Raw genomic sequence first — 55,166 nt, forward strand, 5'->3', positions numbered from 1 at the left:
TTAAGCTCTATAGCGCCGAAAGTAGTTGGAGGATCGCTTCCTGCGAGGATAGGACGATGCGGTGCCGTACATAGAAAAGAAGTAGAGAGCAGTAGGAAGATAATCGGAGAGGTGTCCGAGTCTGGCCGAAGGAGCACGGTTGGAAACCGTGTAAGCAGAGGAACTTGCTTCGAGGGTTCGAATCCCTTCCTCTCCATCATGGACGCTTAGCTCAGCTGGGAGAGCACCTGCCTTACAAGCAGGGGGTCACAGGTTCGATCCCTGTAGCGTCCATTGACATTCATGTCAAACTTGCCACGTCGGGATAAGCGATGCCGACTTAGCTCAGTTGGTAGAGCACCGCTCTTGTAAAGCGGGGGTCGAAGGTTCGAGTCCTTTAGTCGGCATAATTTATGCGGAAGTAGTTCAGTGGTAGAACATCACCTTGCCATGGTGGGGGTCGCGGGTTCGAATCCCGTCTTCCGCTTCTATGCCGGCGTGGCGGAATAGGCAGACGCACAGGACTTAAAATCCTGCGATAGAAATATCGTACCGGTTCGATCCCGGTCGCCGGCATATATGCACCTATAGCGCAATTGGATAGAGCGTCTGACTACGAATCAGGAGGTTGCAGGTTCGACTCCTGCTAGGTGCATAGAGGTTGAAGGAATTCAAACTCTTTTTTTAAGTTTAGTGGGGCGATAAGCTCTCGATAGACTAATTCGGGATGTAGCTCAGCTTGGTAGAGCACCTGGTTTGGGACCAGGGGGTCGCAGGTTCGAATCCTGTCATCCCGATTGATTAGGGAAGCTAATCAAGACAGACCGCGGTGTAGCTCAGCTGGCTAGAGCGTTCGGTTCATACCCGAGAGGTCGAGGGTTCGATCCCCCCTGCCGCGATAGGCTCGATTTAGGACCATTAGCTCAGTTGGTTAGAGCAGACGGCTCATAACCGTCCGGTCGTTGGTTCGAGTCCAACATGGTCCATGCAGGACAAGTAAGAAAGATAATGGAGAATTACCCAAGTCTGGCTGAAGGGAACGGTCTTGAAAACCGTCAGGTCGGGAAACCGGCGCGTGGGTTCGAATCCCACATTCTCCTTAGGCATTTGAAGAAGGTGTCATAATATAATCGCGGGATGGAGCAGTCTGGTAGCTCGTCGGGCCCATAACCCGAAGGTCGTAGGTTCAAATCCTGCTCCCGCAATTGGTCGCATGGTCTAGCTGGTTAGGACGCCTGCCTGTCACGCAGGAGATCGCGGGTTCGAGCCCCGCTGTGACCGTTCATTGGGAACAATGAGATGGCTCTGTAGCTCAGTTGGTAGAGCAATGCATTGAAGCTGCATGTGTCGGCGGTTCGATTCCGTCCAGCGCCATAGGGAGAGGATCCCGAAGAAAAGCTTGCGAATGTAGTTCAATGGTAGAATTCCAGCCTTCCAAGCTGGCTATGCGGGTTCGATTCCCGTCATTCGCTTTTGTCTATGTAAGAGTAGGCAAGGGGAATACGGGCCATTAGCTCAGTTGGTTAGAGCGCTGTGTTGATAACGCAGAGGTCCCAGGTTCGAGTCCTGGATGGCCCATTAAGAAGTAGGAGAGGATTACCTCTCCTTTTTTGTTGCCTTTTGGTAGATAATGGGTTAAAATGAGAACATCAGTTACCATAAGTAGCGCATTTTAGAAAATCATTGGTTGATGAAAAATGGTACGCGTGAAACTCCAGTAACAAACAGTTTAGCAGGTAATGCTGCTCGGGATCACCGTTATTGATAATGAAGTGTTATGGTTTATTTATATAATCATAAAAATTGGGTGGTACCACGGAAATGCGTTTTTCGTCCCTTGTTTAGCGACAAGAGAAGAACGCGTTTTTTATTTTATGAAAAAGAGGACATATTAAATGTTAGATATACGTTATATGCGTAAAAACAGCGCAGAAGTCAAGCAACGTTTAGAAGACCGTGGCGTTAACCCAGAAACAATTGACGAGTTATTGGAACTTGACCAAAAACGACGGGATTTGATCCAAAAAGTTGAGTCTCTTAAAGCACAACGTAATGATGTATCAGATAAAATTGCTTTTGCTAAGCGTCAAAAAGAAGATGCTAGTGAAGCAATTTTGCAAATGAAGCAAGTCGGGGCAGATATTAAGAGTCTTGATAATGAGCAAACATTGCTGGATGAACAGGTTCGAGAAATCGCTGCTCATTTGCCAAACATGGCTGCTTTTGATGTACCAGTTGGGCCAGATGAATCTGCTAACGTAGAACAACGAAAGTGGGCCCCAGAGGAATATGGATCACGTCCGCATGCCTTAGAAGAAGCATCGTGGGTTAAAGCTCATTATGAAATTGGAGAGAATCTGGGGATACTTGACTTTGAGAGAGGCGCAAAAGTTTCTGGTGCCCGCTTCTTATACTACGTTGGTGATGGGGCAAGGCTTGAACGTGCTGTCTATAACTTTATGTTAGATGAGCATAGGCAAGAAGGTTACACTGAAATGATCACGCCGATTGTGGTGAATGATTCAGCAATGTTTGGAACAGGACAATATCCAAAGTTTCAAGATGATGCTTATCGTGTAGAAGGATTGAATCAAACATATATTCCAACAGCGGAAGTCCCTTTGACTAACTATTATTCAGGTGAAGAATTGCCAAGTGAGGACTTACCAATCAAGTTCACTGCGCTGTCACCTTCTTTCCGTAAAGAAGCGGGATCGGCAGGTAAAGATACGCGTGGATTAATCCGTTTGCATCAATTTAATAAGGTTGAAATGGTTAAATTTACCAAACCAGAAGATTCTTACGAAGAATTAGAAAAGATGACACTAGATGCGGAAAACATTTTACAAAAATTGAATTTGCCTTATCATGTGATTGTATTGTCAACAGGCGACATGGGATTCTCAGCAGCAAAAACATATGATATTGAGGTCTGGATGCCACAGCAGAACGTTTATCGAGAAATTTCTTCAGTATCAAACACTGAAGATTTCCAAGCCCGTCGAATGCACATTACCTATCGTGATGCAGATAATAAGTTACAGCTTGTGCATACATTAAATGGTTCTGGTCTAGCAGTAGGGCGAACAGTAGCGGCTATTTTAGAAAACTATCAAAATGAGGATGGTTCAGTAACTATTCCAGAAGTTTTGCGACCTTATTTAGGCGGACAAGAGAAGCTTGAACCAACAACACACCATTAATTCAAAGGAAGGGTCTATATTTTGGACTCTTTTTTTGGTATAATTAGTCATATAATACACATATTTTGCAGTAATATACAAAAAATAGATTTTAGAGGAGAAACGAGCGAACTTACTACTCGCACGTTAAAAGTAATGGCCAATCCAATACGTAAATTAGTTGATAATTCAAAGCAACAACTAAAGAAATTAAATAAAATTGCCGATCAAGTCGAAAGTTATGCAGACACTATGGCTAGCATGTCAGATAGTGAGTTACAGGCTAAAACTGGAGAATTCAAGTCAAAAATTGCTGATGCAATTGATGGTATTGAGGACAAGGATAAGCAAAATAAGGCTTTGGCAAAAGTTTTAGACGAGCTGTTACCAGAAGCTTTTGCTGTGGCGCGGGAGGGAGCTAAACGAGTTCTTGGTTTGTATCCTTTCCATGTTCAAATCATGGGATCCATCGTATTACACGGTGGAAATTTAGCTGAAATGCGCACAGGTGAAGGTAAAACCTTGACAGCAACAATGGCTGTTTATTTAAATGCGTTATCAGGTCGCGGTGTGCATGTTGTTACAGTGAACGATTATTTATCCGCTCGAGATGCGGAACAAATGGGTCAATTATACAATTGGCTTGGATTGACAGTCGGTGTCAATGTTGGTGATGCGCCAGCAGAAGAAAAGCGTGCTGCTTACAACGCTGATATCACTTATTCTACCAACTTTAACATCGGGTTTGATTACCTACGTGATAACATGGTACGACGCGCAGACGAGCGTGTTATGCAACGAGGATTGAACTTTGCACTTATCGATGAAGCAGATTCAATTTTGATTGATACGGCACGTACACCTTTGATTATTTCTGGACCAGGTTCAGGAGTCTCCCAACTTTATGCTCGCGCTGACCGTTTCGTGAAAACTTTGCAACGTGATGAGGACTTTAAGGTTGATGAAGAAGCCAAGGCGACTTTGTTAACACCTGAAGGAATTCACAAAGGCGAGATATTCTTTAACTTGAATAACTTATATGATGCTGACGATACAGCCTTAACGCATCATATTGACCAAGCCTTGCGGGCTAATTTTAATTACATTAAAGATAAGGATTATGTCGTTCAAGATGGCGAGGTTAAGTTGATTGATCAGTCAACGGGCCGTATTTCTGAAGGAACACGTTTATCAGACGGTTTGCACCAAGCTATTGAAGCTAAAGAAAACGTCGAGATTCAAGAAGAAAATAAATCAATGGCGCAAATTACTTATCAAAATTTGTTCCGTATGTATAAGAAACTTTCAGGTATGACTGGAACCGCTAAAACTGAGGAAGAAGAATTACGTGAAATTTACAATATGGAAGTAATCAGTATTCCTACGAACCGTCCTGTTAGACGTGTGGATAAACCTGATTTGCTTTATACGTCTATTCGTGCCAAGTATAATGCGGTTGTTAAATTGATTGTTGAATTGCATGAAAAGGGACAACCTATCTTAATTGGTACGGGATCTGTCGAAGATTCAGAATTATTATCAAAAATATTGATGACGAAAAATTTGCCTCACAATGTTTTAAATGCCAAAAACAATGCCAAAGAAGCTGAGATTATTGCTAATGCTGGACAGCGTGGTGCAATAACTGTTGCAACAAACATGGCTGGTAGAGGGACTGATATTAAACTTGGTCCTGGTGTTGCGGAACTCGGTGGGTTAGTTGTTATTGCCACAGAACGTCATGAATCACGACGTATTGATAATCAGTTACGTGGTCGTGCAGGACGTCAGGGAGATGAAGGCTTTTCACAATTCTTTCTTTCATTGGAAGATGATTTGATGATTCGTTTTGGTGCTGAACGTGTCCGCTTGATGATGCAGAGAATGAATTTGGATGAAGATACAGTGATTACCAATCGGTTTATTACTCGTTCTGTCGAATCAGCCCAAAAGCGTGTTGAAGGAAACAACTATGACACACGTAAAAATGTTTTGCAGTACGATGATGTTGTACGTGAACAACGTGAATTGATTTATCATGAACGTGATGTTGTCATTGATGAATCAGAGTCATTGGAATGGGTTTTGATGCCAATGGTTGAACGTACTATTAACCGTGTGGTGGATGCTCAAACGAAAGAGAAGAAGTCTTCCGATTGGAATCTGCCGCAAATTGTTGCTTTTGTTGGCAATGCCCTAGCACATGATGATGCCGTTACAGTGCAACAACTGCAGGGATTGACTCGTGATGAAATCAAAGCAAAATTATTAGAGTTAGCGAAGTTGAATTATAAAGAAAAGCAAAGCCAGCTTTATGATCCAGAACAAATGTTGGAGTTTGAGAAAGTTGTTATTTTGAGAGCAGTTGATCAACACTGGACAGATCATATAGATTCTCTTGATCGGTTGCGTCAAGGTGTTGGTTTACGTGGATATGGACAATTAAATCCACTCATCGAATATCAAAGCGAAGCATTTGCGAACTTTCAAAAAATGATTGCAGATGTTGAATATGACACAACACGCACATTTATGAAAGCTGAAATTCGTCAGAATTTACGTTCTTAATATACAAATAAAAGCGAACTTTGTTCGTTTTTATTTTGAAAGGAATTAATATGGAAATTATCGATGCAAAGCATGCCGTTAGTGATATGCAGGAGAATATCGAACGTTTTCGGGGAACGCTCGATATGGAAGCACTTACGGAAGAAATTGCTGATTATGAAAATCGTATGACGGAACCTGATTTTTGGAACGACAATGAAAAAGCGCAAAAGGTTATTGAAGAAAATAATGTTTTAAAAAATCGTCGTGATTCATTTTTGAATTTAACAAATCAAGTTGAAGAATTAGAACTATTAATAGAAATGGCTGTGGAAGATCCTGAGGATGAGGACACGCTAGGTGAACTTGAAGCAGGGGTTGCGAAGGCGCAAAAAGATATTGATGCTTATAATTTAGAGCAACTATTAACTGAGCCGTATGATGCAAATAATGCCATTTTAGAAATTCATCCAGGATCTGGTGGTACTGAGTCGACAGACTGGGGTGCTAACCTATATCGTATGTACACGCGTTGGGCACAGCAACATGATTTTCAAGTTGAAACCTTAGATTATCATGCAGGCGATGAAGCGGGTATTGATAGTGCAACGATTAAAGTAACTGGACATAATGCCTATGGCTTTTTACGAAGCGAAAAAGGTGTGCACCGTTTCGTAAGAATTTCTCCTTTTGATAGCGCTGGTCGACGTCATACGAGTTTCGTATCAGTTGATGTAATGCCTGAGCTAGACGATTCAATTGAGGTTGAGGTACGTGATGATGATGTTAAAATGGATGTGTTCCGTTCTGGTGGCGCCGGTGGACAAAACGTCAACAAAGTTTCAACAGGTGTTCGTCTAACGCATGAACCGACAGGGATTGTTGTTTCATCAACTGTAGAGCGTACTCAGTATGGTAACCGTGATTATGCCATGCGTCTGTTGAAAAGTAAGCTATACCAGTTGGAATTAGAGAAAAAAGAAGCTGAGCGTGCGGCGTTGACAGGCGAAAAAATGGAAAATGGTTGGGGATCACAGATTCGCTCTTACGTTTTGCACCCCTATCAAATGGTTAAGGATCATCGAACAAATTATGAAACTAACCAACCACAAGCAGTACTGGATGGTGATTTAGATCCTTTCATCAATGCGTACTTGCAGTGGCAGTTATCACTTAAAAATCCTAATTAATAATTAGTCGAAACATTACTGTTTCGACTTTTTAAATTTTATAAGTATAAAATAGACTAAACAAAAAGATTTCCTAATAAATGTTTAATAGGTTATAATATAAGTCAATATAAGACGTAGGCAGCCTAATTTTAAGGAGGCAAACATGGATAATAATTATACACCAAGTGCGCAAAATGTATTGGTTTTGGCACAGGAACAAGCAAAGTATTTTAAGCACCAAGCTGTGGGTACAGAACATCTTTTACTCGCCCTAGCAATAGAAAAAGAAGGCATCGCCAGTAAGATATTAGGTCAGTTTAATGTTATGGACGATGATATTCGTGAGGAAATTGAACACTTTACAGGATATGGTATCACTAGTCGGTATGATAAAAACATCTATTTACCTTATTCACCAAAAGCGGCAGATATTTTACATCAAGCGAATGAAGAGTTGCGTGCTTTAGCACAATCAAAAGTTGGAACAGAGCACATTTTGTTAGCTTTATTACAGGATGAAAGCATACTATCTTCACGAATTTTACTAGCATTAGACGTTAATTTACAAGATATGCGTCGTGCAATTCTTCGAAAATTAGGCATTACTGATGTGCGGAAGCAAATGAAGCAACAGGAGAAGCAGCAAGCATCAGCGGGAACGCCTACTTTAGATGGATTGGCACGTGATTTGACTCAAATGGCGCGAGACAACAAAATTGATCCAGTAATCGGTCGCCCAAAGGAGGTTCGTCGTGTTATACAAATACTATCCAGACGAACAAAAAACAATCCTGTATTGATTGGAGAACCTGGTGTTGGAAAAACTGCCATTGCTGAAGGACTGGCACAAAAAATCGTAGACGGTGAAGTACCTGAAAACTTAGCCAAGAAACGGTTGATGGCATTGGACATGGGGTCACTGGTTGCAGGAACAAAATATCGTGGAGAATTTGAAGACCGATTAAAAAAAATCATTGAAGAAATTTATAATGATGGCGAGGTTATTCTATTTATCGATGAGTTGCATACATTGATTGGTGCAGGTGGCGCCGAAGGCGCCATTGATGCATCGAATATTTTAAAGCCAGCATTAGCACGTGGTGAATTGCAAACTTTGGGTGCTACGACATTTGATGAGTATCAAAAATATGTCGAATCCGATGCAGCTTTAGAGCGCCGCTTTGCATCAGTAACAGTTGATGAACCAACTCAAGATGATGCTATTGCTATTTTGAAAGGAATTCGTTCTCATTTTGAGAAACATCATCAAGTTCAGATTGATGATGCAGCTATTGAAGCGGCTGTGAAACTTTCGGCTCGCTATATTTCGGATAGATTTTTGCCCGATAAAGCCATTGATTTGATGGATGAAGCTGGAGCAAAAGTACGTATTGATGCCACTGGGAAAGCAACACCAATATCGAAAGCCAAGGTTCGTTTTGCAGAAGTTCAAGCGGAAAAAGAAGCTGCTATTACGTCATTGGACTTTGAAAAGGCAGCCCAGTTGCGCACTGAAGAGATGAAATTGAAGCAGAAACTGGCAAAGTCAGAAGCTAAAGATACTCAAAATAACCAAAAAGAAAATGCTGAACGATATTCGCTTCATGTTACAGAAGAAGATATTGCTGAGGTTATTTCGCAACAAACCGGTGTGCCTGTTATGCAAATGGAAAAGAACGAGCAACAACGTTTGGTCAATTTGGAGTCAGTTCTGGGGCGTCGTGTTATTGGACAAAAGACAGCTATATCCGCAGTGGCTAGAGCAATTCGTCGTGCTCGTTCTGGATTAAAAGACCCTAGTCGCCCGATTGGTACATTTATGTTTTTGGGACCAACTGGTGTTGGAAAAACAGAACTAGCTAAAGCGTTAGCTGAAGCAATATTTGGCAGCGAAGATAACTTGATTCGAATTGACATGTCAGAGTATCAGGAACGTTGGTCATCTAGTCGTTTGATTGGTTCGGCACCCGGATATGTTGGTTACGACGAAGGTGGCCAATTAACGGAGCAGGTTCGTAATCATCCCTATTCTGTTGTCCTATTGGATGAAGCGGAAAAAGCGCATCAAGACATCTTTAATTTAATGTTACAGGTGTTTGATGATGGTTATTTAACGGATTCAAAAGGACGAAAGGTTGATTTCAAAAACACAATCATCATTATGACTTCCAATCTTGGTGCAACACGATTGCGTGATGAAAAATCAGTTGGGTTTGGTGCAGTTGATTTGAAGGACAATCACGAAGCAGTAGCTGCAAAAATACGTGAAACCTTAAAAGAAACATTCCGACCAGAATTTATTAACCGACTAGATGAAGCTATCGTGTTTGAAAGTTTGACGAAGCCTGAATTGCATGAAATTGTCAAGCTAATGAGTCGTTCAGTTCTACAGCGTGTTGCTGAGCAAGGTATCAGTGTTAAGATAACACCAGCAGCAATTGACGTGGTAGCTTCAGCGGGATTTGATCCCGAATATGGTGCGCGTCCAATTAGACGTGCACTCCAAACTAAAGTTGAAGATGCATTAAGTGAAGAATTACTGCGAGGTAATATCACAACTGATGATGCGGTAACGATTGGTGCCAAAAATGGTGAAATCAGAATTAGCACAAAGCCATTAAAGAAAGATACGACAAAAGCGTAAGTTTTTAAAGTAAAAATAATATGTAAAGATTAGTGATTACCCAACCACCGCTTAAAAACGGTACAAAGGGTAATCTTTTTTGTTGTGAGTATAATAGATAGAGTAAAGCCAGGCAACAACTGATGAGTAAAGTACAAGAAAAAATAACAGGCGTGTTTGATAGTACTAAACTTAGTAGTACCGGTATATCACCACTGCCTAATGTGTGCCGATGTTTTACGAGAATTATAGATAAAATTAAAATGAGGACTGTTAAACACAGATGTGCAGCATCATGATGAAGTATAAGTAGATAGCCTATCCAGGGAAATAAAATATTCGCGTGTATGCTTTGTTTCGAACAGTCTTCTAACGATAAAAATAATAATAAGACTCCTGTAATCCAAGTTACAGGTGTAGCCCATAAGAGTGTGCCAATTAATATGTAAGACAATTCAAAAATAGCATAGTAGTGACCAAAATGAGCATGACAATAGCGACATTTGTTGCGTAGAACACATGCCGAAATAACTGGTATAATATCAAACCAAGCTAAATTATGATCGCAATAAAAACAAAAAGAGCGTTGTATTTTCAAAGAGACACTGTTGGACAACCGAGCCGCAGCACATATAATAGTTGAGACGATAATACTATTAAACAAAAAGACAAATATATTTTCCATAACTTATCATACGTTGTGGTAATCATTTTTTCATTTAGCATGGAAAGTTGTTAAAACCTATTGACAACACGGCTCAAAATGGTATTATATTGAACGTGCTTTTGAGTAATCTGTTCTGTGACATCGTCACACTGTGCTGAACGGCGCTGTAAAGGCAATTGTCAGCAGATTTTCAGTGATATGATTTTTGGAAATATAAAAATGATACACCTGGAACTGTGAAATTAATGAAAATTTAAAGGAGACTGTAGCATGCCTACAATTAACCAACTGGTTCGTAAGCCACGTAAGTCAAAGGTTTCTAAGTCAAAATCACCTGCTTTGAACTTTGGCTACAACTCAATGAAGAAGAAGGCAACTAATAATGCTGCACCACAAAAGCGTGGTGTTGCTACTCGTGTTGGAACAATGACACCTAAGAAGCCTAACTCAGCTTTGCGTAAGTACGCCCGTGTGCGTCTTTCAAACTTATATGAAGTAACTGCATATATTCCAGGTATTGGACACAACTTGCAAGAACACTCTGTTGTTTTGATTCGTGGTGGCCGTGTTAAGGATTTGCCTGGTGTACGTTACCACATTATCCGTGGAGCTTTGGATACTGCGGGCGTTGATGGTCGTATGACTTCACGTTCAAAGTATGGCACAAAGGCACCAAAGAAGTAAGAAGGAGACTGACTAATGCCACGTAAAGGTTATACTAAGCGTCAGGAAATTTTGCCTGACCCAATTTACAACTCAAAGCTCGTTTCACGTTTGATCAACAAGTTGATGCTTGATGGTAAGCGTGGTACAGCTTCAACAATTTTGTACGATGCTTTTGATCGTATCAAGGAAGCAACTGGTAACGATCCATTAGAAGTTTTCGAACAAGCTATGGAAAACATTATGCCAGTATTGGAAGTTAAGGCTCGCCGTGTTGGTGGTTCTAACTACCAAGTGCCAATCGAAGTTCGTCCAGATCGTCGTTCAACTTTGGGACTTCGCTGGTTAGTTAACTACTCACGTTTGCGTAACGAACATACAATGGATGAACGTTTAGCTAAAGAAATCATGGATGCCGCTAATGATACTGGCGCATCTGTAAAGAAGCGTGAAGACACACACAAGATGGCTGAAGCGAACCGTGCATTTGCACACTACCGTTGGTAAAAATTTGATACTGAGGCTAGTAGATAATACAACCCTTGGTATGCAGATAGTGTACAATTGTCATAGATGGTGTTTGTCACACACAAGCACCGTCAAAAAGCGAACACAACTATGTGTCGCTTTTTGTTGCATATAGAACTAAACCAGGAGATAACTCACAATGGCAAAACGTGAATACCCACTAGAACGTACACGTAATATCGGAATCATGGCCCACATTGATGCGGGTAAGACAACGACTACTGAACGTATCTTGTACTATACAGGTAAAATTCACAAAATTGGTGAAACACATGATGGTGCTTCACAAATGGATTTCATGGAACAAGAAAAGGAACGTGGAATCACTATCCAATCAGCTGCTACAACAGCTGTATGGCATGGTTTCTTTGACCAATTCGCTAAAACACCTTACCGTGTCAACATCATTGATACACCAGGGCACGTTGATTTCACAATTGAAGTTGAACGTGCATTGCGTGTTTTGGATGGTGCCGTAGCGGTTTTGGATGGCGCTGCCGGTGTTGAACCACAAACTGAAACAGTTTGGCGTCAGGCAACAACATATGATGTACCACGTATCGTATTTGTTAACAAAATGGATAAGTTGGGTGCTGACTTCCAAATGTCAGTGGATTCAATTCACGAACGTTTGCAAGTTAATGCAGAAGCTATTCAATGGCCAATTGGTGCTGAAGATGACTTCGAAGCGGTTATTGACTTAATCACACAAGAAGCATACTATCCTGAAGATGATTTGGGCGAAAAGTGGGCACCTCGTGAAATTCCTGAAGAATTGAAGGAATTAGCAGAAGAAAAGCGCAACACATTGATTGAAGCTGTAGCTGATGTTGATGATGATTTGATGGAAAAGTATCTTGAAGGTGAAGATATTTCAATCGAAGAATTAAAAGCTGCAATTCGTCGTGCTACTTTGGCATTGCAATTCTACCCAGTTCTTGCAGGCTCTGCCTACAAGGATAAGGGTGTCCAAATGATGTTGGATGCGGTTGTTGATTATTTGCCAGGACCTTTGGATGTTAAGCCATATATCGCTAACGACCCAAAGACTGATGAAGAAATTGACTTGATTGCTGATGATTCAAAGCCATTTGCTGCTTTGGCATTTAAAATCATGACTGATCCATTCGTTGGTCGTTTGACATTTATGCGTGTGTATACTGGTACTTTGAAGTCTGGTTCATACGTACAAAACACATCTTCTGATACTCGTGAACGTGTTGGTCGTTTGCTACAAATGCATGCTACTTCACGTACTGAAATCGAAGAGGTATTCTCAGGTGATATCGCTGCTGCGATTGGCTTGAAGAATACAACAACTGGTGATTCATTGACAGATGTTAGTCATCAATTGATTCTTGAATCAATGGAATTCCCAGAACCTGTTATTGAATTGGCTATTGAGCCAAAGACAAAGGCTGACCAAGACAAGTTGTCAAATGCTATTCAAAAGTTAGCTGAAGAAGATCCATCATTCCGTGCAACAACAAACCAAGAAACTGGTCAAACTTTGATCGCTGGAATGGGTGAATTGCAATTGGATATCATGGTTGATCGTATGCGCCGTGAGTTTAACGTTGAAGCAACCGTTGGTGCGCCTCAAGTTGCTTATCGTGAAGCGTTTACCAAGACAGTTCAAGCTCGTGGATTCTTCAAACGTCAATCTGGTGGTAAGGGTCAATATGGTGATGTTTATATTGAATTCGCACCAAACGAAGAAGGCGCTGGCTTTGAATTCGAAGATGCTATTGTTGGTGGTGTTGTGCCACGTGAATACATCCCTTCAGTTGAAGCTGGTTTGAAGGATGCATTAAATGCTGGTCCTTTGGCTGGATTCCCATTAGTTGACTTGAAGGCTAAGTTGTATGATGGTTCATATCACGATGTCGATTCTAGTGAAGCTGCCTTTAAGATTGCTGCATCATTGGCTTTGAAGGAAGCTGCAAAGACGGCTGGTGCGGTTATTCTTGAACCTATCATGGCTGTTGATATTGTTGCACCTGAAGACAACCTTGGTGATGTTATGGGACATGTCTCAGCTCGCCGTGGTATGATCGAAGGTCAAGAATCACGTGGACCTGTATTGGCTGTTAAGGCTAAGGTTCCTTTGTCAGAAATGTTTGGTTATGCAACTACTTTGCGTTCAGCTACGCAAGGTCGTGGTACATTCCAGATGGTATTTGACCACTATGAAGCTGTTCCTAAGAACATTCAAGAAGAAATCATCAAGACAAACGGTCAAGAAGATTAATTCTAATATTTAAATATTTAACTGACAGATGGTTCAGTATAAACGGCGTCACTCATATTGAGTGACGCCGTTTTAATAGGAAAAAGTAAAATGCTGAAAAATAATAAAAATCATAGTAAATTTTTAGTACCCGGGATAATTGTTGTGGGAATGGTTTTACGCTTACCCTTCACGTCTATTCCACCGATATTGGGGAATATTGCGCGTTCATTGCATGTACCGGTTTCTAGTCTAGGAATCTTAACAACGATACCTTTATTGGCGTTCGCCATTTTTTCAGTTTTTGCGCCAAAGGTAGCACAAAAGTTGGGGTTAGAACGTGCTTTCACACTCATGCTTGGATTGCTTATTATTGGTTCGTTCATTCGAATCTTAAATACACCGCTTCTCTACATTGGTACGGCATGCATAGGAGTTGCAATTGCACATATGAACGTTTTATTGCCTAGTGTGATTCGAACGTATTTCCCACAAAAAGTTGGTTTTATGACTTCGATATTTACATTTAGTATGATGCTAGCGACTGCTATAGGGGCTGCGTTATCGGCACCTATTACTGCTGTAACTGGTTGGCATACATTTATAATTTTGTTAACAGTTTTACTAATAATCGCATTACTTGTTTGGTTACCTAATCAAAATTTTGTTCATAATAATCAAACAACTGTTAAAACAAAATCTGAGAATGTTTTGAAACCCAGTATTTGGCGAAATAAGTATGCTTGGCTATTGTTGTTTTTTAGTGGTGTACAGTCAATTATGTTTTATATCCTATTAGCCTGGGGACCAACGATGGCAGTGCAGACCGGTTTGTCGGCTTCTACGGCCAGCCTGTTTGCTGGCTTGAATTCATTGATTGGTCTGCCATTTGCTTTGTTTATTCCATCAATTGTTGCCAGACTTGATAGTGGGCAACGGCAGTGGCTAGTGGGGATGTTCTCAATATTGGGCACTTTAGGATATATGTTGTTACTTTTCCCGCAAGGAACGTTTACCTATTGGCTGATCGTTAATCTATTAATCGGGGTTGGCACATCAGCATTATTCCCATACTTAATGACAACGTTTAGTCTAAAAACTAGTAATGCAGAACAAACAGCACGGCTGTCTGGCATGGCACAAAGCGGTGGCTATTTATTAGCTGCAACGGGGCCACTGTTATTTGGTTATGCATATGGTTGGTTTCATTCTTGGATTCCGCAAATTATTATGTTAATTATCTTATTTATTCTGATGACAGTTGCAATATTAATTGTGGAAAATCAAGATAAAATTTTGGATTAAAAAGCGCAAGTCATCGCGCTTTTTTTGTTTTTATAATTAGTGTAAAATGTATTCTATTGAAAAGATTCGAGGGTGAGCAAGTGAGTGAGAAACAAGTACCAATTATTGCTTTTAATCAAGTAGATTTGTCTTTTGGAGATACACATGTTTTAAATAATGTTGATTTAGAGATAGAAGCTGGTAAATTTTATACTTTACTTGGACCATCTGGTTCAGGAAAATCAACTATCTTGAAACTGATTTCTGGACAGCTAACGGCTGACTCAGGAGATATATCTTTTGAAGGTCAACGTGTTAATGATGTACCTGCGGAAAAGAGAAAAGTGAATACCGTATTCCAAAACTATGCATTATTTCCAAATATGAATGTTTTTGATAACGTTGCTTTCGGTCCAACTTTAAAAGGAATGAATAAGACGGAAATTAAGAACAAAGTGAAAGAAATGCTTAATTTGGTCAAGTTAAGTGATTTTGTTGATCGCGAGATTGATGAGTTATCAGGAGGGCAACAGCAACGCGTTGCGATTGCGCGTGCTTTGGCTAATGACCCAGAGGTTTTATTACTTGATGAGCCTTTGTCAGCTTTAGACTACAAGCTACGTAAAAGTATGCAATATGAACTTCGAGAAATTCAACAGCGCTTAGGGATTACTTTTGTTTTCGTGACACATGACCAAGAAGAAGCATTGGCTATGTCTGATTGGATATTTGTTATGAATGATGGTGTAATTCAACAAAATGGTTCACCAGAAGATATTTATGATGAACCAATCAATCACTTTGTTGCTGATTTTATTGGTGAGAGCAATATTGTTGATGGCATCATGAAGGAAGATTATGTGGTCCATTTTGTGGGTAAAGATTTTGAAAATGTTGATGCAGGAATGCGCCCCAACGAGAGAGTTGAAGTAGTGTTACGACCTGAGGACTTAGATTTGACGTCCATTGAAAATGGTAAATTAGTCGTTACTATTGAGGACCAGTCATTTAGAGGAGACTACTATGAAATTACGGCTAGAGATGATGATGGCAATGAATGGCAAGTTCAGGCAACAAATTCGGCAATAATTGGTGCTAGAGTAGGTTTGACATTTGATCCTGAGGATATCCACATTATGCGATTTAATGAGTCTGAGGACGATTTTGATGCGCGTCTGGAAAGTTATGAGGACGATGATGAAATCTAAACAACAACGTCAAATATTTTATATTATTCCTTATGGCATCTGGCTATTACTATTTGTTATTACGCCATTGATACTAATGTTATTTCAGTCATTTACTACTGCTAGTGGACATTTCACATTTAGCAATTATGCGGCCTATTTTGGCAGTGGAACATATTTGCGAATGACCTTCAACTCAGTATGGTACGCATTTTTGATAACAGTGATTACTTTAGTGATTAGTTACCCAACTGCCTATTTATTGAATCAACTGAAACAAAAACAGTTCTGGCTATTGTTAGTCATATTGCCTACATGGATTAATTTACTGTTAAAAACGTATGCTTTTATTGGACTATTGTCCAAGACTGGGACTGTGAATAATTTCATTTCACTTTGGGGCATTGCGCCCCAACAGCTCTTATTTTCGGACTGGAGTTTTTTGCTGGTAGCGGCGTATATCGAAATTCCTTTTATGATTTTACCCATTTTTAATTCGTTAGCGGAGATTGATTCAAGACTTTCTCAGGCTAGCCACGATTTGGGTGCTAATAAGTGGCAGACACTCCGCTACGTTATCTTCCCATTGTCGATGCCAGGTGTTAAGGCCGGTATTCAGGCAGTGTTTATTCCTAGTTTGTCATTATTTATGATTACACGCTTGATTGGAGGTAATCGAGTGATTACCCTAGGAACCGCAATTGAAGAGCACTTCTTGGTCACACAAAATTGGCAAATTGGTTCAACGATTGGCGTAGTTTTGATTGCTGCAATGATTGCTACAATGCTGCTGACACGTGATCGTACACGTAAAAATCTAAGAAAGTGAGGTATGGCTAATCATGCATAAAAAATTTAGATGGTCTAATTTGTATTTAGTGTTTGTATTTGTTTTGTTGTACTTACCTATTTTCTTTTTGATTATTTACTCCTTTAATGCAGGAGATGTTATGCAAGGATGGGATGGCTTTTCATTGAAGCATTACGCCGAGCTCTTTGTCGACACAAGAATTTTAGAGATTGTGGTTAACACATTTCTAGTTGCGTTATTATCTTCACTACTGGCTAGTATAATTGGCACAGCAGGGGCTCTATATATCTATAATCAACGTCATCAATTGGCGAAAAATATTTTCTTGTCACTTAATAATATTTTACTTGTTTCTCCGGATGTTATTATTGGCGCCTCATTTTTAATTCTATTTACCGTTGTTGGTTTTACACTCGGTTTTACTTCCGTTCTACTTTCGCATATTGCTTTTAGTATACCGATTGTTGTTTTGATGGTATTACCTCGTTTACAGGAGATGAATCCTTATTTAGTCACCGCAGCCAAGGATCTTGGTGCCAATAATTTACAAATGTTGTCTAGGGTAGTATTACCAGTTATATCGCCGGGAATTTTAGCGGGATTTTTTATGGCGTTTACTTACTCACTGGACGACTTTGCAGTGACGTTCTTTGTAACAGGAAATGGTTTTTCAACTTTGTCAGTTGAAATATATTCCCGTGCGCGCCAAGGGGTTAGTTTAGAAATCAATGCGTTATCGGCCATGATGTTTTTGGTTTCACTACTATTAGTATTAATCTATTATTTTATTTCCAACAGATCTTCTAAAGGCAAAAAGCGCGGCGGAACAAACCTTGTAATGCCAGCTACGGAGGGACTGTAAGATGAAAAAATTATTATCCAGTGTAGTGGGGATATTAATTGTTGTTGCTTTACTCATTAGTGCGCAGCATTATTTTTCGGCACAGACAGGCACGGGGGACAAGAGCGGCAAAGTTTTGAATTTATATAACTGGGGAGATTATATTGATCCTGCCTTATTAAAAAAATTTACCAAAGAAACTGGCTATAAAGTTAGTTATGAAACTTTTGATTCAAACGAAGCGATGTATATGAAAGTTAAGCAAGGCAGTACATCGTACGACTTAGCAGTGCCTTCAGAATATATGATTGAAAAAATGAAAGCAGATAATTTACTATTACCACTTGACCATAGTAAATTAACTGGTTTGAATAATTACGATAGTCGTTTTCTAAATCAATCTTTTGATAAAGGTAATAAATATTCGGTTCCCTACTTTTGGGGTACACTTGGCATTATTTACAATGATAAATATGTCAAAGCCAAAGACATTCAACATTGGGATGATCTTTGGTCATCAAAGTTTAAAAATCAAATCATGTTAATTGATTCAGCAAGAGATGTTTTGGGTATCACTTTAATTACACAAGGGAAGTCCGTGAATAATAAATCGGTAGCTGATTTAGCTGCAGCACAAGGAAAACTAACAACCTTGATGCCGAATGTCAAAGCGATTATTGCTGACGAGATTAAAATGTATATGGCTCAGGATGAAGCTGCAATAGCCGTCACCTATTCTGGTGAAGCTGCAGAAGCAATGGACAAAAATTCTCATTTGCATTATGTTGTACCTAGTGAGGGCTCGAATTTGTGGTTTGACAACATTGTGATGCCAAAAAATGCTAAACATAAAGCAGCAGCATATGCATTTTTGAATTTCATGAGTGAACCGAAAAACGCTGCTCAAAATGCAGAGTATATTGGTTATGCCACACCAAATAAGAAGGCGTTGTCGTTATTACCAAAATCAATTCGGGAAGATAAACAGTTTTATCCAAATGAAAAAACAGTCCGAAATTTACAAACATATGATGATTTAGGACAAAAATGGACAGAGAAGTATAATGATGCATTCTTAGAGTTTAAGATGACGCAGCGATGAAATAAAGTTAGTAGATTTAGTTGTGGAAATTTATTGAAAGAGGGTAATAAACATTTTTAAATTAAAAGAACAAAACCCTTGCAAGGCAAGGGTTTTTCTGTTATTATATTTAAGTACGCTTTTGGAACAGTAGTAGTAAAACCCTACCGAAAGCCTAGTGTATCAATGTTTAGCGATGATGATTAAGGTTGCGACACGCGCGGCCGCGTTGCCATGGGCGCGCAAAACACAAGCAGTGTTGTCGGTTTTTAATCGAAGTTAGCTGATTTACAAAATCAACGAGGAGGCATGAAATAATGGCACAAAAGAAGATCCGTATCCGTTTGAAGGCATACGAACACCGTATCTTGGACCAATCAGCAGAAAAGATTGTTGAAACGGCCAAGCGTACGGGCGCAGAAATTGCTGGTCCTATTCCGCTACCAACTGAACGTACATTATATACAATTTTACGTTCACCACATAAGCATAAGGATAGCCGTGAGCAATTTGAAATGCGTACGCACAAGCGTTTGATCGATATTGTGAACCCTACTGACAAGACAGTTGACGCATTGCGTAAGCTTGAATTGCCATCAGGTGTTGCAATTGAAATCAAGTTGTAATCCATAACGGATATAACTTTCATGCCTCATTGAGGCAAAATTAAAATAAGAAAACTATTTAAGGAGATTAGTCATGACTAAAGGTATCTTAGGCCGCAAAGTCGGTATGACTCAGGTTTTTACAGAATCTGGTGAATTGATCGCCGTGACTGCTGTTGAAGCAGCACCAAACGTCGTTTTGCAAGTAAAAAATGCAGAAACAGACGGATACAGTGCTATTCAACTTGGTTACCAAGACAAGCGCACAGTTTTGTCAAACAAACCTGAACAAGGCCATGCTTCAAAAGCAAATACGGCCCCTAAGCGCTACGTTCGTGAAATCCGCAATGCGGGAGACGAATTTAACGTTGGGGATGAGATTAAGGTTGACACATTCCAAGCGGGCGAATACGTCGACGTAACAGGAATCACGAAGGGACATGGTTTCCAAGGTGCTATCAAGCGTTTGGGACAGTCTCGTGGTCCTATGACTCACGGTTCTCGTTACCACCGTCGCCCAGGTTCAATGGGTGCTATTATTAACCGCGTTTTCAAGGGTAAGCTTTTGCCAGGACGTATGGGTAATAATAAGCGAACAATGCAAAATATTGCCATTGTTCATGTTGATGTTGAAAACAATTTGTTACTTTTGAAGGGTAACGTACCTGGTGCTAACAAATCACTTTTGACAATCAAATCAACTGTAAAAGTAAACGCAAAGCATCCTGAAGTTAAGATGGCTAATGCATCTGCATCTGCTACTAACTCAGAAGAAGCTTAATATAAATTATATAGAAAGGAGAACAATCAATCATGACTAAAGTTGCTGTATTAAAGCAAGATGGTAGTCAAGCTGCAGAAATTGAATTAAATGACGCAGTATTCGCCATCGAACCTAACAACGCCGTTATTACTGATGCAGTATTGATGCAACGCGCATCATTGCGTCAAGGTACACATGCTGTTAAGAATCGTTCTGCGGTTTCTGGTGGTGGACGTAAGCCTTGGAAGCAAAAGGGTACTGGTCGTGCACGTGCCGGTTCAATTCGTGAACCTCAGTTCCGTGGTGGTGGAATTGTTTTCGGACCTTCACCACGTTCATATGCTTACCGTATTAACCGTAAGGCATATCAATTGGCGTTAAAGTCAGTTTTGTCACAAAAAGTCGCTGATAACAAGTTGGTAGTTGTTGATGCTTTGTCATTTGAAGCACCAAAAACACAAGACTTTAAGAAAGTTTTGGCAAACTTGTCAGCTGATAAAAAGACATTAGTAGTTGTTGATGAAGACAACGAAAACGCAATCTTGTCAGCACGTAACTTGGCTAATGTTCAAGTTATGACAACAAAGGGTATCAACGTGCTTGATGTTGTTAATGCAGATAAGCTGGTGATTGTTCAATCATCAATCGAAGAAATCCAAGGAGGTCTTGCCTAATGGATGCACGCGATATTATCCGTCGCCCTATCATCACCGAAGCTTCAATGGCGCAAACAGAACGTAAGCGTTATGTCTTCGAAGTTGATACGCGCGCAACAAAGCCTGAAATTAAAAAAGCTATCGAAGAAATCTTTGAAGTTAAAGTTTCTGGTTTAAACACAGCGAACGTTCGTGGTAAGAAAAAGCGCCAAGGCCGTTATGTTGGTTACACACGTAAATTAAAGAAGGCAACCGTTACGTTGTCAAAAGATTCAAAAGATATTCAAATCTTTAACGAAGGTTAATCTAAATAGGAGGATAAGACATTGGCTATCAAGAGTTATAAGCCAACTTCTGCCGGACGTCGTAATATGACGACTTCAGATTTCGCTGAAATCACGAAGACAACGCCCGAAAAGAGTTTGTTGGCCAAAAAGTCAAAGACTGGTGCACGTAATGCATCTGGTCGTATGACAGTTCGCCACCATGCTGGTGGACATAAGCAAGCCTACCGTATCGTAGACTTCAAGCGTACTAAAGATGACAAGACAGCTACTGTAAAAGCTATCGAATATGATCCAAATCGTACTGCTAACATTGCTTTGTTAGTATACGAAGATGGTATCAAGTCATATATCTTGGCGCCAAAGGGATTGAAGGTTGGCGACAAAGTTCAATCTGGTCCTGATGCCGACATTAAGCCCGGCAATGCCTTGCCATTGAGTGCTATTCCTGAAGGTACTTTGATTCACAATATCGAATTGAAGCCTGGTAAGGGTGGACAATTGGCTCGTTCAGCTGGTGCATCAGCACAAATTTTGGGACGTGATGGTAAATATATCATCGTTCGTTTGACTTCAGGTGAAGTTCGTTTGGTATTAGCTACAAACCGTGCAACAATCGGTGAAGTTGGTAATGCTGAGCATTCATTGATTAACTGGGGTAAAGCTGGTCGTAACCGTTGGCGTGGAAAGCGTCCACACGTTCGTGGATCAGTTATGAACCCTAACGACCATCCACACGGTGGTGGTGAAGGTAAAGCACCAGTTGGTCGTCCAAGTCCTATGTCACCATGGGGTAAGAAGACTGCCGGTAAGAAGACTCGCGATAAGAAGAAGGCTTCAACAAAGTTTATCGTTCGCGGTCGTAAGAGTAAGTAAGGGAAAGGAGACAACTAATGGCTCGTAGTTTAAAAAAGGGACCATTTGCGGACCCACACTTGCTTAAGAAGATTGAAGCGCAAGTTGATTCTGAAAAGAAATCAGTGATCAAGACTTGGTCACGTCGTTCAACAATCTTCCCAAGCTTCATCGGCTTTACAATTGCCGTTTATGATGGTCGCAAGCACGTTCCAGTTTATGTGCAAGAAGATATGGTCGGACACAAGTTAGGTGAATTCGTACCAACTCGTACGTTCAAGGGACACAAGAACGACGATAAAAAGACTGGTAAATAAGGAGGAAGTGAAAAATGGCTGAACAAGTTACATCAGCTCGTGCGACTGCTAAGATCGTTCGCGTTGCCCCACGTAAGGCACGCTTAGTTCTTGACACTATTCGCCGTAAGAGCGTTAACGAAGCATACGCAATTTTGAAGTTCCTACCTAATACTTCTACTGAAGATATTTACAAGGTTTTGAACTCAGCAGTTGCTAATGCTGAAAATAACTTCTCATTAGACCGAGAAGATCTTATTGTGAAGGAAGCCTTTGCTAACGAAGGACCAACGCTTAAGCGTTTCCGCCCTCGTGCTAAAGGTTCTGCTTCACCTATTAACAAGCGTACAAGCCACCTAACAATTGTGGTTGCTGAGAAGGAGGCAAAGTAATGGGTCAAAAGATTAACCCTACTGGATTCCGTGTCGGCGTTATTCGCGACTGGGATGCAAAGTGGTTTGCTGACAAGGCTGACTATGCTAACCAACTTCACGAAGACTTGCGTATTCGTAAGTATATCGAGAAAAACTTAGCAGATGCCTCAGTTGATCGCATTGAAATTGAACGTACAACCAAGTCACGTGTTGACGTTTCTATCCAAACTGCCAAGCCAGGAATGGTTATTGGTAAGGGTGGTTCAGAAGTTGAAAAGCTTCGTACACAATTGGCAAAGTTGACAGACACAGATGAAAAAGGTCGCTCAAAGCGCGTCTTTATTAACATCGTAGAAATCAAAAAGCCGGATTTGAGTGCACATTTGGTTGGACAACAAATCGCTGGTGATTTGGAACGCCGTGTGGCTTTCCGTCGCGCCATGCGTGGTGCTATCCAACGTGCCACTCGTTCAGGTGCTAAGGGTATCAAGGTTATGGTTTCAGGTCGTTTGAATGGTGCTGATATTGCACGTATTGAACAATATACTGAAGGTACAGTGCCTTTGCATACTTTACGTGCCGATATCGATTACTCATGGGATGAAGCAATGACTGCTTATGGAAACTTGGGTATCAAGACTTGGATTTACCGTGGTGATGTATTGCCACAAAAAAAGAACAGTAAGTAAGGAGGGAAGCAAACATGTTAGTACCAAAGCGTGTTAAGTTCCGTCGTGTACACCGTGGTCACATGCGTGGCGAAGCAAAAGGTGGCAAGACGGTAACATTCGGTGATTTTGGCTTGCAAGCAACAACTTCAAGTTGGATTACTAACCGTCAAATTGAAGCTGCTCGTATTGCAATGACACGTTATATGAAGCGTGGTGGTAAGGTTTGGATTAAAATCTTCCCTCATAAGTCATATACATCTAAAGGTGTCGGTGTTCGAATGGGTAACGGTAAAGGTGCACCCGAAGGTTGGGTTGAACCAGTTAAGCGTGGCAAGGTAATGTTTGAAGTTGCAGGTGTTCCTGAAGCAACTGCTCGTGAAGCATTACGTTTGGCACAACACAAGTTGCCTGTACGTACAAAGATTATTGCTCGGGAGGCTGAATAATGGCTAAAGCAAGTGAATTGAAAGAATTGTCACTTGCGGATTTGCAAAAGCGCGAAGCCGAATTCAAGGAAGAATTATTCAACCTACGTTTTCAATTGGCTACTGGTCAACTAGAAAACACGGCGCGTATCGCACAAGTTCGTAAGGACATTGCACGAGTTAAGACAGTTATTCGTGCACAAGAATTGGCAAACGCCAACAAATAAGACGAAAGGAAGAAGCTGAAAAATGAGTGAAGAACGTAATACTCGTAAGGTTTACCAAGGACGAGTTGTTTCAGATAAGATGAACAAGACAATTACTGTTGCTGTTGATACTTATTTGACACATGATGTCTACGGTAAGCGTGTCAAGTACACAAAGAAGTTCAAGGCCCACGATGAAAACAATGCTGCCAAACAAGGCGATATTGTTCAAATCATGGAAACACGTCCTTTGTCTGCAACTAAGCACTTCCGTTTGGTTAAGATCGTTGAAGAGGCTGTTATTCTTTAATGCTCTACCCAAAACGTCGTAATTAATTGCTAACAAGGAGGAAGAACCATGATTCAACAAGAGAGTCGTTTAAAAGTGGCTGACAACTCTGGCGCACGTGAAATCTTGACGATTAAAGTGCTCGGTGGTTCAGGCCGTAAGTTTGCTGGTGTAGGTGACATGATTGTTGCTACAGTTAAGCAAGCTATCCCTGGTGGTAACGTAAAGAAGGGTGACGTCATTAAGGCTGTTATCGTTCGTACTGTTTCTGACGTTCGTCGTGCAGATGGCTCATACATCAATTTTGATGAAAACGCCGCTGTTATCGTGAAGGACGACAAGTCACCAGTAGGTACACGTATTTTTGGTCCGGTTGCACGTGAATTGCGTGACAACGACTATATGCGTATCGTTTCATTGGCACCAGAAGTGCTCTAATACTGACAAGGAGGAGCCAAATCATGTTTGTAAAAACAGGTGATAAGGTTCGCGTCATTGCCGGCAAAGATAAGGGAAAAGAAGGCACAATCACTAAGACTGTTGCTGGAAAAGATCGCGTCGTTGTCGAAGGCGTGAACATCGTTAAGAAGCATCAAAAGCCTTCTAACGAATATCCACAAGGTGGTGTTATCGATATCGAAGCACCAATCCATGTTTCTAACGTGCAATTGCTTGACCCTTCAACTAACGAACCAACGCGTGTTGGATTCAAAGTGGAAGACGGCAAGAAAGTTCGCGTATCTAAAAAGTCTGGTAATGTACTAGGCTAATATCGAAAGGTGAAATCATTTTCATGGCTAATGCTTTAAAAGAAAAATATGTTAATGAAGTTCAACCTGCTTTGATCGAAAAGTTTAACTTTAAGTCATCAATGCAAGCCCCAAAGATTGATAAGATCGTCTTGAATATGGGTGTTGGTGATGCGGTTTCAAACTCAAAGAACTTGGATGAAGCGGTTGAAGAATTGAAGTTGATTGCTGGTCAACAACCAGTTATCACAAAGGCAAAGAAGTCAATCGCTGGGTTCCGTTTGCGTGAAGGTATGTCAATCGGAACAAAGGTTACACTACGTGGAGAACGTATGTATGACTTTTTAGACAAGTTGATCAACATTTCATTACCTCGTGTTCGTGATTTCCGTGGTGTATCATCAAAGGCCTTTGATGGCCGTGGTAACTATACACTGGGTATTCGTGAACAATTAATTTTCCCTGAAATTGACTTTGACAAAGTTAACCGCGTACGTGGTTTGGACATTGTTATTGTTACGACAGCGCAAAACGACGAAGAAGGTCGTGAGTTGTTAACACAAATGGGAATGCCATTTGCTAAGTAATTGGTAAATAAAAATGTTGTTGCTCTAAATGAGTGACGCGTTTTTAACTGTTATTGACAGAAATAGTCTATAATAGTTAAGAGCGTGTCATTTTGCATGATTACGTTCAAAATAAAAAGGAGGATATCGATAGATGTCTATGACTGATCCAATTGCTGATTTTTTGACTCGCGTTCGTAATGCCAATTTGGCACGTCACGAAGTAGTTGAAGCTCCAGCATCAAAAATTAAGAAGAGCATCGCTGAAATCTTGAAAGCAGAAGGTTTTATCCGTGACTTTGAATACATCGATGACAACAAGCAAGGTGTTATCCGTGTATTTCTCAAGTATGGGGAAGATCGTAATCGTGTGATTACAGGAATTCAACGTATCTCTAAGCCAGGCTTGCGTAAGTATGCTAAGGCTGAAGAGTTACCAAAAGTTTTGAACGGTTTGGGAATTGCTATTATCTCAACTTCTGCCGGTGTTATTACTGACAAAGAAGCACGTTCTAAGCAAGTCGGTGGCGAAGTTATCGCTTACGTTTGGTAATATATCTAAGAAAGGAGACTTACCATGAGCCGTATTGGAAACAAAACAATCACTTTACCAGCTGATGTAACTGTATCTCAAGAAGGTGCAGTTGTGACAGTTAAAGGACCAAAGGGTGAATTGTCACGTGAAATTGTTTCAGCTATCACAATGACTGTTGAAGGGAACGAAGTTTCTTTCAGCCGTGATAGCGATGACAGCAAGACTCGAGCATTGCATGGCACAACTCGTGCTAACGTTGCAAATATGGTCGAGGGTGTATCTGAAGGTTTCACTAAGACATTGAAGCTTGTCGGTGTTGGATATCGTGCAGCAAAGTCAGGATCAAAATTGACTTTGAGTGTTGGATACTCTCACCCTGTTGACTTTGAAGATCGTGAAGAATTGAGTGTTGAAGTACCAGATGCTTTGACAATCAAAGTTTCAGGAATTTCAAAGCAAAAGGTTGGCGATTTAGCAGCTGAAATTCGTGCCGTACGTTCACCAGAACCTTATAAAGGTAAAGGTATTCGTTACGAAGGCGAAGTTGTACGTCGCAAGGAAGGTAAGACAGGAAAGTAATTTATTACTTTTTGTCTGCCAAAACTTTATTAATAATAAACTTAAAATGGCATTTGCCATAAGAAAAGGAAAGCACAGCTATGATTTCAAAACCAGATAAGAATAAGCTCCGCGTAAAGCGTCATAAGCGCGTTCGTGGAAAAATCTCTGGTACTGCTGCTCGCCCACGTTTGAACGTTTTTCGTTCTAATGCAAACATCTACGCTCAATTAATTGATGACGTAGCGGGTGTAACGCTAGCAAGTGCCTCAAGTCATGATGCCGAAGTAACGGGATCAAAGACAGAACAAGCAGTTAAAGTTGGTGAGTTGATCGCTTCACGTGGTAAGGCCGCAAAGATCGAAGACGTTATTTTCGATCGTGGTGGTTACGTTTATCATGGACGTGTTCAAGCACTAGCAGATTCAGCCCGTGAAAACGGCTTGAAGTTCTAAGGAAAGGAGGAATATAAAAATGGTTGAATTCGTTAATCCTAAGTCACTTGGTGAATTAGAAGAAAACGTTGTTGCTATTAACCGTGTCACAAAGGTTGTCAAAGGTGGTCGTCGCTTGCGTTTCGCAGCTTTGGTCGTTGTTGGTGATAAGCAAGGACACGTTGGTTTTGGTACTGGTAAAGCACAAGAAGTTCCTGAAGCTATCCGCAAGGCTATTGAAGATGCTAAGCGTAAGTTGATTACTGTGCCAACAGTTTCTACAACTATTCCTCATGATGTCCTTGGTGAATGGGGCGGCGGTAAGATTTTAGTTAAGCCCGCCGAAGAAGGATCTGGTGTTGCCGCTGGTGGTGCAGCACGTTCTGTTATGGAACTTGCTGGTATTGCCGATGTGACTGCTAAGTCACTTGGTTCAGCAACACCAATTAACGTTATTCGTGCTACTTTCGATGCTCTTACAAGCTTGAAAGATGCCGAAGAAGTTGCTAAGTTGCGTGGTGTTTCTTTAGAACACTTAGCTGAATAAGGAGCGATAAAATGGCTGATTTGAAAATCACTTTGATTAAGAGTGCGGTTCATCGCTTACCTAAGCAACGCGCGATCGTTAAGTCTCTTGGACTTGGACGCGTATCTAGTTCAGTGGTGAAGCCTAACAACGAAGCTACACGTGGTGCGATTTTTCATATCGCTCACCTAGTTAACGTTGAAGAAGTTAAGTAATTACACAATTAAAATAGGAGGTACCGAAAGATGAATTTGAACGAATTACAACCAGCTGCCGGTTCACGTCATGTACGTAACCGTGTTGGTCGTGGTACATCATCTGGAAACGGTAAGACATCCGGACGTGGTCAAAAGGGTCAAAAGGCTCGTGGCAAAGTGCGTTTGGGGTTTGAAGGTGGTCAAATGCCTTTGTACCGTCGTATTCCAAAGCGTGGATTTACTAACATTTCACGTAAGGAATTCGCAGTTGTTAACTTGAACAAGTTAAACAGCTTTGATGATGGTACAGAAATTACACCAACACTTTTGATTGAAAACGGTATTGTTAAAAATCAAAAGTCTGGTATTAAGATTTTGGCTGTTGGTCAACTTGAAAAGAAGTTGACTGTTAAGGCACATAAGTTCTCTGCAGCAGCAGTTGCTGCAATCGAACAAGCCGGTGGGTCAACTGAGGTACTTTAATGCTTAGCACGTTATTTAATGCAGTACGTGAAAAGGACATTCGTAAAAAATTAGGGTGGACGTTTTTTATTCTGTTTATTTACAGAGTTGGAACGCACATAACTGTGCCTGGTGTTAACCCTTCTGCTATGTCTGAGATGGCTAGTTCCGGATTAATGAACATTTTGAACATCTTTTCTGGTGGTGGCCTGACAAACTACTCGTTGTTCGCAATGGGCGTGTCACCATACGTGACAGCACAAATTATTGTACAACTTTTGCAATTAGATATCGTGCCTCGCTTTGTTGAATGGAGTAAGCAAGGTGAAGTTGGTCGCCGAAAATTGAATAACGCTACGCGGTGGTTAACGCTTGTTCTTGCGTTTGTTCAATCTGTTGGTATCACAGCTGGATTTAATTCATTGTCATCCTATGGATTAGTGAGTCAAACCAATAGCGTAATGTCATTTGTTGTAATCGGTTCTGTTATGACTATTGGAACATTTTTTGCAATGTGGCTTGGTGAAATGATTACTGAAAAAGGCTTAGGAAACGGCGTTTCAATGATTATTTTTGCGGGTATAATCGCCCAAGCACCAGAAGGTTTCTATGAAATTTTCAAAGAAAATATTCTGCAAGCAGACAGTAGTGACATGCTTAATGGTTGGATATTTGTTGTTGTATTAGTTATAGCGATGATTTTAGTGGTTGCATTTACGACATGGTCTTATGAAGGAACTCGTCGATTACAAATGCAGTATACGCGATCTGCCACATCATATGGTAGCGAAGCATATCTGCCACTAAAAGTAAATGTTTCTGGCGTTATACCGGTCATATTTGCCTCATCATTTATTAGTACACCACAAACGGTTATGTTAGCTTTTCAAGACAAATATTCATCAGCCCAGTGGTACCAAATTATGCAACAGATATTCAGTATGACAACGTTGCCTGGTGCAATTTTATATACTGCATTGATTGTTGTTTTCACATATTTTTATGCCTTTGTTCAAGTTAATCCTGATAAGTTATCAGAAAATCTACAAAAGCAAGGTGCATATATTGTTGGTGTTCGTCCCGGTGCAGAAACAAAAGCTTTCGTTTCAAAACTCTTGTTAAATTTGAGCTTTGTTGGATCAATTTTCTTGGGTGTTGTTGCATTGGTTCCGTTGATTGCATCGGATGTCTGGGGACTCAATGAAAAGATTGGTCTTGGTGGTACAAGCCTGTTAATTTCAATAGGTGTCGCTTTGGATCTAATTCGCCAAATTGATGGTTTGATGCAGAAAAAGAATTACGTTGGATTTATTACAAAAGATCAGTTAGCAGCTCGGGAGGCAATCAATGGCTAAAAATTTGATTTTGTTGGGTTTGCCAGGTGCTGGTAAAGGCACACAAGCAGACTTTATTGTGAAGGATTATTCTATTGTTCATATTAGTACTGGAGATATTTTCCGTGCTAATTTGGCAGAGAATACTGAATTAGGACAAAAGGCGCGTCAATTCATGGATGCGGGCGACTTAGTTCCTGACGAAATCACAAATGCTATGGTTGCTGATCGTTTAAACCAACAAGACGTTGAAACTGGTTTTATGCTTGATGGGTACCCTCGTAATGAAGCACAAGCAGTATTCCTAGATAAGTATTTATCAGATAACGGTAAATCTGTGTCAGCAACATTATATTTTGAAGTTGCTGATACATTGTTGCGCGAACGTCTTTTGGGACGTGGTCGAGCAGATGATACACCCGAAGTTATTGACAACCGTTTGGCAGTTAATAAAGCGGCTAACTTGCCTTTGGTAGATTATTATCAAAAAGCAGGTGTGTTGCACACAATCGATGGCGGTCGTGAACTTGCTGATGTGTATCATGATGTTAAGGAAGTTTTGGACAATTTAAATTAATTATTCAAAACGCCATTGTTGAGAGATATCAGTTTTTCTGGTATAATTTGATAGGTTAAGCACTTATCAACAATGTTGAACATTATAAGCACAGGAGGTTAAGTGCGTGGCCAACGATGTCATTGAAATCGAAGGTAAAGTGAAAGAAACTTTGCCAAATGCGATGTTCCAAGTGGAACTCGAAAATGGTGCTGTGATCTTAGCGCATGTATCTGGTAAAATCCGAAAGAATTTTATCCGTATCTTGCCAGGTGATCGTGTTACCGTTGAAATGTCACCATACGACTTAACGAAGGGTCGTATTACTTATCGTTTCCGATAAGTAAAAGATATAATAATCAGTTAACCGAATAGGAGGAATAGATTATGAAAGTACGCCCATCAGTTAAAAAGATGTGTGATGCTTGCCGTGTTATCAAGCGTAATGGTCGAACAATGATCATTTGTTCTGCTAACCCCAAGCATAAGCAACGCGCTGGAAAGTAATTTCTGCGTGTTATAAATATTGATTGAATAAAGACATAACTGTCATTTTCAAAAATACTAAAGGAGGTAAATTGTTATGGCTCGTATAGCAGGTATAGATTTGCCACGTGACAAGCGAATTGTCATTGGCTTAACTTACATCTACGGAATCGGTAATACTACTGCACAAAAGGTCTTGGCTGAAGCTGGCGTTTCTGAAGACGTTCGCGTACGCGATTTAACGTCTGACCAAGAAGATGCCATTCGTGCAACAGTTGACAAGTTAAACTTGCAATTAGAAGGTGACTTACGTCGTAAGGTATCACTTGATATTAAATCATTGCAAGAAATTGCATCATACCGTGGCATTCGTCATCGTAAGGGCTTGCCCGTTCGTGGACAAAACACGAAGAACAACGCTCGTACACGTAAAGGCCCAGCTAAAGCAATTGCTGGAAAGAAAAAGTAATTTACTTTTTCTTGTTGTATCCTCATCGATGCGACACATGATTATCGCAACCAAAGTTGTGTAATGTTGGTTAATTTATTTTAACCCGAGAAATTATAAGAAAGTATTGAAAAGGAGGCAAATAAATGGCAGGTCGTACAACGCGTAAGCGTCGTGTGAAGAAGAATATTGAATCTGGTGTGGCTCACATCCATTCAACATTCAACAACACTATTGTAATGATTACTGATGCACAAGGTAACGCAGTTGCTTGGTCATCAGCTGGTGCACTTGGCTTCAAAGGAAGTCGTAAGTCAACACCATTCGCTGCTCAAATGGCGGCGGAAGCTGCAGCAAAAAGTGCCATGGAAATTAACATGCGTACAGTTGCAGTAACTGTTAAGGGTCCTGGTTCAGGTCGTGAATCAGCTATCCGTGCTTTGGCAGCAGCTGGCTTGGAAGTAACATCAATTAAGGATGTTACACCAGTTCCCCATAACGGATCACGCCCACCAAAGCGTCGTCGTGTTTAATTGAATTTCATTGCTCTTGCTGTGAAAGAAGGGGTAAGAATTTACAGATGATTGAATTTGAAAAGCCAAATATTCATAACATCGAAGAGGATGCCCGCTACGGCAAATTTGTTGTAGAGCCTCTTGAGCGTGGATATGGTACGACACTTGGTAACTCGTTGCGTCGTATCTTATTGTCTTCGCTTCCTGGCGCAGCCGTTAATACGGTGCAAATTGACGGCGTGGTTCACGAGTTTTCAACCGTGGATGGCGTTGTTGAAGATGTCACACAAATTATCTTGAACCTCAAGAAGGTTGTGTTGGCGATTGACTCAGATGATGAACGTTCACTTGAAATTGATATTCAAGGGCCGGCAGATGTAACAGCTGCAGATTTGCAGGGTGGTGCTGATGTTGAAGTTTTGAATCCTGATTTGCATATCGCTACTGTGGCAGCAGGTAAGTCATTACATATGACAGTCACGGCGGTCAAAGGTCGTGGATATACATCAGCTGATGAAAATAAGAAGTTACGTGATGAAATGCCCATTGGTGTTTTAGCCGTTGATTCTATTTATACACCTATCGAACGTGTAAACTACCAAGTAGAAAACACACGTATCGGTGCGCGTGACGACTATGATAAGCTTACTTTTGATATTTGGACAAATGGTTCTGTCAAACCAAGTGATGCCTTAAGTTTGGGTGCTAAGATCTTAGCTGAGCATCTTGGTTTGTTCATGGATATTTCTCCTGTAGCTGCTGAAGCTAGTGTTATGGTTGAAGCAGAGCCTGTTGCTGCTAGTGCATCAGATTCTGCACCAATTGAAGATCTAGATTTATCTGTTCGCTCATATAATTGTCTCAAACGGGCCGGTATCAACACTATTGTAGAGTTGACGGATCGCACTGAAGCTGACATGATGAAAGTGCGTAACCTCGGTCGGAAATCACTTGACGAAATCCAAGAAAAGCTCACTGATATGAACTTAGGATTTCGCAAGGAAGATTAACACATGTCTTTAAATTAAAAAAAGGAGGATTCACCAATGGCATATCGTAAATTGGGTCGTACATCTTCACAACGTAAAGCTATGTTGCGTGATTTGACAACTGATCTTTTGATCAATGGTCGTATTACTACTACTGAAGCACGCGCTAAAGAAGTTCGTAAGACAACTGATAAAATGATTACATTAGGTAAGCGTGGCGACTTAAACGCTCGCCGTCAAGCAGCTACTTTTGTTCGTAACGAAGTTGCGGACGTTATAGAAGATGGCGACGATGTTAAAGTACAATCAGCTTTGCAAAAGTTGTTTGATGATGTTGCACCTCGCTTTGCAGAACGTAATGGTGGTTATACACGAATTCTCAAGACAGTCCAACGTCGTGGCGATGCTGCGCAACTGGTTATCTTGGAGCTCGTTGATTAACAAAAAAACTTGAGAATTTATTTCTCAAGTTTTTTTTTTGCTAATTTTTACGATTTAATAATAATGTGGCAAGATGGCTTAATTTTTGTCGTAATGCATTATTTGGCAATTTATTCAGGAGATCATCAAGTTCCTGACTATATTCAGCTAAAAGAGAATTTAGACGCGACATGGCATCACTTTCAAGAACAACATTGTGAATGTGTACGAGTTGATCATCGGTAATTCCATCTCTCAAAGCCAGTAGTTCCTTCAATTCTGCATTGATATCTGGATTTTCTAAAGCAAATAAGATAGGTGCTGTGTATATGCCATTTCGAATATCTTGACCAGCGGGTTTACCGAGTGAAAGCTGTTCAGTAATTGAATCAAAATCAAGATAGTCATCTAATAACTGAAAAGCAATGCCAAGATTCTCACCCAGTTTACCTACAACATCAAGTAATTGAGAACTTACACCATCTGAGCTTGTGGCTCCAAATAGGACACTGAGTTTAAATAAAGCAGCTGTCTTACCGGTGATTTGGGTGAGATAGTTATCAAAAGAAGTGTCAGTTAAATATCGATTGTGTTTTTGTGTTAATTCACCAAACAAGATATTTCTTAAAGCTTCTAATGCTAGCTTATTTGCTTGAATATTGTCAGCATCATTTAATAGTGATAACATTCCAGTAAGCAAGTAATCACCGGCATAAACAGCTGTATCCTTACCAAAATGTGCCTGAATACTATCTTGTCCGCGTCTCAGTTTGGATTCGTCAATGATATCATCGTGTATTAGTGTAGCAAGGTGCAAAAGCTCAATACTTGCTCCTAACACAATAGCTTTCTGATTATACGGCGCATCAGTTAATTCGGAGAAAAGTAATGTCAGTGCAGGACGAACTAATTTTCCAGCACTAGCTTGTGAACGAATAGCATTATCAATTTCTGAAAAACCAATACGCCAACTTTCAGACATTTCTATTAATACATTTTGAAGCGGTGGATTTAATTCTGGGAAAGTGTCCCAAATTTTTGGTAACGACGGCATTGCCATGGGAGTCTCTTTTCATTGATTATGTACAAAGTGCGAGAGTAATGATCCTCACACTTTATTATTATAACTTATTTTTCTAATTCATTATATGTTGATTTTGCTTTACCATACCAGAGACCACCAAAAATCTTTTGGAGTAGCGGCACGACATAAAAATCTAAACCAAATCCACGACCAGAACCGTTCATAATTGCCAAACTACTCAACATGACAAACCAGTGCGTGAGTTCAAACGAATGTGTTGCTCCGGAAACAATCGTAAGGAGGATTGATAATAAGCCCAAAGGCCACGTAAATAGTCCAAGTAAGATACCTGCGCCAGTAACAATTTCAATAAAGCTAGCAAGACCACTTTGCCAGAAGAAATTGTTTAAATCACCGGCATTTCCTAGTGCAACTAAAATCCAGAATATACCTAAAAACAAACGTAGTGGTGTTGACCATAGGACATTGCCAAGACGTGATATGCTTCCCTTGAACGGGTTACGGCCGTCTTCTGTACGGAAGAATTCATCCAACATATAATGGAAGATGGAATAGGCTGAACGGATTTGAGAGTAGAAGAAGAGGTTGATACCGTGCTTTGCAATGCTGGCGATAAATCCTGAAAAGTTAAGGCCCATTAAGCTAGCGACAGTGTAATGGGATCCAATTGAAACCGCGAAACCGTGATACTTTACAGCTTCAGAAAATGTTTTGGCTTTGCCTAGGCCAAAATCAGCAAGGATATTAGCAGACGCTGCACGAGCAGCACTTTCAGCACCTTCAACGGTTTGTGGGATTGGCCCGGTTTTTTCATCAACGTAAGAAAGTGTATCTCCAGCCACATAAATGTCCTTTTCTGGAGTGCCATCTTCTTTAGTGGCGCGCATATAATCATCAGCCTCAATACGACCACCACGGCCATATTTGAATCCCCAGTTTGATATGAATGATTTGGCTTTGACACCAGCAGTCCATATTAATGATTTTGTTGGTAATGTCGATCCGTCTTGGAAGAATACACCATTCTCATCGACCCCAGTGACTCTTGAGTTCAATCGTATATCAACACCATTGTCCTCCATATATTTGAAAGCCTTGTCAGCTAATTTGCGGTCTTTTAACATGTTTAGGATAGAAGGAGATGCCTCAAGTAGGACAAGCTTAATTTCGCTTTCATCTAATTTGTAAGTTTGAGCCAATACTTTACGTTGTTCGATAAATTCGCCCATTAGTTCGGCGCCCGTGAAACCAGATCCTACAACGGCAATAGTTAACATTTGTTCACGCTTGTCGGGATCAAGCTCAGCGGCTCCTTGACCAATAATGTTTTCAACGTGATTTCGAATTTTCAGTGATTCTTCCATTGACCACAATTCAAATCCATGTTCTTTAACGCCTGGCGTACCAAAATCGTTTGACTGACCACCAACTGCTAAAACAAGTTTTTCGTATGGAATATCACCCTGGGTTGTTGAGATTGTCTTTTTATCTTTATTGATATTTGTTACTTCAGTCGTTAATAATTTAACATTCTTATCTTGGTAGAAGAGATGTTCTAAATCTTCTTGCACATGTTTTGGTTTAACACGTTGAGAAGCAACTTCATGTAACTCTGTCATGTATGTAAAGTATGAATGCTTATCAACTAAGATGATATTATATTCTTTATGACTTCTTAGCTTTTTAGACAATGTTTTTGCTGCGAAGACGCCACCAAAACCGGCGCCGACAATGACGATATTTTTCTCGTTCATGGGATGCTTCCTTTGTGAAATTTATTGTTTATTAGCGTTTTACCTCTTCTAGTATAGACTAGTTTATGCTAATTTACTAGGTTTATGAGAGTAGTTCTTTGTGAAAATATGGAATTTGTATTGTGAAATGGTTCCACCTATTTTTTAGAGAAAAATATGCTAAAATAAGTAGTAATGGTTAAAGCGATAAAGATAGACAATTTAAAGTATAGTTATGACGAACGCTCCTTATTCAGCGATTTTAATTTAGATATTGATGCTGGACAATGGGTTGCATTGGTGGGACACAATGGCTCTGGTAAATCAACTTTGGCAAAACTGATTTTAGGGCTTTTAGTGGCAGAACAAGGTGATATTGATGTTTTTGATGAACGTCTGACTGTCGAAACTGTGCACCATGTCCGATCAAAAATTGGCATGGTTTTTCAAAATCCAGATAACCAATTTGTTGGTGCAACTGTTGCTGACGATGTTGCTTTTGGTCTAGAAAATATCCAGGTTGAGAGCTCGGAAATGCCTCAAAAAATAGATAATGCACTGACTATTGTTGGCATGCAAGAGTTTAAAAATCGGGAGCCACATACACTGTCAGGTGGACAAAAGCAACGCGTTGCCTTAGCAAGTGTGTTAGCACTACAACCCAAGATTATTATTTTAGATGAAGCGACTGCAATGTTAGATCCTGATGGCCGCGCTACGGTCATGGAGACATTACAGAAATTAAAAAAGCAGTTTGGGAAAGAGTTAACATTAGTGACTATTACGCACGATATGGATGAAGCGACACTCGCTGACCGAGTAGTGGTTATTAATGACGGGCAAAAAATCCTAGATGGTACACCAGCTGAAGTTTTTTCACAACGAAAAGCGCTACATGAAAATGGATTAGAGCTACCTTTTGCTAATGAGTTAGCATTTCATTTAAACGAGAAACCTAATAAATATATGGACGAAAGAGAACTGATACAGTGGCTATCAACTTTGAACAAGTGAATTTTAGTTATGGTGCTGGTACAACTTTAGCGCAGCCAATTCTGCATGATATTAATGTAACGATACCGGATGGACAAGTAACGGCAATTATTGGTCAGACTGGTTCGGGCAAGTCAACTTTCATACAACATTTAAATGGCTTATTGAAACCTACAACAGGACGAGTAGTTATTGATGATTTTGTTTTGACGAGTGACTTGAAGGAAAAAAACTTAACCTCTTTGCGGGCCAGAGTGGGTATGGTTTTTCAATTTCCAGAAAATCAGTTGTTCGCAAATACAGTCTTAGAAGACGTCATGTATGCCCCAATAAATTTTGGTTATGCTAAAGCAGATGCTGAGTTTGCGGCAAAAACTGCCCTGAAACAGGTGAATGTCTCTGAGGAATTATGGGATAAATCACCTTTTGAACTTTCGGGTGGACAGATGCGTCGTGTTGCTATGGCAGGGACGTTGGCAAGTAATCCAGATATTATTGTTTTAGATGAGCCAGCTGCTGGCTTAGATCCAAAAGGGCAAAAAGAATTGCTTGCAATTGTGAGAGGACTGAAAGAAGCAGGTAAACTGGTAGTTTTCATTTCTCATCAAATGGATCATGTAATTGCTGTAGCTGACCATGTCATTGTGATGCATGATGGTGGTGTTGTGGCAGAAGGAACGCCAGTTGAAATATTCAATAAAGATCTGGTTTGGTTTAAAACGGTTGCTTTGGATTTGCCTAAGGCAGGACAGTTTGCGGAGCAGTTGCGTCAAAAGGGACATATATTGCGGCATCGTCCATTATTATTGACGGAATTAGCGACTATGTTAAATGAGGAAAAACGGCATGAATAATATTATGATTGGCCGTTTTGTGCCAGGAGATTCTTGGATTCACCGTTTAGATCCAAGAACTAAAATGATTGGAACCTTTATTTTTATTTTTGTGATGTTGTGGTCAACATCGTGGGCGACCTATGCATGGTCAACGGCTTTCGTTGTTTTAGCAATACGCTTAACAAAGCAGCCATTTAGACTTTATTGGGATGGATTAAAACCAATTTTTTGGCTAATTCTATTTACAGTGGTCTTGCAGCTTTTTTTTACGCCGGGAACACCAGTATTATTACATGCTGGACCACTAAAAGTGACGATTCCGGGCATTATTAATGCTATTTATGTTATGATTCGTTTTGTTTTAATCATTTTGATGTCAACAATTTTGACGTTAACAACGCCACCGACAAGTATTGCAAACGCGTTAGAATCTTTATTGAAGCCTTTGAAAAAGATCCACGTACCAGTAGCTGAACTTTCATTGATGCTATCAATCGCGCTGCGTTTTGTACCACTGTTAATGGATGAAACGCAAAAAATCATGAATGCACAAAAGTCACGTGGTATGAGCTTTTCAACAGGGGGACCAATTAAAAGAGCCAAAGCTATTGTGCCATTACTTATTCCGCTGTTCGTGGGTGCATTACAACGAGCACTAGATTTAGCCAATGCGATGGAGGTTCGTGGATTTCAAGACGCCACACAACGAACAAAGTATCGTGTACTATCTTATGGCAGCAATGATCGCAGCGCGTTTTTAGGATTAATCGGGTTTACGATTATATTTATTGGTATTAAATTTTTTATAAAATGAGGCAATAAGAGGAGAAATTTATGCCACGATATAAAGCAGTTATAGCTTACGATGGTGCTGAATTTTTTGGGTTTCAATTGCAAACAAAAAATGGTGTTGAGTCTGTACGTACAGTCCAAGGGGAGCTTAATAAAGTCATCAATAAAATGGCAAAAAACCCATCACCGCAGATTAAAGTAGTAGGTGCATCGCGCACTGATACGGGTGTTCATGCTTTTGGTCAAGTAGTTCATTTTGATTTGCCATTCAATATTGATCCAGAAGGCGTGCGCAAGGGGATGAATACGTTGTTGCCATTTGATGTGGTTGTAAATCATGTAGAACATGTTTCTGATGACTTTCATGCACGATTTAATACACATTCTAAGCGGTATATTTATCGTGTATCTACGACTGACTACAAGGATCCTTTTAAACGCAAATACACGGGACATTTCCATTGGAAACTGGATATAAACAGAATTAAAGCTGCTTTACCTGACCTCTTAGGTGAGCATGATTTTGCTAGCTTTGCTGCCTCAGGAAATGAAACGGCTACAACTATTCGTTTGATTACTCGGGCTGACGTCGATGAGAAACCAGAAGAACATGAGATAGTATTCACCTTTGAAGGGAATGCTTTCTTATATAATCAAATCCGTATCATGGTTGGTGTACTATTAGAAATTGGTACCGGAAAACGACCAGTACATGATATTGTTCGACTGATAGAAGTTAAGGATCGGGAACAAGCTAGGTATACTGCACCAGCAAGTGGCCTATACTTGGACGAGATTGATTACAATTGAACAATATTTGTTATAATGAAACCAGTACTACTTTAAGGGGGAGTAATTATGACGTTTTTTGAAGAGTATATTCAAGCTTCACGAGGGCTTGTTTTCGTGGCAACAACTAGAGATAATCAACCAAGTATTCGAATCATGGGATTTGCGGTCAGTCCAGAACGTGAAAATCTGTGGTACTTTAACGTTGATCCGACATCATATAAAGTTCATGATATCGATAATAATGACAAGGTAGCTATCATTACGCCATTTAATGAAAATGGCGCACGTATTGAATCAAATAATGCAACTATGAGACGTTCTGATAAAACATGGGCAGATGTTAAACCATTATTTATTGACAACAAATCTTATATGCAGGGGCACCCAGATATCGAAAATGAGATTGTACTGGAACTCCACATTCATTCTGCTAGTCTTGCGTCATATGGGTATAAAAAAGATGTTAATTTTGAGTAAAATAATTGACATGAGACGCTTTTTTGGTTAAGATAGAAGACGGTATTGTTTACCTCACGATAAGCCCCGGAAACTTATTGTAAATGCTTGGCAAGGAACGGCTGAGTCAGTAAACAACTAATCAAAGGAGCGCAAACATGCGTACAACATTTTTAGCAAAACCAGGTGAAATCGAAAAGAAGTGGTATATTATTGATGCAAAAGACGTCGTTTTGGGACGTTTGTCAACAGTAGTAGCTTCAATTTTGCGTGGTAAGAACAAGCCAACGTTCACACCAAACGTTGACATGGGTGACAATGTCATCATCATCAATGCAAGCGAAGTTAAGTTGACTGGTAAGAAGGCCACTGATAAGGTTTATTACCACCACTCAAACCACCCAGGTGGTTTGAAGGCTCGCACAGCTGGAAACTATCGTGAATTCAACCCTGAAAAGTTGCTTGAATTATCAATCCACGGTATGTTGCCAAAGAACACTTTGGGACGTAAGCAAGGCTTGAACTTGCACGTGTATGCAGGATCAGAACATGATCACGCTGCACAAAAGCCCGAAGCACTTGACATCAACAAGTTAGTTTAAGAAAGGAGAATCTCAATTATGACTACAGCAGTACAATATGCCGGCACAGGTCGTCGTAAGAACTCAGTTGCTCGTGTACGTTTGGTTCCAGGTAATGGCCAAATCACAATGAACGGCAAGTCAATCGAAGAATATATTCCTTTTGCTAACTTGCGTGAAGTTGTTTTGCAACCATTTAACGTTACTGAAACATTAGGTAACTATGACGTATTAGTTAACGTTATTGGTGGTGGTTATTCTGGTCAAGCTGGTGCAACACGTCACGGTATCGCCCGTGCTTTGTTGACAGTAGATCCTGATTTCCGTGCAGCATTGAAGGCAGCAGGTTTGTTGACTCGTGACTCACGTATGAAGGAACGTAAGAAGCCAGGTTTGAAGAAAGCCCGTAAAGCATCACAATTCTCAAAGCGTTAATACATGTAATACTGACCATGTCAGTATCATCATAATATTAATCTATAAAAACACACACAATTCATATAATTGTGTGTGTTTTTATATTTGGTTTGTCGCTAGAAATGCATACATGATATTAGTCCAAAGAAGTAAGTTCATAAACAATCCATGTAATCAAATAGGTTGAAAATGAAACAATAAGCATAGCTGATAACATGGTAATAATGAAAATACTGAGAGTTGTGATGTTTGTACCTATTAACAAGCTAAAAAAGAACGCTGTTACAATTGTAACAATTAGGAAGAACATCACTACCTGATATGTTTTTTTGAGTGCAAAGTGACTTATTTCTTGTTCTCGCTCATCTGCAGTGCTTAGTTCTCCTGTTGTAACTTGATAACCATCTTTAAGATATTTTTGATAACAGTATTTTAGTAATAGGAAAAATATGCTCCAAATAATTAAGATGAACCATCCACCACCAAATGTAATGCTAGCTGAGTTATTAGTGGTTTTTGGGGATAATAATATGGATTGTATCATTGCAAATGCTATCAGCGGGGTAGTAATAATATTGCCTGTTTGCTCAAAAATAATTTTTTTCATGTTTGATTTTCCTCATTAATAGTGAATAGATCAGTCAGTGGTGTTTTCAGTGCTTGTGCTAACTGGAAGGCCAATATCAAAGAAGGTGTATAGTTTCCTTTTCTATAGAAACAATAGTTCGCCTTGAAACACCAATTTATTTTGCTAGAGATTCTTGCGTCAAATGAAGCGATTTTCTAACGGGTTGAACATTGTTATTAATTTTCATTGGAGGCCTCGCAATATTGATGAGCAATCTACTTCACTTTTAAATGTAATTACAACATGTAATTATCACAAAAATGCTTGCCATGTCTCTCAGTATTTGGTATACTATTATAGTTGTTTGAGATATGGGAGTGTAGCGAAGTCTGGCTAAACGCGACGGACTGTAACTCCGTTCCTTCGGGTTCGTAGGTTCGAATCCTACCGCTCCCATTGCCGATAAAAGCTAACGGCAAAATAAATTAGCTATTGCCCCTTCGCCAAGTGGTAAGGCATCGGTTTTTGGTACCGACATGCGCTGGTTCGAATCCAGCAGGGGCAACTATTAAAGGAATCCTTCGGGATTCCTTTTTTTGTATAAAATAAATTTTAAACACAAAGAAAAAGCTATACAATTAAGTATAGCTTTTGTTATAGTGCAGCTAGCGGGAGTCGAACCCGCACGCCCTAAACGGGCACAGGATCCTTAATCCTGCGCGTCTGCCAATTCCGCCACAGCTGCAAATATGAATTGACAACTATATAATTATACCCATTAAATCTAATCTCGTCAATAGATATTCAATGACAGCGAGCGTGTAATTTTGATAGAATAGAAGTAATGGAGAAAACACATGAGATTTTTTAATCGAAAAAAAACAGAAGTAATCACACCAGAAATACAGGCCCATAATGAAGCTTTACAAAATGAAAATGATGATTTATTAGATCAGATTGAAGCTTTGAAATTAGATGTTTCAGAACTGAAATCGGAAAACCAACATTTGACCGAACGCCTTTCACGTAGTAAGTACCAGCAAAAGTTAACTAAAACAGGTGGCGGACTGGCCGTTTTGTTTATTAGCTACATGTTGCTATCCTTGCTGGGTGAACCTTCTCGTTATATGATTTGGTTATTATTAATTGAGGCGGTCTTTATTTTTATGATGCTTAGAGGAGACGAAAAATGAGTCAACATAATGCTTCACGTATACCTTTTGTAGTTGCAAATTGGAAAATTAATAAGTTGCACGCTGATGTTGCAGAATTTTTGGACAAGGTGAACGGTAAGGTGCCTGCTGAAAATGTTGTGGAAACAGGTATTGCGGCACAAGATTTATTCTTGTCAGACATGGTTCGAGCTACAGCACAGTCACCCATACATATTGTCGCAGAAAATGTTCATTGGGAAGACAGTGGAGCTTACACAGGCGAAACATCACCAAAAGCATTGAAAGATATTGGCGCCAAATATGTTTTAATTGGGCATTTTGAACGTCGAAAGTTTTTTAATGAGACTGATTCAACAGTTAATTTGAAAGTCACTGCTGCACTTAGAAATGGCTTACGCCCAATTATCGATGTCGATGAGGATATGAGTACCTATGCCCAGTTTATGGACGCGGAACCCTCAGTGGCTCAAGTGGCTGCCGCGTTGGCAGGCGTCTCTGTTGACCAAATCCGCAACGTTACACTTGCGTATGAGCCCACATGGGCAATTGGATCAGGTGAGGCCGCAAGTGCGGTCCAAGCGCAAAAAGCAGCTCATCTGATACGTCAGACGCTGGCCAAGTTATATTCACCTGTTATTGCTGAACAAGTTCGCGTTTTATATGGCGGATCGGTGACACCAGACAACGCTCGCGAAATAATGTTGCAAAAAGATATAGATGGTGTGTTGGTTGGCACATCCGCTCTTGATCCAGAAAAGTTTCTACAACTTGTTGCCATTGCGCAAGATCCAGAAGTCCCAGAATTTAATATTGAGAATACTTAAAAAGCAGTGCCCTAAAAGGGTGAACTCAATAGTTGTTGCACATTACTTTGCTTTATGTATTGAGGAAATTTTTGGCTATGACTCTTACCCTGTGATATAATATACATGGTATATAACCGAAAACCAAAGGAGAATTAAAACATGTCTTTAATCACTGATATTATCGCACGCGAAGTCCTTGACTCACGTGGAAACCCTACACTTGAAGCTGAAGTTATCACAGAATTGGGTGGCTTTGGTCGTGGAATGGTCCCTTCAGGTGCATCAACAGGTGAACACGAAGCTGTTGAATTGCGTGATGGAGACAAGTCACGTTTTGGTGGTAAGGGAACAACAAAGGCTGTTGCCAATGTTAACGATGCTATCGCTAAGGCTTTGGTTGGTAAGTTCGACGTAACTGACCAACGTGCAATCGATCAAGCTATGATCGAACTCGACGGTACAGAAAACAAGGGTAACTTGGGTGCAAACGCTATTTTGGCTGTTTCAATCGCTGCTGCCCGTGCGGCTGCTGACGAATTAGGTGTACCTTTGTTCTCATACTTGGGTGGTGCAAATTCATACGTATTGCCAACACCTATGATGAACGTTATCAATGGTGGCGCTCACTCAGCAAACAAGGTTGACTTCCAAGAATTCATGATTATGCCTGTTGGCGCACCAACAGTTAAGGAAGCAATTCGTTACGGTTCAGAAACTTTCCACGCTTTGAAGAAGTTATTAGAAGCTGATGGTAAGGCAACTTCAGTTGGTGATGAAGGTGGATTTGCTCCTGACTTCGCTGATAACGAAGAACCTTTGAAATATTTGATCCGTGCGATTGAAGCCGCTGGTTACAAGCCTGGTAAGGATATCGCAATTGCTGTTGATGTTGCTTCATCAGAATTGTATGATGCAGAAACAAAGACATACAAGTTGCGTTGGTCAACTGGAGAAGAATTCACAACACCTGAATTTATCAAGTATCTTGAAGATTTGGCAGATCGTTACCCAATCATTTCAATCGAAGATCCTATCGACGAAAACGAATGGGAAGACTGGGCTGCAATTACAGCCGAATTGGGCAAGAAGGTTCAATTAGTTGGTGATGACTTCTTCGTTACTAACACACAATACCTTGAAAAGGGTATCAACATGGGTGCTGCTAACTCAATCTTGATCAAAGTTAACCAAATTGGTACTTTGACAGAAACTTTCGAAGCTATTGAAATGGCTAAGGAAGCTGGTTACACGGCTATCGTTTCTCACCGTTCAGGTGAAACAGAAGACACAACAATTTCTGACTTGGTTGTTGCTACAAACGCTGGCCAAATCAAGACAGGCTCATTGTCACGTACTGACCGTATCGCTAAGTACAACCAATTGATCCGTATCGAAGAATTGTTGGACACAACTGCTAAGTATAAGGGTATCCATTCATTCTATAACTTGTCAGCTGCTGCCCGCGAAGTTATTGAAAACAAGTAAAAAAAACTAAATCGGCCGTTTGGTCGTTTTTTTTTATATGAAATGATTAAAAACTATTTTGTCTTGCAAATATAAGTGAAAAAGGAGCAAGCACAATGGATGATTTGAAACGTTGCTCCTGGGTAGATAATTATCCAGATTCCAATATTATGACAACTTATCATGATGCAGAGTGGGGACAACCTAACCAATATAGTGACAAAAAGTTATTTGAACTGTTGACTTTAGAAGTGTTTCAAGCTGGGTTAAGCTGGGAGACCTCGTTAAAAAGACGTTCAGGGATGAACACTGCATTCCTCTCCTTTGATATTGATTTAGTGTCTAAAATGACAAACGAGGACATTGAACGATTAAAAAACAATCCTAATATTATTAGCAATAAACTAAAAATTACATCAACTATTCACAATGCACGAGTCATTAGACAGATTCGTCAGCAGAGGGGGAGTTTTTTTGACTATATGTGGTCGTTCACTGATGGTCAGATTATCAATCACCATATTACCAGTGGGGATGAAATTCCCAGTCAAAATGAATTATCGCAACAGATAACGAAGGACATGAAGAAACAAGGGTTTAAATTTATCGGACCGGTAATTGTGTATTCTTACCTGCAAGCAATAGGTATCATCAATGATCATGAACAGTGTTGTAGTTTTAATCCAGACAATGCAAGATTATAAGTAATAATGTAGTCATATTTTTTCTAATACAATCCTAATATTAAATGTGATAAACTACCCTTAGAGGGCTCAATCTATGGCAAAATTACAGGGTGTTATTCTTTTAAACACTGATGCTGCTGCATTGCAAATTGTTGACAGTAGTGGGCGTCAAATTGAGCATGTTAAGCGCGAATATAGCGAAAAAAATTTACCATTAGCTAGTTTTTCTGCTGAAGTGATGCAGCGTGCATTATCACAGCTACAACGGTTCCAACAACTTCTTCGTGATTATGGTGTAGAAGATGTGCGTTTGTACGGTAGTGAAAACTTGTCCAAGATGCTGAATGCTATTTATTTTGTCGATCAAGTAGAAAATGTAACGGGCCTTGAATTACTTTGGCTAAATGCCAATCAAGAAAATTATTATCGGCAGTTGGCCTTGCGCGTGCATGATGAAAAAATTTTAAATGAACGGTACGCATTTGTATTAGGCATCAGCTCTACAAGAATAGACTTATCCTATTTTGAAAATAATCAGTTTAAATTCTCGCAGCATTCAGCCATTGGTCCAGTACGATTAACACAGTCCATCAGAGATATGGCTGCAGAGATTACTGAAATACCAGATTTGATACCGGAATTTATTGATAGTAAATTAGCAGATTTTTGGCATATGTTACCGCCTTTTCAAGCAACTGATACAATTATTTTGCTTGGTGCCGATGTATTAAATCAGCTGTTTTTAAATAAAAAGCCCAAAACTACAATTCATAAATCAGAGCTACAATCATTAATTCGTAGTTTTAATCAGATGAACAAACAAGCTATTGCTGAGCAATATAGCATTGATTTGAATGATATTTGGATGGTCTTCATGGAAGCTGTGTTGGTTGTCGAAGTGATGTCAGCTGTTGGTGCTAGTAATTTACATATGAGTAGCTTGACAGTCTTAGATGGGCTGGTCGTTAAAGACAACAATGCACAAAATGATATCATTACTGCCGCACGTGGTATTGCAGATAGATATATGGTTGAAGAGAAGCATCGAGAGTTGGTTCTGAGATATGCTTGGCGACTATTTGATCGTTTAAAAAGAATTCATCGATTGAGTGCGCGTGACCGGCTCTTATTAGGTGTCGCTGCTTTGACGCACGACGTTGGTAGTTTTATTAATTCTCAGAAGCATTATCAATATTCTGAAGAAATTCTAGAAGGAATTGATTTTCATGGATTATCAACCTCTGAGCAACGAATGATTGCGTCAATTGCACGGTATCATAGCGCTGAAACTCCTGATAATGCACTGCGATCAACGCAAGAGTTTTCTCCAAGGCACCGTATGCGCATTGCTAAAATGGCCGCATTATTACGCTTGGCGGATGCACTTGATGATAGCCGATTACAAAAAATTAGTAAATTAACTGTGTCTATCGGTACAGAAAAAATCACAGTAATCGGACAATCTGCCGCGGATTTGCAATTGGAAATGTATATATTTGCACAAAAAGCACATTTTTTTGAGGCTGTGTTTGGATTGCCCATTGTATTGAAACGTCAGGGGAAAAGGAGCTGAAAAGCACTATGACAGATCTGAAACAACACAAATATTATGTTAATCGTGAAATGAGTTGGTTAGCTTTTAATAAACGTGTGCTTGAAGAAGGGCGCGATACACAAAATCCTATCCTAGAGCGCGCTAATTTTTTAGCGATTACACAAAAAAACATGGATGAATGGTTCATGGTTCGTGTGGCAAGCTTACAACAACAAATGTTTGTAGGTCACGATAAGGTGGATGCATCTGGTTTATCGCCCAAACAACAGCTAATTAAAATTTCTGCCGCTGCAGGAGAACAAATTAAAAACCAGTACCAAGTATTAAATCGTAGTATTATTCCGACCATGAAAAAGTTAGGTTTTTCATTGGTCCATAAAAATGATTTGACGAATGCACAAGTTAACTTTTTGAAGAAATTTTTTGAGAAGGAGTTACGTCCTGTCTTAACGCCGATGGCGATTGATAGTACACGACCATTTCCTTTTTTGGCAAATGATACGTTAAATATTGGTGTCCGTCTGAAAAAAAACGACGAACAATCTGAAAAATATATTGCAGTATTACAGGTTCCAGAAACCTCTGGACGAGTAATCGCACTACCAGAAGAAAATCAAGTGATTTTAGTAGAAGATGTTGTGCAACTATTTTTAGATGCGCTTTTTCCAGGTTATACCATTAAAGAATCAAATGTTTTTCATATTTTACGTGATATGGAATTAGATGTTGCTGATGATGAAGATACGCCCAATATTTTGCAAGAAGTACAAAGTAAATTGCAAGAACGGGAGCGTGGACGAGTTATCCGTGTGATTGTAAGTGCGAACACGGGTAAAATGTTGATGACCCAACTCATCAAAGCCTTACAGGTCCCTGATGATAGAATTTATGAAGTGAGTGGTCCGATTGATTTAACATTCATCAGTTCATGGTTGAAAGTAATTGATGCACCTACACTAGAATATACATCATTTCATGGGTACGAAAATCCCGACTTGACCGCTGATAAAATATTTGAAAATATACGAAAACGCGATTATCTGTTGCATCACCCCTATGATTCATTTAAGCCAGTAGTTCAGTTTATTCAAACAGCTGCTATAGATGATGATGTGCTAGCCATTAAAATGACTCTATACCGTGTATCCGGCAATTCACCAATTATTAAGGCACTCTCTGATGCTGCTCAACGTGGCAAGCAGGTAACGGTATTGCTTGAAATCAAGGCACGCTTTGACGAGGAAAATAATGTCCATTGGGCGCGTGAATTAGAGCAAAAGGGCGTCCATGTGGTCTATGGACTTCGTGGACTAAAAGTGCATGCTAAAATGGCCATGGTAGTGCGACGGGAAAGTGATACTATTCGTCGATATGTCCATCTCGCTACTGGAAACTATAATGATGTTACAGCGAATTTTTATACGGATCTTGGATTGCTAACAGTGGATAGCGAATTAGGTGCAGATGTGGCTTCGATTTTTAATATTCTAACGGGTTACTCTGATCCGAGTTTTTTTCATCAACTGCATATGTCACCTAATGGCATTCGTGAGTTTATTTATGAAAAAATAAACGTCGAAATTAAGAATGCTAAGGCAGGAAAACCATCCGGTATTAAGATGAAATTCAATTCGTTATCTGATGAACGAATGATTCGTCATTTGTACGAAGCAAGTGAAGCTGGTGTACCAGTAGAATTGATAGTTCGAGGAATTACAATGCTCAAGGTTGGTATTCCAAAAGTCAGTGAAACGATAGCTGTGCATTCAATTGTTGGCCGTTTTTTGGAACATAGTCGGGTGTTCATCTTTCATAATGATGATAGTCCACGAGTTTATTTATCTTCTGCAGATTTAATGACAAGAAACTTAAATCGACGTGTTGAATTGTTATTCCCAATTCGCAATGCTGGTTTGTCTCAACAGGTGATTAATATTTTTGAAATCATGTGGGCAGATAATGTTAAAACACGTGTCTTACAACCAGATGGATCGTTTGATAAAATTGATCGTAGAGGCTTATCCTCTGTTAACGCACAAGAAATGTTTATAGCTGAATCTATGGTCAAACAAATTGAGTTAAAGCAACAACAGGACCGAGAAAATACGCAAAAAGAATTTGAGCCAATCAACAACCCGTTTATAGGAGGTGAATCATGACTGTTATAGCAGTAATAGATTTAGGATCGAACTCAGTACGGATGACAATTAGTAGATATCATCAAGATGGTCATTATGAAGTATTGAATAGATTACAAGAGATGGTACGCCTCTCTGAAGGAATGGGTGAAAATAAAGTTTTACAACCTGAGGCTATTAAACGTACGATGAACGCCTTGAAGAATTTCAAGGAAACGCTGGACAAGTACCCAAAAGCGAAAATAAGAGCAGTGGCCACTGCAGCTGTCCGACAAGCAACAAACCAAACGGCATTTTTGACGGAATTTGAAGAAACAATGGGTTTCACGCTGCAAGTACTAACGGGTGAAGAAGAGGCACACTATGATTACGTTGGTATTGTTAATACACTAAACATAAACGACGCCTTAATTTTGGATACTGGTGGTGCCTCTGCAGAATTGATTTTAGTTCGAAACAAAGAATCAGTTCACGAAATAAGTCTGCCTATTGGCGCAGTGACGATTAGCGAAATGTTCCTTGAGAAGGATGTTATTAATGCGGATTCTTTGTTTCAAGCAACTGTAGCCTTAAGGCAAATGTTTGGAGATGTTTCTTGGCTCAGTGATGCCATGCATTTGCCGTTGGTGGCATTGGGTGGTAGCAATCGTACTTTAGCTAAAATTTCTCGACGTCAGCGAAAAATCACTGATATGCCAATTCATGGATACCATCTGAGTAAGCAAGATGCAACAGATATATATCAAAAGATATTAAGTAAAAATCTAGTTGAACGACAGAAAATGGCTGGATTAGCCAAGGATCGTGGTGACATTATTGTCGGTGGCTTATTGCCGTTGGTAGAACTGCTGCTTTTTCTAGGCGGACAGCAGGTCATATTCTCACAAGCTGGTCTGCGGGAAGGTATTTTATTTGAAACGATTAGGCAAGAGACAGGGCAACATGTTATTGCGCCAGAACCCGCTTCAATGACGATAGACTAATAAAAAACAGCCAATATGATTATTGGCTGTTTTTTATTTATTTAATGATCCACCCGGGAGTCGAACCCGGATTTCAAGAACCGGAATCTTGCGTGCGATCCATTACACTAGCGGATCATAACTATTCAATTATAGCCTATTTTACTGGAATTTCAAAGTAAGTTTCGTCACCAATGTCAAATAATATATGCCCAGAAAACTGGTTCATCAAATCTGATTGAAACTTGGTCAGGTCTTCTTCAGATACTGGGACTACGACGTGAACATTTGTATCATACTGTGTGTCTATTATTTGATAATTATGGCTGTTTAGCCAATAATTTAATGTTTCGCCATGCTTATAATCAATGCTGATAGTAACTTGTAGACGTGTTAGTCGTTCCACAAAGTCAATTGACTCAAGTCCTTCAGCAATTGTGCCAGCGTAAGCACGGATCAGTCCGCCTGCCCCTAATTTAATACCACCAAAATAGCGAGTTACTACTGCAATAACATCATGTAGATCATTTTTTTGTAAGACCTCTAGCATTGGTATGCCAGCCGTACCACTCGGTTCACCATTATCACTATAGCGCTTAATGCTGTCATTGTCACCTAAGACATAAGCAAAAACATTATGGCTGGCCTTATAGTGGATTTTATTTATTTTTTCTATAAAATCTCGAGCGTCATTTTCGGAAGTAATACGTGCCATGTTTAAAATGAAACGTGATTTTTTAATTTCTTTTTCCCATGTGAATGCTGTGGGCTTAATTGTGAAATATTTTACCATATAACGTATTATACAGCATGAATGATGAATATTTCTATGGTCGTCAAATTGTCCAACCAAAAGTGGAAACAACGACTAAACATATTATTGAACCTTTTATTGGGAAGAAGTGCCAACGGTGCGGACAGAAGAATACCGAGGAATTGCCTAACCAACATTATTATTGTAACGCTTGTTTGATATTAGGGCGAGTTAGTTCTCTTGATAATTTAGTTTCGTTACCGGAACCAAATCAATTTTCTGGTACTGCTAAAATGACATGGCAAGGTGAATTGACGCAACAACAGGAAAAAGTTAGCAATGAACTATTGGTGACTTTGTTTCAAAAAGGGGAACATTTAGTGTGGGCGGTTACTGGTGCGGGTAAAACTGAAATGTTATTCCCGGTTATCCACAAAGCATTGTGTCAAAGACTACGTGTAGCGATTGTTTCACCACGCGTAGATGTCATTGTGGAGTTAGCACCACGAATTCAGTCGGCATTTGAAGAAACTGAGCTAATGATATTACATGGCAACCAAAAAGAAAACTATCGATATACACAGTTAGTTTTAGCGACCACACATCAGATGTTGCGGTTTTATCATGCTTTCGATCTTGTTATTGTCGATGAAGTTGATAGTTTTCCGTTTGCAGGGGATGCCATGCTGGCTTATGCGGTGAATAAAGCCCGAAAGGAGAACAGTGCTTTAATTTATTTAACGGCGACACCAACACTAGCAATGCGAAAAAAAGCAGGTAAAAAATTACCGACCTCTTATTTGCCATTAAGATTTCACCAGCATGTCTTACCTGAAATAAAAGTAAGATTAGTTAGCAACTGGCGTAAAAGGCTACCGAACGTCATCAAAAAACAAATTATTCAGCTCATTACATCTAAACAACGATTTTTAATTTTTGTGCCAAAAGTCTCTGATTTAAAACCGCTACATCAAAAATTACATCAATTATTTCCAAGTGTACAAAGTGATTACGTACATGCAGCTGATCCATTTCGACAAGAAAAAGTTAAAAAAATGCGTGACGAAAAGTTACAGTATTTAATTACGACTACAATATTAGAAAGAGGGGTTACTTTCCCAAGAATCGACGTATTAATTATAGGAGCAGACGATAAAACATTTAGTGAAAATGCGCTAGTCCAAATTGCAGGTCGTGTAGGGCGTAGTGCCGATCGACCCACCGGTTTAGTACAAGCATATGTACAACATATCAATTTAAAGGTTAGGGCAGCACAAAAACAGATTATCATGATGAATCGTCGTGGGGAAAAATTAAAGCGTAGAATGGACAACTAAAAAAGGAGAAGCTATGCATTGTGCATTGTGTCAAACACAATTATTTGAAGTAAATTCATTTTTGCAGTTTTTTGGCCTAATAAGACATGAAAATAGTGTGTTGTGTGAAAGTTGTCGTCACAATTTTGATGCAATCAATGATCAAAGTTGTCCAGCGTGCGGGCGACAGCAACTAAATAATGACGCATGTTACGACTGCCAAAGGTGGCAATTGAATAACAGGCCCAGCCTTCATCATCGTGCATTGTATCAATACAATGATGCCATGCGATTATTTATGCAACAATATAAATTTAATGGTGACTACAAACTACGTAAAATTTTTAATCGTGAGTTAATAAACCTAGTTCATACTTCAGATATGGATTTGGTAGTAGCAGTTCCTGTTAGCCAGCATACGATGATGACACGTGGATTTAATCAAGTAGCTAGCCTGCTAGAAGGCATTGAATTAACAGAAGCCTTACAAGTTAAGGTAACGAAAAAAATCCAACAATCACATTCTAATCGCAGAGCTCGCATGAAAAGAGAACAGCCATTTTCCATAATCGACGAAAAAATTATTGAAGGACAAAGTATTTTACTTGTAGATGATGTATATACGACTGGTAGTACATTGCACCACGCTGCCGATTTATTATTAGCACATGGGGCTGATTCTGTGAAAAGCATTTCATTAGCACGATGAAAATGAAGAAATTGTAATTTCGCGGTAAACGCTTACAGATATGTTATAATGATGATAGAACCAATATAAAATAACTGACTTGATGATAATATTTAGAATTTTATCATTAAAGAAGGAAATTTGGAGGAATTAGTTTATGTTAGATTACAATGTACGTGGTGAAAATATCACAGTCACAGATGCAATTCGTGAATATGTGGAAAAACGCTTGACGAAATTAAATCGTTATATCGAAGAAAATGCCAAGGCCAACGTTAACTTGCGCACATACAAGTCTGACAATTCTGGTAAGGTTGAAGTAACTATTGTGTTACCTTACGTAGTTTTGCGAGCTGAAGATACTAATCAAGATTTATACGCAGCTGTTGATAATGTTTCTGAAAAAGTAGAACGACAAATTCGTAAGTATAAGACAAAGATCAATCGTAAATCCAGAGAAACTGGATTTAAAGGTATTGATTCGAAGGGTGAAATTCCTGAAGAAGAGGTAGATGATTCTGCTCTACAAATTGTTCGTACTAAGCAGGTTGATTTGAAACCTATGTCACCTGAGGAAGCTGCCTTACAAATGGATTTACTAGGACATGTGTTCTTTATCTTCAAAGATGCAGAGTCAAATACTGATTCAGTAATCTATAAGCGGGCTGATGGAAAGTATGGCTTGCTTGAAACAGCTGAATGATATGCGTCATTGTGTATTATCAACTGCAAAGTGGGGAACATTTTTCCATAATTTAGTTAAGAATCGTAAAAGTTTATAAAGTTATCCAAAAGACCAGTTCAATTGCGTATGCTATATTAAGCAGAGTTTAAATTGAAGAGGTCTTTTATGTTTGGTTGGCAAACGATATTAAAAAATAAACACAGTTTAGTTAAGTGGCTATTAGCAATGGTGATTCCAGTAATTTTAGTTGCTGGGTACCTTGGAGCAACTAGTCATGTAACTCAGCATGCGAACCGTTTAAAGGTCGCTGTTGTTAATTTAGATAAGCCAGCGCAGTTTGAAGGTGAACAACAAAGCGTTGGTGCTAAATTGACTGATCAATTTAAGGCCAGTAAAAAGTTAGTGGTCAAGAAGTATAGTTCAGAGAAGTCAGCTCGAGAAGCCTTAAAGTTGGGACAGATTAGTAGTGTTATTGTTTTCCCAAATAAGATGACGCAGCAGTTGGCCAACTTTAAAAGTTCAGGCAAGAACGTGAATGTTAGACAAGTCATAGCTACTGGTAATAATCAATTTGCTACACAATATACGAGCCGTGTGCTCGAAGACTTGATTAATGAAGCCAATGTAAAGCTGAGCATGGGTATCTCAAACGACTCTACCTTGAAAAATTTAGCAAAGCAAAGCAATAGTTTGGCGGACAAAACATCCGATTTGCAAGCCAATTTACAAGTTGTTGGGAATGCTATTGATACAGATACAGCTAAAGATTTGCAAACAGATGCGAGTGATTTAGCAACACAGTTAGCAACTTATTCTGTTGAGCTTAATACGGCCATTAGTAATAGTGACACCGACAAAATTAAAGAAGCAGCAGCTAAGATAAACGACGTTTCCTACAAAATGCAAACAACGGTAGTAGGGGGAATTAGTAATATTGTTGTGAATTTGAATAATACACAGGCTTTGAGTCAGAAGTCTGGTATTATCCAAACCGAAGCCACATCCGTAAAAAATGGTCAAACTGCTATCTCCAATAAATTAAAATCACTGCTTGGGGATAAGTCCGAGACGACCACTTCCTTGACGCAAATGCTTACGCTAAACATAACTGACATTAAGCCAGTTAAAAACGATGGACAAGTCATTTTGCCACAGGTATTGGCAGTTGGTGTGACAGTAATGGCAATACTATTTGGTTTGGTATTAACAATTAAACCAGAAAAGCCAGAAGCACTTGCGCTTGAACAATGGTGGGATAATTTCCAAATTGGTGGTCTATTGAGTGTTGTAGGTGCGTTGTTAATGACAACCAGTGTATTATTGTGGAAAATACCAATCACTTATTTTTGGTTCATTGTAGGAGTTGTCATACTAGCCGAGTGGATAATGCTAAGTTTTGTTTGGTACCTGAAACAACTATTTGGTCAAGCAGGCTGGTGGTTAGCTACAGGAATATCTGTTTTACAACTGATTATAGTTGCTGTTAGTTATCCAGCAATTGTACAAGATACAGCATTTGGTATTTCTAGACCATTTTGGCCATTAACAGCACTAATAAGTGCTGTCAACCACATTACGTTTAGTGGTGAAATACAGCAAAACGTAATGATCTTAGTAATTTGGTGGATTATACTTACTATTTTATTAGTCTCACAGTATCGTTTTAGGCAACGAAAAAGTTTGACAGAAAAAATTGATGAATAAAAAAAGCGAGCACATTTGAGCTCGCT

At 39.7% G+C, this 55,166-nt stretch carries 63 protein-coding genes, 18 tRNA genes and 1 rRNA gene (1 of these 82 running past the window's edge); 76 read left to right on the top strand and 6 right to left on the bottom strand.

The features are described from left to right. The 20 genes from rrf to RHP64_RS00885 all read left to right on the top strand — a co-directional run. Positions 1–65 (top strand): 5S ribosomal RNA (rrf, locus tag RHP64_RS00790); it begins 52 nt to the left of the window's first position. A gap of 40 nt (positions 66–105) precedes the next feature. Beyond that, positions 106–196 (top strand) — tRNA-Ser (locus tag RHP64_RS00795). 4 nt (positions 197–200) lie between these two features. Further along, a tRNA-Val gene (locus tag RHP64_RS00800) sits at positions 201–273 on the top strand. A gap of 40 nt (positions 274–313) precedes the next feature. Further along, positions 314–386 (top strand) — tRNA-Thr (locus tag RHP64_RS00805). Between the two features lie 8 nt (positions 387–394). Further along, positions 395–466, top strand: a tRNA-Gly gene (locus RHP64_RS00810). Positions 467–471: 5 nt separating this feature from the next. Beyond that, a tRNA-Leu gene (locus RHP64_RS00815) sits at positions 472–555 on the top strand. Positions 556–560: 5 nt separating this feature from the next. Continuing rightward, positions 561–634, top strand: a tRNA-Arg gene (locus tag RHP64_RS00820). A 68-nt stretch (positions 635–702) separates the two neighbouring features. Further along, positions 703–776 (top strand) — tRNA-Pro (locus tag RHP64_RS00825). Positions 777–804: 28 nt separating this feature from the next. Beyond that, positions 805–878, top strand: a tRNA-Met gene (locus RHP64_RS00830). A 13-nt stretch (positions 879–891) separates the two neighbouring features. Next, positions 892–965 (top strand) — tRNA-Ile (locus RHP64_RS00835). 24 nt (positions 966–989) lie between these two features. Further along, positions 990–1,079 (top strand) — tRNA-Ser (locus tag RHP64_RS00840). Between the two features lie 31 nt (positions 1,080–1,110). Further along, positions 1,111–1,184: transfer RNA gene (locus RHP64_RS00845), tRNA-Met, on the top strand. A 2-nt stretch (positions 1,185–1,186) separates the two neighbouring features. Beyond that, a tRNA-Asp gene (locus tag RHP64_RS00850) sits at positions 1,187–1,260 on the top strand. Between the two features lie 20 nt (positions 1,261–1,280). Then, a tRNA-Phe gene (locus tag RHP64_RS00855) sits at positions 1,281–1,353 on the top strand. Between the two features lie 27 nt (positions 1,354–1,380). Further along, positions 1,381–1,451, top strand: a tRNA-Gly gene (locus RHP64_RS00860). A 32-nt stretch (positions 1,452–1,483) separates the two neighbouring features. Then, positions 1,484–1,557, top strand: a tRNA-Ile gene (locus tag RHP64_RS00865). A 317-nt stretch (positions 1,558–1,874) separates the two neighbouring features. Continuing rightward, entirely contained in the window at positions 1,875–3,182 is a 1,308-nt protein-coding gene (gene serS / locus RHP64_RS00870; protein WP_025267682.1) for a serine--tRNA ligase, read from the top strand. A 135-nt stretch (positions 3,183–3,317) separates the two neighbouring features. Continuing rightward, complete coding sequence (secA, locus tag RHP64_RS00875; protein WP_011679122.1) at positions 3,318–5,729, top strand: preprotein translocase subunit SecA; 2,412 nt, start codon at positions 3,318–3,320, stop codon at positions 5,727–5,729. A gap of 50 nt (positions 5,730–5,779) precedes the next feature. Then, a complete protein-coding gene (gene prfB / locus RHP64_RS00880; RefSeq protein ID WP_011679123.1) occupies positions 5,780–6,898 on the top strand; it encodes a peptide chain release factor 2 in 1,119 nt (372 codons plus the stop codon). Between the two features lie 145 nt (positions 6,899–7,043). After that, positions 7,044–9,524, top strand: a complete 2,481-nt coding sequence (locus tag RHP64_RS00885; protein ID WP_025267683.1) for an ATP-dependent Clp protease ATP-binding subunit — start codon at positions 7,044–7,046, stop codon at positions 9,522–9,524. A 4-nt stretch (positions 9,525–9,528) separates the two neighbouring features. On the opposite strand, the gene RHP64_RS00890 is transcribed toward RHP64_RS00885, so the two are convergent. Then, a complete protein-coding gene (locus tag RHP64_RS00890) occupies positions 9,529–10,188 on the bottom strand; it encodes a prepilin peptidase (RefSeq protein WP_011679125.1) in 660 nt (219 codons plus the stop codon). A gap of 252 nt (positions 10,189–10,440) precedes the next feature. Here RHP64_RS00890 and rpsL point away from each other — a divergent pair, with 252 nt between their 5' ends. The 36 genes from rpsL to rplQ all read left to right on the top strand — a co-directional run bounded on the left by rpsL (position 10,441) and on the right by rplQ (position 33,015). Further along, the gene (gene rpsL / locus RHP64_RS00895; protein WP_004911305.1) at positions 10,441–10,854 is read left to right on the top strand and encodes a 30S ribosomal protein S12; all 414 of its coding nucleotides are present in this window, start codon (positions 10,441–10,443) and stop codon (positions 10,852–10,854) included. Positions 10,855–10,869: 15 nt separating this feature from the next. Beyond that, entirely contained in the window at positions 10,870–11,340 is a 471-nt protein-coding gene (rpsG, locus tag RHP64_RS00900) for a 30S ribosomal protein S7 (protein WP_011679126.1), read from the top strand. A gap of 160 nt (positions 11,341–11,500) precedes the next feature. Next, positions 11,501–13,612, top strand: a complete 2,112-nt coding sequence (gene fusA / locus RHP64_RS00905; protein WP_011679127.1) for an elongation factor G — start codon at positions 11,501–11,503, stop codon at positions 13,610–13,612. Positions 13,613–13,702: 90 nt separating this feature from the next. After that, positions 13,703–14,896: a CynX/NimT family MFS transporter gene (locus RHP64_RS00910; protein ID WP_011679128.1), complete on the top strand. Its 1,194-nt coding sequence runs from the start codon at positions 13,703–13,705 to the stop codon at positions 14,894–14,896. Positions 14,897–14,976: 80 nt separating this feature from the next. Then, positions 14,977–16,083, top strand: coding sequence for an ABC transporter ATP-binding protein (locus RHP64_RS00915; RefSeq protein ID WP_011679129.1), 1,107 nt, complete (start codon positions 14,977–14,979; stop codon positions 16,081–16,083). Next, entirely contained in the window at positions 16,070–16,891 is an 822-nt protein-coding gene (locus RHP64_RS00920; protein ID WP_025267684.1) for an ABC transporter permease, read from the top strand. Before RHP64_RS00915 ends, RHP64_RS00920 begins: the two co-directional genes overlap by 14 nt. 13 nt (positions 16,892–16,904) lie before the next feature. Continuing rightward, positions 16,905–17,735, top strand: a complete 831-nt coding sequence (locus RHP64_RS00925; RefSeq protein WP_014324207.1) for an ABC transporter permease — start codon at positions 16,905–16,907, stop codon at positions 17,733–17,735. A 1-nt stretch (position 17,736) separates the two neighbouring features. Beyond that, the gene (locus tag RHP64_RS00930; protein ID WP_014324208.1) at positions 17,737–18,816 is read left to right on the top strand and encodes an ABC transporter substrate-binding protein; all 1,080 of its coding nucleotides are present in this window, start codon (positions 17,737–17,739) and stop codon (positions 18,814–18,816) included. Positions 18,817–19,112: 296 nt separating this feature from the next. Then, complete coding sequence (rpsJ, locus tag RHP64_RS00935; protein WP_002816040.1) at positions 19,113–19,421, top strand: 30S ribosomal protein S10; 309 nt, start codon at positions 19,113–19,115, stop codon at positions 19,419–19,421. A gap of 73 nt (positions 19,422–19,494) precedes the next feature. After that, positions 19,495–20,181 (top strand): 50S ribosomal protein L3, encoded by a 687-nt coding sequence (gene rplC, locus RHP64_RS00940; protein WP_014324209.1) that lies wholly within the window; start codon positions 19,495–19,497, stop codon positions 20,179–20,181. Positions 20,182–20,213: 32 nt separating this feature from the next. Then, positions 20,214–20,837 (top strand): 50S ribosomal protein L4, encoded by a 624-nt coding sequence (gene rplD, locus RHP64_RS00945; protein ID WP_011679134.1) that lies wholly within the window; start codon positions 20,214–20,216, stop codon positions 20,835–20,837. Continuing rightward, on the top strand, positions 20,837–21,124 hold the full coding sequence (gene rplW / locus RHP64_RS00950; protein WP_002816036.1) for a 50S ribosomal protein L23: 288 nt from the start codon (positions 20,837–20,839) through the stop codon (positions 21,122–21,124). Before rplD ends, rplW begins: the two co-directional genes overlap by 1 nt. Positions 21,125–21,145: 21 nt before the next feature. Beyond that, positions 21,146–21,979 (top strand): 50S ribosomal protein L2, encoded by an 834-nt coding sequence (gene rplB / locus RHP64_RS00955; RefSeq protein WP_002816035.1) that lies wholly within the window; start codon positions 21,146–21,148, stop codon positions 21,977–21,979. Positions 21,980–21,996: 17 nt separating this feature from the next. Further along, positions 21,997–22,275, top strand: coding sequence for a 30S ribosomal protein S19 (gene rpsS / locus RHP64_RS00960; RefSeq protein WP_002816034.1), 279 nt, complete (start codon positions 21,997–21,999; stop codon positions 22,273–22,275). 14 nt (positions 22,276–22,289) lie between these two features. Next, complete coding sequence (rplV, locus tag RHP64_RS00965; RefSeq protein WP_002816032.1) at positions 22,290–22,646, top strand: 50S ribosomal protein L22; 357 nt, start codon at positions 22,290–22,292, stop codon at positions 22,644–22,646. Further along, positions 22,646–23,317, top strand: coding sequence for a 30S ribosomal protein S3 (gene rpsC / locus RHP64_RS00970; protein ID WP_002816031.1), 672 nt, complete (start codon positions 22,646–22,648; stop codon positions 23,315–23,317). The genes rplV and rpsC overlap by 1 nt, the downstream gene beginning before the upstream one ends. A gap of 14 nt (positions 23,318–23,331) precedes the next feature. Next, complete coding sequence (gene rplP, locus RHP64_RS00975) at positions 23,332–23,745, top strand: 50S ribosomal protein L16 (protein ID WP_002816029.1); 414 nt, start codon at positions 23,332–23,334, stop codon at positions 23,743–23,745. Further along, a complete protein-coding gene (gene rpmC, locus RHP64_RS00980) occupies positions 23,745–23,951 on the top strand; it encodes a 50S ribosomal protein L29 (protein WP_002816028.1) in 207 nt (68 codons plus the stop codon). The genes rplP and rpmC overlap by 1 nt, the downstream gene beginning before the upstream one ends. A 22-nt stretch (positions 23,952–23,973) precedes the next feature. Then, positions 23,974–24,240: a 30S ribosomal protein S17 gene (rpsQ, locus tag RHP64_RS00985; RefSeq protein ID WP_002816027.1), complete on the top strand. Its 267-nt coding sequence runs from the start codon at positions 23,974–23,976 to the stop codon at positions 24,238–24,240. A 48-nt stretch (positions 24,241–24,288) separates the two neighbouring features. Then, positions 24,289–24,657: a 50S ribosomal protein L14 gene (gene rplN, locus RHP64_RS00990; RefSeq protein ID WP_002816026.1), complete on the top strand. Its 369-nt coding sequence runs from the start codon at positions 24,289–24,291 to the stop codon at positions 24,655–24,657. A 23-nt stretch (positions 24,658–24,680) separates the two neighbouring features. After that, on the top strand, positions 24,681–24,989 hold the full coding sequence (gene rplX, locus RHP64_RS00995) for a 50S ribosomal protein L24 (protein ID WP_002816025.1): 309 nt from the start codon (positions 24,681–24,683) through the stop codon (positions 24,987–24,989). A gap of 23 nt (positions 24,990–25,012) precedes the next feature. Continuing rightward, a complete protein-coding gene (rplE, locus tag RHP64_RS01000) occupies positions 25,013–25,555 on the top strand; it encodes a 50S ribosomal protein L5 (protein WP_002816024.1) in 543 nt (180 codons plus the stop codon). Between the two features lie 133 nt (positions 25,556–25,688). Beyond that, positions 25,689–26,087, top strand: a complete 399-nt coding sequence (gene rpsH, locus RHP64_RS01005; RefSeq protein ID WP_002816023.1) for a 30S ribosomal protein S8 — start codon at positions 25,689–25,691, stop codon at positions 26,085–26,087. A 24-nt stretch (positions 26,088–26,111) separates the two neighbouring features. Then, entirely contained in the window at positions 26,112–26,648 is a 537-nt protein-coding gene (rplF, locus tag RHP64_RS01010; RefSeq protein ID WP_002816022.1) for a 50S ribosomal protein L6, read from the top strand. 80 nt (positions 26,649–26,728) lie between these two features. Further along, positions 26,729–27,082, top strand: a complete 354-nt coding sequence (gene rplR / locus RHP64_RS01015; RefSeq protein ID WP_002816021.1) for a 50S ribosomal protein L18 — start codon at positions 26,729–26,731, stop codon at positions 27,080–27,082. A 19-nt stretch (positions 27,083–27,101) separates the two neighbouring features. After that, complete coding sequence (gene rpsE, locus RHP64_RS01020) at positions 27,102–27,608, top strand: 30S ribosomal protein S5 (protein ID WP_002816020.1); 507 nt, start codon at positions 27,102–27,104, stop codon at positions 27,606–27,608. An 11-nt stretch (positions 27,609–27,619) separates the two neighbouring features. Then, complete coding sequence (gene rpmD / locus RHP64_RS01025; RefSeq protein WP_002816019.1) at positions 27,620–27,802, top strand: 50S ribosomal protein L30; 183 nt, start codon at positions 27,620–27,622, stop codon at positions 27,800–27,802. Positions 27,803–27,832: 30 nt separating this feature from the next. Continuing rightward, the gene (gene rplO, locus RHP64_RS01030; RefSeq protein ID WP_010292117.1) at positions 27,833–28,267 is read left to right on the top strand and encodes a 50S ribosomal protein L15; all 435 of its coding nucleotides are present in this window, start codon (positions 27,833–27,835) and stop codon (positions 28,265–28,267) included. After that, the gene (gene secY, locus RHP64_RS01035; RefSeq protein WP_011679136.1) at positions 28,267–29,601 is read left to right on the top strand and encodes a preprotein translocase subunit SecY; all 1,335 of its coding nucleotides are present in this window, start codon (positions 28,267–28,269) and stop codon (positions 29,599–29,601) included. The genes rplO and secY overlap by 1 nt, the downstream gene beginning before the upstream one ends. Beyond that, positions 29,594–30,157, top strand: a complete 564-nt coding sequence (locus RHP64_RS01040; protein ID WP_002816016.1) for an adenylate kinase — start codon at positions 29,594–29,596, stop codon at positions 30,155–30,157. Before secY ends, RHP64_RS01040 begins: the two co-directional genes overlap by 8 nt. Before the next feature lie 106 nt (positions 30,158–30,263). Next, complete coding sequence (gene infA / locus RHP64_RS01045; protein WP_002816015.1) at positions 30,264–30,479, top strand: translation initiation factor IF-1; 216 nt, start codon at positions 30,264–30,266, stop codon at positions 30,477–30,479. Between the two features lie 44 nt (positions 30,480–30,523). Continuing rightward, positions 30,524–30,643: a 50S ribosomal protein L36 gene (gene rpmJ, locus RHP64_RS01050; RefSeq protein ID WP_002816013.1), complete on the top strand. Its 120-nt coding sequence runs from the start codon at positions 30,524–30,526 to the stop codon at positions 30,641–30,643. Between the two features lie 76 nt (positions 30,644–30,719). After that, positions 30,720–31,091 (top strand): 30S ribosomal protein S13, encoded by a 372-nt coding sequence (rpsM, locus tag RHP64_RS01055; RefSeq protein WP_002816010.1) that lies wholly within the window; start codon positions 30,720–30,722, stop codon positions 31,089–31,091. Positions 31,092–31,216: 125 nt separating this feature from the next. Further along, positions 31,217–31,603, top strand: coding sequence for a 30S ribosomal protein S11 (gene rpsK, locus RHP64_RS01060; RefSeq protein ID WP_011679137.1), 387 nt, complete (start codon positions 31,217–31,219; stop codon positions 31,601–31,603). 47 nt (positions 31,604–31,650) lie between these two features. Then, positions 31,651–32,595, top strand: a complete 945-nt coding sequence (locus tag RHP64_RS01065) for a DNA-directed RNA polymerase subunit alpha (RefSeq protein WP_025267692.1) — start codon at positions 31,651–31,653, stop codon at positions 32,593–32,595. A 36-nt stretch (positions 32,596–32,631) separates the two neighbouring features. Beyond that, positions 32,632–33,015 carry a 50S ribosomal protein L17 gene (gene rplQ, locus RHP64_RS01070; protein ID WP_002816006.1) on the top strand — a complete coding sequence of 128 codons (384 nt, stop codon included), beginning with the start codon at positions 32,632–32,634 and terminating at the stop codon, positions 33,013–33,015. 40 nt (positions 33,016–33,055) lie between these two features. Here rplQ and RHP64_RS01075 read toward each other — a convergent pair whose 3' ends face one another. Next, the gene (locus tag RHP64_RS01075; protein WP_025267693.1) at positions 33,056–34,054 is read right to left on the bottom strand and encodes a polyprenyl synthetase family protein; all 999 of its coding nucleotides are present in this window, start codon (positions 34,052–34,054) and stop codon (positions 33,056–33,058) included. A gap of 68 nt (positions 34,055–34,122) precedes the next feature. Continuing rightward, a complete protein-coding gene (locus RHP64_RS01080) occupies positions 34,123–35,793 on the bottom strand; it encodes an NAD(P)/FAD-dependent oxidoreductase (RefSeq protein ID WP_011679140.1) in 1,671 nt (556 codons plus the stop codon). Between the two features lie 174 nt (positions 35,794–35,967). Between RHP64_RS01080 and RHP64_RS01085 the strand changes: the two genes are divergently transcribed. The 7 genes from RHP64_RS01085 (at position 35,968) to rpsI (ending at position 40,657) form a co-directional block, all read left to right on the top strand. Beyond that, a complete protein-coding gene (locus tag RHP64_RS01085) occupies positions 35,968–36,786 on the top strand; it encodes an energy-coupling factor transporter ATPase (RefSeq protein WP_010282672.1) in 819 nt (272 codons plus the stop codon). After that, positions 36,762–37,619 (top strand): energy-coupling factor transporter ATPase, encoded by an 858-nt coding sequence (locus RHP64_RS01090; protein ID WP_011679141.1) that lies wholly within the window; start codon positions 36,762–36,764, stop codon positions 37,617–37,619. Before RHP64_RS01085 ends, RHP64_RS01090 begins: the two co-directional genes overlap by 25 nt. Beyond that, positions 37,612–38,415, top strand: coding sequence for an energy-coupling factor transporter transmembrane component T family protein (locus tag RHP64_RS01095; RefSeq protein WP_025267695.1), 804 nt, complete (start codon positions 37,612–37,614; stop codon positions 38,413–38,415). The genes RHP64_RS01090 and RHP64_RS01095 overlap by 8 nt, the downstream gene beginning before the upstream one ends. 20 nt (positions 38,416–38,435) lie before the next feature. Continuing rightward, on the top strand, positions 38,436–39,203 hold the full coding sequence (truA, locus tag RHP64_RS01100) for a tRNA pseudouridine(38-40) synthase TruA (protein ID WP_010281220.1): 768 nt from the start codon (positions 38,436–38,438) through the stop codon (positions 39,201–39,203). Between the two features lie 48 nt (positions 39,204–39,251). Continuing rightward, the gene (locus tag RHP64_RS01105) at positions 39,252–39,662 is read left to right on the top strand and encodes a pyridoxamine 5'-phosphate oxidase family protein (RefSeq protein WP_011679143.1); all 411 of its coding nucleotides are present in this window, start codon (positions 39,252–39,254) and stop codon (positions 39,660–39,662) included. 137 nt (positions 39,663–39,799) lie between these two features. Beyond that, positions 39,800–40,243 (top strand): 50S ribosomal protein L13, encoded by a 444-nt coding sequence (rplM, locus tag RHP64_RS01110; protein WP_002815997.1) that lies wholly within the window; start codon positions 39,800–39,802, stop codon positions 40,241–40,243. A gap of 18 nt (positions 40,244–40,261) precedes the next feature. After that, entirely contained in the window at positions 40,262–40,657 is a 396-nt protein-coding gene (gene rpsI / locus RHP64_RS01115) for a 30S ribosomal protein S9 (RefSeq protein ID WP_002815996.1), read from the top strand. A gap of 118 nt (positions 40,658–40,775) precedes the next feature. Here rpsI and RHP64_RS01120 read toward each other — a convergent pair whose 3' ends face one another. Next, positions 40,776–41,246, bottom strand: a complete 471-nt coding sequence (locus RHP64_RS01120; RefSeq protein ID WP_025267696.1) for a DUF2178 domain-containing protein — start codon at positions 41,244–41,246, stop codon at positions 40,776–40,778. A gap of 334 nt (positions 41,247–41,580) precedes the next feature. Here RHP64_RS01120 and RHP64_RS01125 point away from each other — a divergent pair. Both RHP64_RS01125 and RHP64_RS01130 read left to right on the top strand, forming a co-directional pair. Continuing rightward, positions 41,581–41,663: transfer RNA gene (locus tag RHP64_RS01125), tRNA-Tyr, on the top strand. Positions 41,664–41,700: 37 nt separating this feature from the next. Then, positions 41,701–41,772: transfer RNA gene (locus tag RHP64_RS01130), tRNA-Gln, on the top strand. 95 nt (positions 41,773–41,867) lie between these two features. On the opposite strand, the gene RHP64_RS01135 is transcribed toward RHP64_RS01130, so the two are convergent. Then, a tRNA-Leu gene (locus RHP64_RS01135) sits at positions 41,868–41,952 on the bottom strand. A gap of 112 nt (positions 41,953–42,064) precedes the next feature. On the opposite strand from RHP64_RS01135, the gene RHP64_RS01140 reads away from it, so the two are divergent. The 7 genes from RHP64_RS01140 to ppx all read left to right on the top strand — a co-directional run bounded on the left by RHP64_RS01140 (position 42,065) and on the right by ppx (position 50,014). Further along, entirely contained in the window at positions 42,065–42,400 is a 336-nt protein-coding gene (locus RHP64_RS01140; RefSeq protein ID WP_011679147.1) for a hypothetical protein, read from the top strand. Next, positions 42,397–43,206, top strand: a complete 810-nt coding sequence (gene tpiA / locus RHP64_RS01145) for a triose-phosphate isomerase (protein WP_002815975.1) — start codon at positions 42,397–42,399, stop codon at positions 43,204–43,206. Before RHP64_RS01140 ends, tpiA begins: the two co-directional genes overlap by 4 nt. A 141-nt stretch (positions 43,207–43,347) precedes the next feature. Further along, entirely contained in the window at positions 43,348–44,673 is a 1,326-nt protein-coding gene (gene eno, locus RHP64_RS01150) for a phosphopyruvate hydratase (protein WP_011679148.1), read from the top strand. 95 nt (positions 44,674–44,768) lie between these two features. Next, positions 44,769–45,356 carry a DNA-3-methyladenine glycosylase I gene (locus RHP64_RS01155; RefSeq protein ID WP_025267697.1) on the top strand — a complete coding sequence of 196 codons (588 nt, stop codon included), beginning with the start codon at positions 44,769–44,771 and terminating at the stop codon, positions 45,354–45,356. A gap of 76 nt (positions 45,357–45,432) precedes the next feature. Next, the gene (locus RHP64_RS01160; RefSeq protein WP_025267698.1) at positions 45,433–46,911 is read left to right on the top strand and encodes a Ppx/GppA phosphatase family protein; all 1,479 of its coding nucleotides are present in this window, start codon (positions 45,433–45,435) and stop codon (positions 46,909–46,911) included. A gap of 8 nt (positions 46,912–46,919) precedes the next feature. Continuing rightward, a complete protein-coding gene (locus RHP64_RS01165; RefSeq protein WP_462785051.1) occupies positions 46,920–49,052 on the top strand; it encodes an RNA degradosome polyphosphate kinase in 2,133 nt (710 codons plus the stop codon). Beyond that, positions 49,049–50,014: an exopolyphosphatase gene (ppx, locus tag RHP64_RS01170; protein ID WP_025267700.1), complete on the top strand. Its 966-nt coding sequence runs from the start codon at positions 49,049–49,051 to the stop codon at positions 50,012–50,014. Before RHP64_RS01165 ends, ppx begins: the two co-directional genes overlap by 4 nt. A gap of 136 nt (positions 50,015–50,150) precedes the next feature. Here the strand turns inward: ppx and RHP64_RS01175 are convergent, their stop codons facing one another. Beyond that, a complete protein-coding gene (locus RHP64_RS01175; RefSeq protein WP_002815968.1) occupies positions 50,151–50,786 on the bottom strand; it encodes a YigZ family protein in 636 nt (211 codons plus the stop codon). Between the two features lie 17 nt (positions 50,787–50,803). Between RHP64_RS01175 and RHP64_RS01180 the strand changes: the two genes are divergently transcribed. The 4 genes from RHP64_RS01180 (at position 50,804) to RHP64_RS01195 (ending at position 55,140) form a co-directional block, all read left to right on the top strand. Then, positions 50,804–52,084 carry an ATP-dependent helicase ComFA gene (locus tag RHP64_RS01180; RefSeq protein ID WP_011679154.1) on the top strand — a complete coding sequence of 427 codons (1,281 nt, stop codon included), beginning with the start codon at positions 50,804–50,806 and terminating at the stop codon, positions 52,082–52,084. A 277-nt stretch (positions 52,085–52,361) separates the two neighbouring features. Continuing rightward, on the top strand, positions 52,362–52,772 hold the full coding sequence (locus tag RHP64_RS01185) for a ComF family protein (protein WP_014324218.1): 411 nt from the start codon (positions 52,362–52,364) through the stop codon (positions 52,770–52,772). 136 nt (positions 52,773–52,908) lie between these two features. Beyond that, entirely contained in the window at positions 52,909–53,454 is a 546-nt protein-coding gene (gene hpf, locus RHP64_RS01190; RefSeq protein WP_010291116.1) for a ribosome hibernation-promoting factor, HPF/YfiA family, read from the top strand. Positions 53,455–53,601: 147 nt separating this feature from the next. Continuing rightward, a complete protein-coding gene (locus RHP64_RS01195) occupies positions 53,602–55,140 on the top strand; it encodes a YhgE/Pip domain-containing protein (RefSeq protein ID WP_025267702.1) in 1,539 nt (512 codons plus the stop codon). Positions 55,141–55,166 lie beyond the last annotated feature (26 nt).

It is taken from the genome of Leuconostoc sp. XM4 (assembly GCF_055698815.1).

What these genes read in the sequence shown, in the direction of transcription:
- eno (WP_011679148.1), top strand. Translation starts at nt 43,348, where the DNA reads ATGTCTTTAATCACTGATATTATCGCACGCGAAGTCCTTGACTCACGT.
- secY (WP_011679136.1), top strand. Translation starts at nt 28,267, where the DNA reads ATGCTTAGCACGTTATTTAATGCAGTACGTGAAAAGGACATTCGTAAA.
- secA (WP_011679122.1), top strand. Translation starts at nt 3,318, where the DNA reads ATGGCCAATCCAATACGTAAATTAGTTGATAATTCAAAGCAACAACTA.
- rpsH (WP_002816023.1), top strand. Translation starts at nt 25,689, where the DNA reads ATGTCTATGACTGATCCAATTGCTGATTTTTTGACTCGCGTTCGTAAT.
- rpsM (WP_002816010.1), top strand. Translation starts at nt 30,720, where the DNA reads ATGGCTCGTATAGCAGGTATAGATTTGCCACGTGACAAGCGAATTGTC.
- rplQ (WP_002816006.1), top strand. Translation starts at nt 32,632, where the DNA reads ATGGCATATCGTAAATTGGGTCGTACATCTTCACAACGTAAAGCTATG.
- rpmC (WP_002816028.1), top strand. Translation starts at nt 23,745, where the DNA reads ATGGCTAAAGCAAGTGAATTGAAAGAATTGTCACTTGCGGATTTGCAA.
- RHP64_RS01155 (WP_025267697.1), top strand. Translation starts at nt 44,769, where the DNA reads ATGGATGATTTGAAACGTTGCTCCTGGGTAGATAATTATCCAGATTCC.
- rplF (WP_002816022.1), top strand. Translation starts at nt 26,112, where the DNA reads ATGAGCCGTATTGGAAACAAAACAATCACTTTACCAGCTGATGTAACT.
- rpsL (WP_004911305.1), top strand. Translation starts at nt 10,441, where the DNA reads ATGCCTACAATTAACCAACTGGTTCGTAAGCCACGTAAGTCAAAGGTT.
- rpsC (WP_002816031.1), top strand. Translation starts at nt 22,646, where the DNA reads ATGGGTCAAAAGATTAACCCTACTGGATTCCGTGTCGGCGTTATTCGC.
- RHP64_RS01085 (WP_010282672.1), top strand. Translation starts at nt 35,968, where the DNA reads ATGGTTAAAGCGATAAAGATAGACAATTTAAAGTATAGTTATGACGAA.
- rplV (WP_002816032.1), top strand. Translation starts at nt 22,290, where the DNA reads ATGGCTGAACAAGTTACATCAGCTCGTGCGACTGCTAAGATCGTTCGC.
- RHP64_RS01165 (WP_462785051.1), top strand. Translation starts at nt 46,920, where the DNA reads ATGACAGATCTGAAACAACACAAATATTATGTTAATCGTGAAATGAGT.
- rpsI (WP_002815996.1), top strand. Translation starts at nt 40,262, where the DNA reads ATGACTACAGCAGTACAATATGCCGGCACAGGTCGTCGTAAGAACTCA.
- RHP64_RS01185 (WP_014324218.1), top strand. Translation starts at nt 52,362, where the DNA reads ATGCAACAATATAAATTTAATGGTGACTACAAACTACGTAAAATTTTT.
- rplO (WP_010292117.1), top strand. Translation starts at nt 27,833, where the DNA reads ATGAATTTGAACGAATTACAACCAGCTGCCGGTTCACGTCATGTACGT.
- RHP64_RS01080 (WP_011679140.1), bottom strand. Translation starts at nt 35,793, where the DNA reads ATGAACGAGAAAAATATCGTCATTGTCGGCGCCGGTTTTGGTGGCGTC.
- rpmJ (WP_002816013.1), top strand. Translation starts at nt 30,524, where the DNA reads ATGAAAGTACGCCCATCAGTTAAAAAGATGTGTGATGCTTGCCGTGTT.
- rpsQ (WP_002816027.1), top strand. Translation starts at nt 23,974, where the DNA reads ATGAGTGAAGAACGTAATACTCGTAAGGTTTACCAAGGACGAGTTGTT.
- RHP64_RS00890 (WP_011679125.1), bottom strand. Translation starts at nt 10,188, where the DNA reads ATGGAAAATATATTTGTCTTTTTGTTTAATAGTATTATCGTCTCAACT.
- rpsK (WP_011679137.1), top strand. Translation starts at nt 31,217, where the DNA reads ATGGCAGGTCGTACAACGCGTAAGCGTCGTGTGAAGAAGAATATTGAA.
- RHP64_RS01120 (WP_025267696.1), bottom strand. Translation starts at nt 41,246, where the DNA reads ATGAAAAAAATTATTTTTGAGCAAACAGGCAATATTATTACTACCCCG.
- fusA (WP_011679127.1), top strand. Translation starts at nt 11,501, where the DNA reads ATGGCAAAACGTGAATACCCACTAGAACGTACACGTAATATCGGAATC.
- rpsE (WP_002816020.1), top strand. Translation starts at nt 27,102, where the DNA reads ATGGTTGAATTCGTTAATCCTAAGTCACTTGGTGAATTAGAAGAAAAC.
- RHP64_RS00920 (WP_025267684.1), top strand. Translation starts at nt 16,070, where the DNA reads ATGATGAAATCTAAACAACAACGTCAAATATTTTATATTATTCCTTAT.
- RHP64_RS01095 (WP_025267695.1), top strand. Translation starts at nt 37,612, where the DNA reads ATGAATAATATTATGATTGGCCGTTTTGTGCCAGGAGATTCTTGGATT.
- rplN (WP_002816026.1), top strand. Translation starts at nt 24,289, where the DNA reads ATGATTCAACAAGAGAGTCGTTTAAAAGTGGCTGACAACTCTGGCGCA.
- serS (WP_025267682.1), top strand. Translation starts at nt 1,875, where the DNA reads ATGTTAGATATACGTTATATGCGTAAAAACAGCGCAGAAGTCAAGCAA.
- rplM (WP_002815997.1), top strand. Translation starts at nt 39,800, where the DNA reads ATGCGTACAACATTTTTAGCAAAACCAGGTGAAATCGAAAAGAAGTGG.
- rplE (WP_002816024.1), top strand. Translation starts at nt 25,013, where the DNA reads ATGGCTAATGCTTTAAAAGAAAAATATGTTAATGAAGTTCAACCTGCT.
- prfB (WP_011679123.1), top strand. Translation starts at nt 5,780, where the DNA reads ATGGAAATTATCGATGCAAAGCATGCCGTTAGTGATATGCAGGAGAAT.
- RHP64_RS01075 (WP_025267693.1), bottom strand. Translation starts at nt 34,054, where the DNA reads ATGGCAATGCCGTCGTTACCAAAAATTTGGGACACTTTCCCAGAATTA.
- RHP64_RS01195 (WP_025267702.1), top strand. Translation starts at nt 53,602, where the DNA reads ATGTTTGGTTGGCAAACGATATTAAAAAATAAACACAGTTTAGTTAAG.
- rplC (WP_014324209.1), top strand. Translation starts at nt 19,495, where the DNA reads ATGACTAAAGGTATCTTAGGCCGCAAAGTCGGTATGACTCAGGTTTTT.
- RHP64_RS01160 (WP_025267698.1), top strand. Translation starts at nt 45,433, where the DNA reads ATGGCAAAATTACAGGGTGTTATTCTTTTAAACACTGATGCTGCTGCA.
- truA (WP_010281220.1), top strand. Translation starts at nt 38,436, where the DNA reads ATGCCACGATATAAAGCAGTTATAGCTTACGATGGTGCTGAATTTTTT.
- rpsS (WP_002816034.1), top strand. Translation starts at nt 21,997, where the DNA reads ATGGCTCGTAGTTTAAAAAAGGGACCATTTGCGGACCCACACTTGCTT.
- RHP64_RS00925 (WP_014324207.1), top strand. Translation starts at nt 16,905, where the DNA reads ATGCATAAAAAATTTAGATGGTCTAATTTGTATTTAGTGTTTGTATTT.
- RHP64_RS01105 (WP_011679143.1), top strand. Translation starts at nt 39,252, where the DNA reads ATGACGTTTTTTGAAGAGTATATTCAAGCTTCACGAGGGCTTGTTTTC.
- RHP64_RS01180 (WP_011679154.1), top strand. Translation starts at nt 50,804, where the DNA reads ATGAATGATGAATATTTCTATGGTCGTCAAATTGTCCAACCAAAAGTG.
- hpf (WP_010291116.1), top strand. Translation starts at nt 52,909, where the DNA reads ATGTTAGATTACAATGTACGTGGTGAAAATATCACAGTCACAGATGCA.
- rpsG (WP_011679126.1), top strand. Translation starts at nt 10,870, where the DNA reads ATGCCACGTAAAGGTTATACTAAGCGTCAGGAAATTTTGCCTGACCCA.
- tpiA (WP_002815975.1), top strand. Translation starts at nt 42,397, where the DNA reads ATGAGTCAACATAATGCTTCACGTATACCTTTTGTAGTTGCAAATTGG.
- rpmD (WP_002816019.1), top strand. Translation starts at nt 27,620, where the DNA reads ATGGCTGATTTGAAAATCACTTTGATTAAGAGTGCGGTTCATCGCTTA.
- rplR (WP_002816021.1), top strand. Translation starts at nt 26,729, where the DNA reads ATGATTTCAAAACCAGATAAGAATAAGCTCCGCGTAAAGCGTCATAAG.
- RHP64_RS01065 (WP_025267692.1), top strand. Translation starts at nt 31,651, where the DNA reads ATGATTGAATTTGAAAAGCCAAATATTCATAACATCGAAGAGGATGCC.
- rplW (WP_002816036.1), top strand. Translation starts at nt 20,837, where the DNA reads ATGGATGCACGCGATATTATCCGTCGCCCTATCATCACCGAAGCTTCA.
- RHP64_RS01140 (WP_011679147.1), top strand. Translation starts at nt 42,065, where the DNA reads ATGAGATTTTTTAATCGAAAAAAAACAGAAGTAATCACACCAGAAATA.
- RHP64_RS01040 (WP_002816016.1), top strand. Translation starts at nt 29,594, where the DNA reads ATGGCTAAAAATTTGATTTTGTTGGGTTTGCCAGGTGCTGGTAAAGGC.
- RHP64_RS00885 (WP_025267683.1), top strand. Translation starts at nt 7,044, where the DNA reads ATGGATAATAATTATACACCAAGTGCGCAAAATGTATTGGTTTTGGCA.
- RHP64_RS00910 (WP_011679128.1), top strand. Translation starts at nt 13,703, where the DNA reads ATGCTGAAAAATAATAAAAATCATAGTAAATTTTTAGTACCCGGGATA.
- rplX (WP_002816025.1), top strand. Translation starts at nt 24,681, where the DNA reads ATGTTTGTAAAAACAGGTGATAAGGTTCGCGTCATTGCCGGCAAAGAT.
- ppx (WP_025267700.1), top strand. Translation starts at nt 49,049, where the DNA reads ATGACTGTTATAGCAGTAATAGATTTAGGATCGAACTCAGTACGGATG.
- RHP64_RS00930 (WP_014324208.1), top strand. Translation starts at nt 17,737, where the DNA reads ATGAAAAAATTATTATCCAGTGTAGTGGGGATATTAATTGTTGTTGCT.
- RHP64_RS01175 (WP_002815968.1), bottom strand. Translation starts at nt 50,786, where the DNA reads ATGGTAAAATATTTCACAATTAAGCCCACAGCATTCACATGGGAAAAA.
- rpsJ (WP_002816040.1), top strand. Translation starts at nt 19,113, where the DNA reads ATGGCACAAAAGAAGATCCGTATCCGTTTGAAGGCATACGAACACCGT.
- rplD (WP_011679134.1), top strand. Translation starts at nt 20,214, where the DNA reads ATGACTAAAGTTGCTGTATTAAAGCAAGATGGTAGTCAAGCTGCAGAA.
- rplP (WP_002816029.1), top strand. Translation starts at nt 23,332, where the DNA reads ATGTTAGTACCAAAGCGTGTTAAGTTCCGTCGTGTACACCGTGGTCAC.